Annotated in this window: 49 protein-coding genes, 3 tRNA genes, 3 rRNA genes and 1 other annotated feature (2 of these 56 running past the window's edge); of the genes, 42 read left to right on the plus strand and 13 right to left on the minus strand. The window is 37.7% G+C overall.

Annotation, left to right across the window (positions count from 1 at the left end; all coding sequences use genetic code 11):
* Both EUBDOL_RS08880 and EUBDOL_RS08885 read left to right on the plus strand, forming a co-directional pair.
* Positions 1 to 1,092 carry the 3' portion of a 6-phospho-alpha-glucosidase gene (locus EUBDOL_RS08880; RefSeq protein ID WP_004800604.1) on the plus strand. The gene continues 231 nt to the left of window position 1, outside the view, so the window shows 1,092 of its 1,323 coding nt (coding positions 232–1,323); its start codon lies beyond the left edge, outside the window; it ends in the stop codon at positions 1,090 to 1,092.
* Between the two features lie 60 nt (positions 1,093 to 1,152).
* On the plus strand, positions 1,153 to 1,587 hold the full coding sequence (locus EUBDOL_RS08885) for a PTS sugar transporter subunit IIA (RefSeq protein ID WP_004800605.1): 435 nt from the start codon (positions 1,153 to 1,155) through the stop codon (positions 1,585 to 1,587).
* 273 nt (positions 1,588 to 1,860) lie between these two features.
* Here the strand turns inward: EUBDOL_RS08885 and EUBDOL_RS08890 are convergent, their stop codons facing one another.
* Together EUBDOL_RS08890 and EUBDOL_RS08895 are read right to left on the minus strand one after the other, a co-directional pair.
* A complete protein-coding gene (locus EUBDOL_RS08890) occupies positions 1,861 to 2,541 on the minus strand; it encodes a peptidoglycan-binding domain-containing protein (protein ID WP_040463685.1) in 681 nt (226 codons plus the stop codon).
* Between the two features lie 159 nt (positions 2,542 to 2,700).
* A tRNA-Gly gene (locus EUBDOL_RS08895) sits at positions 2,701 to 2,774 on the minus strand.
* Positions 2,775 to 3,394: 620 nt separating this feature from the next.
* Between EUBDOL_RS08895 and EUBDOL_RS08900 the strand changes: the two genes are divergently transcribed.
* Together EUBDOL_RS08900 and EUBDOL_RS08905 are read left to right on the plus strand one after the other, a co-directional pair.
* Positions 3,395 to 3,991, plus strand: a complete 597-nt coding sequence (locus tag EUBDOL_RS08900) for an SOS response-associated peptidase family protein (RefSeq protein WP_040463687.1) — start codon at positions 3,395 to 3,397, stop codon at positions 3,989 to 3,991.
* A gap of 1 nt (position 3,992) precedes the next feature.
* Positions 3,993 to 4,733 carry an ABC transporter permease gene (locus tag EUBDOL_RS08905; RefSeq protein ID WP_004800611.1) on the plus strand — a complete coding sequence of 247 codons (741 nt, stop codon included), beginning with the start codon at positions 3,993 to 3,995 and terminating at the stop codon, positions 4,731 to 4,733.
* Between the two features lie 43 nt (positions 4,734 to 4,776).
* Here EUBDOL_RS08905 and EUBDOL_RS08910 read toward each other — a convergent pair whose 3' ends face one another.
* Positions 4,777 to 5,580: a Cof-type HAD-IIB family hydrolase gene (locus EUBDOL_RS08910; RefSeq protein ID WP_004800612.1), complete on the minus strand. Its 804-nt coding sequence runs from the start codon at positions 5,578 to 5,580 to the stop codon at positions 4,777 to 4,779.
* Positions 5,581 to 5,811: 231 nt separating this feature from the next.
* On the opposite strand from EUBDOL_RS08910, the gene EUBDOL_RS08915 reads away from it, so the two are divergent.
* The 4 genes from EUBDOL_RS08915 to EUBDOL_RS08930 all read left to right on the plus strand — a co-directional run bounded on the left by EUBDOL_RS08915 (position 5,812) and on the right by EUBDOL_RS08930 (position 9,295).
* Positions 5,812 to 6,360 (plus strand): hypothetical protein, encoded by a 549-nt coding sequence (locus tag EUBDOL_RS08915; protein ID WP_004800613.1) that lies wholly within the window; start codon positions 5,812 to 5,814, stop codon positions 6,358 to 6,360.
* Positions 6,361 to 6,484: 124 nt separating this feature from the next.
* A complete protein-coding gene (locus EUBDOL_RS08920) occupies positions 6,485 to 6,823 on the plus strand; it encodes an ankyrin repeat domain-containing protein (protein WP_004800614.1) in 339 nt (112 codons plus the stop codon).
* A gap of 21 nt (positions 6,824 to 6,844) precedes the next feature.
* Entirely contained in the window at positions 6,845 to 7,792 is a 948-nt protein-coding gene (locus tag EUBDOL_RS08925; protein WP_040463690.1) for a helix-turn-helix transcriptional regulator, read from the plus strand.
* 18 nt (positions 7,793 to 7,810) lie between these two features.
* Positions 7,811 to 9,295, plus strand: coding sequence for a DUF2779 domain-containing protein (locus EUBDOL_RS08930; RefSeq protein WP_004800616.1), 1,485 nt, complete (start codon positions 7,811 to 7,813; stop codon positions 9,293 to 9,295).
* Between the two features lie 62 nt (positions 9,296 to 9,357).
* Here the strand turns inward: EUBDOL_RS08930 and EUBDOL_RS11275 are convergent, their stop codons facing one another.
* Entirely contained in the window at positions 9,358 to 11,283 is a 1,926-nt protein-coding gene (locus EUBDOL_RS11275) for a peptidoglycan-binding domain-containing protein (protein WP_004800617.1), read from the minus strand.
* A 147-nt stretch (positions 11,284 to 11,430) separates the two neighbouring features.
* On the opposite strand from EUBDOL_RS11275, the gene EUBDOL_RS08940 reads away from it, so the two are divergent.
* The 8 genes from EUBDOL_RS08940 (at position 11,431) to yihA (ending at position 19,572) form a co-directional block, all read left to right on the plus strand.
* Positions 11,431 to 12,429 (plus strand): zinc dependent phospholipase C family protein, encoded by a 999-nt coding sequence (locus tag EUBDOL_RS08940; protein WP_004800618.1) that lies wholly within the window; start codon positions 11,431 to 11,433, stop codon positions 12,427 to 12,429.
* Between the two features lie 18 nt (positions 12,430 to 12,447).
* On the plus strand, positions 12,448 to 13,404 hold the full coding sequence (locus EUBDOL_RS08945; protein ID WP_004800619.1) for a dipeptidase: 957 nt from the start codon (positions 12,448 to 12,450) through the stop codon (positions 13,402 to 13,404).
* 138 nt (positions 13,405 to 13,542) lie between these two features.
* A complete protein-coding gene (gene hpf / locus EUBDOL_RS08950; protein WP_004800620.1) occupies positions 13,543 to 14,076 on the plus strand; it encodes a ribosome hibernation-promoting factor, HPF/YfiA family in 534 nt (177 codons plus the stop codon).
* A gap of 120 nt (positions 14,077 to 14,196) precedes the next feature.
* Positions 14,197 to 14,273 (plus strand) — tRNA-Arg (locus tag EUBDOL_RS08955).
* Positions 14,274 to 14,371: 98 nt separating this feature from the next.
* Positions 14,372 to 15,103 carry a DUF3196 family protein gene (locus EUBDOL_RS08960; protein WP_004800621.1) on the plus strand — a complete coding sequence of 244 codons (732 nt, stop codon included), beginning with the start codon at positions 14,372 to 14,374 and terminating at the stop codon, positions 15,101 to 15,103.
* 39 nt (positions 15,104 to 15,142) lie between these two features.
* Entirely contained in the window at positions 15,143 to 16,414 is a 1,272-nt protein-coding gene (tig, locus tag EUBDOL_RS08965) for a trigger factor (protein WP_004800622.1), read from the plus strand.
* 241 nt (positions 16,415 to 16,655) lie between these two features.
* Positions 16,656 to 18,980, plus strand: a complete 2,325-nt coding sequence (gene lon, locus EUBDOL_RS08970; protein ID WP_004800623.1) for an endopeptidase La — start codon at positions 16,656 to 16,658, stop codon at positions 18,978 to 18,980.
* Position 18,981: 1 nt separating this feature from the next.
* Positions 18,982 to 19,572: a ribosome biogenesis GTP-binding protein YihA/YsxC gene (gene yihA / locus EUBDOL_RS08975; RefSeq protein ID WP_004800624.1), complete on the plus strand. Its 591-nt coding sequence runs from the start codon at positions 18,982 to 18,984 to the stop codon at positions 19,570 to 19,572.
* A gap of 68 nt (positions 19,573 to 19,640) precedes the next feature.
* Here yihA and EUBDOL_RS08980 read toward each other — a convergent pair whose 3' ends face one another.
* The gene (locus tag EUBDOL_RS08980; protein ID WP_004800625.1) at positions 19,641 to 20,276 is read right to left on the minus strand and encodes a hypothetical protein; all 636 of its coding nucleotides are present in this window, start codon (positions 20,274 to 20,276) and stop codon (positions 19,641 to 19,643) included.
* A gap of 144 nt (positions 20,277 to 20,420) precedes the next feature.
* On the opposite strand from EUBDOL_RS08980, the gene EUBDOL_RS08985 reads away from it, so the two are divergent.
* The 3 genes from EUBDOL_RS08985 to EUBDOL_RS08995 all read left to right on the plus strand — a co-directional run bounded on the left by EUBDOL_RS08985 (position 20,421) and on the right by EUBDOL_RS08995 (position 24,617).
* Positions 20,421 to 21,029, plus strand: coding sequence for a hypothetical protein (locus EUBDOL_RS08985; protein ID WP_004800626.1), 609 nt, complete (start codon positions 20,421 to 20,423; stop codon positions 21,027 to 21,029).
* A gap of 185 nt (positions 21,030 to 21,214) precedes the next feature.
* Positions 21,215 to 21,420: a binding site (T-box leader), on the plus strand.
* Between the two features lie 30 nt (positions 21,421 to 21,450).
* Positions 21,451 to 21,996, plus strand: a complete 546-nt coding sequence (locus EUBDOL_RS08990) for a GNAT family N-acetyltransferase (RefSeq protein WP_004800627.1) — start codon at positions 21,451 to 21,453, stop codon at positions 21,994 to 21,996.
* A complete protein-coding gene (locus EUBDOL_RS08995; RefSeq protein WP_004800628.1) occupies positions 21,993 to 24,617 on the plus strand; it encodes a valine--tRNA ligase in 2,625 nt (874 codons plus the stop codon). The genes EUBDOL_RS08990 and EUBDOL_RS08995 overlap by 4 nt, the downstream gene beginning before the upstream one ends.
* 721 nt (positions 24,618 to 25,338) lie before the next feature.
* On the opposite strand, the gene EUBDOL_RS09000 is transcribed toward EUBDOL_RS08995, so the two are convergent.
* The 3 genes from EUBDOL_RS09000 to tnpB (EUBDOL_RS11285) form a co-directional block, all read right to left on the minus strand.
* Positions 25,339 to 26,436, minus strand: coding sequence for an FAD:protein FMN transferase (locus tag EUBDOL_RS09000; RefSeq protein WP_004800630.1), 1,098 nt, complete (start codon positions 26,434 to 26,436; stop codon positions 25,339 to 25,341).
* Positions 26,437 to 26,705: 269 nt separating this feature from the next.
* Positions 26,706 to 26,849 (minus strand): IS66 family insertion sequence element accessory protein TnpB, encoded by a 144-nt coding sequence (tnpB, locus tag EUBDOL_RS11955; protein ID WP_106381526.1) that lies wholly within the window; start codon positions 26,847 to 26,849, stop codon positions 26,706 to 26,708.
* The gene (gene tnpB / locus EUBDOL_RS11285; protein ID WP_004800631.1) at positions 26,836 to 27,054 is read right to left on the minus strand and encodes an IS66 family insertion sequence element accessory protein TnpB; all 219 of its coding nucleotides are present in this window, start codon (positions 27,052 to 27,054) and stop codon (positions 26,836 to 26,838) included. Before tnpB (EUBDOL_RS11285) ends, tnpB (EUBDOL_RS11955) begins: the two co-directional genes overlap by 14 nt.
* A gap of 707 nt (positions 27,055 to 27,761) precedes the next feature.
* On the opposite strand from tnpB (EUBDOL_RS11285), the gene EUBDOL_RS09010 reads away from it, so the two are divergent.
* On the plus strand, positions 27,762 to 29,498 hold the full coding sequence (locus EUBDOL_RS09010) for an IS1634 family transposase (RefSeq protein ID WP_004800632.1): 1,737 nt from the start codon (positions 27,762 to 27,764) through the stop codon (positions 29,496 to 29,498).
* Between the two features lie 298 nt (positions 29,499 to 29,796).
* Here EUBDOL_RS09010 and EUBDOL_RS09015 read toward each other — a convergent pair whose 3' ends face one another.
* Positions 29,797 to 30,975 (minus strand): ATP-grasp domain-containing protein, encoded by a 1,179-nt coding sequence (locus EUBDOL_RS09015; protein ID WP_040463699.1) that lies wholly within the window; start codon positions 30,973 to 30,975, stop codon positions 29,797 to 29,799.
* Positions 30,976 to 31,107: 132 nt separating this feature from the next.
* On the opposite strand from EUBDOL_RS09015, the gene EUBDOL_RS09020 reads away from it, so the two are divergent.
* A complete protein-coding gene (locus tag EUBDOL_RS09020) occupies positions 31,108 to 31,710 on the plus strand; it encodes a thioredoxin domain-containing protein (RefSeq protein ID WP_004800634.1) in 603 nt (200 codons plus the stop codon).
* A 65-nt stretch (positions 31,711 to 31,775) separates the two neighbouring features.
* Here the strand turns inward: EUBDOL_RS09020 and EUBDOL_RS09025 are convergent, their stop codons facing one another.
* The gene (locus EUBDOL_RS09025; RefSeq protein ID WP_004800635.1) at positions 31,776 to 32,351 is read right to left on the minus strand and encodes a xanthine phosphoribosyltransferase; all 576 of its coding nucleotides are present in this window, start codon (positions 32,349 to 32,351) and stop codon (positions 31,776 to 31,778) included.
* Positions 32,352 to 32,493: 142 nt separating this feature from the next.
* Between EUBDOL_RS09025 and EUBDOL_RS09030 the strand changes: the two genes are divergently transcribed.
* The 6 genes from EUBDOL_RS09030 (at position 32,494) to EUBDOL_RS09055 (ending at position 36,870) form a co-directional block, all read left to right on the plus strand.
* Positions 32,494 to 33,354 carry a DMT family transporter gene (locus tag EUBDOL_RS09030; protein WP_004800636.1) on the plus strand — a complete coding sequence of 287 codons (861 nt, stop codon included), beginning with the start codon at positions 32,494 to 32,496 and terminating at the stop codon, positions 33,352 to 33,354.
* Between the two features lie 326 nt (positions 33,355 to 33,680).
* On the plus strand, positions 33,681 to 35,129 hold the full coding sequence (locus tag EUBDOL_RS09035) for a 4Fe-4S dicluster domain-containing protein (protein ID WP_004800637.1): 1,449 nt from the start codon (positions 33,681 to 33,683) through the stop codon (positions 35,127 to 35,129).
* Between the two features lie 63 nt (positions 35,130 to 35,192).
* Positions 35,193 to 35,522, plus strand: coding sequence for a hypothetical protein (locus EUBDOL_RS09040; RefSeq protein ID WP_004800638.1), 330 nt, complete (start codon positions 35,193 to 35,195; stop codon positions 35,520 to 35,522).
* Between the two features lie 61 nt (positions 35,523 to 35,583).
* A complete protein-coding gene (locus EUBDOL_RS09045) occupies positions 35,584 to 35,799 on the plus strand; it encodes a YneF family protein (RefSeq protein WP_004800639.1) in 216 nt (71 codons plus the stop codon).
* Between the two features lie 94 nt (positions 35,800 to 35,893).
* The gene (locus EUBDOL_RS09050; RefSeq protein WP_004800640.1) at positions 35,894 to 36,583 is read left to right on the plus strand and encodes a transglycosylase domain-containing protein; all 690 of its coding nucleotides are present in this window, start codon (positions 35,894 to 35,896) and stop codon (positions 36,581 to 36,583) included.
* A 200-nt stretch (positions 36,584 to 36,783) separates the two neighbouring features.
* A tRNA-Leu gene (locus EUBDOL_RS09055) sits at positions 36,784 to 36,870 on the plus strand.
* A gap of 252 nt (positions 36,871 to 37,122) precedes the next feature.
* Here EUBDOL_RS09055 and EUBDOL_RS09060 read toward each other — a convergent pair.
* On the minus strand, positions 37,123 to 37,335 hold the full coding sequence (locus EUBDOL_RS09060) for a hypothetical protein (RefSeq protein WP_004800641.1): 213 nt from the start codon (positions 37,333 to 37,335) through the stop codon (positions 37,123 to 37,125).
* A gap of 365 nt (positions 37,336 to 37,700) precedes the next feature.
* Between EUBDOL_RS09060 and EUBDOL_RS09065 the strand changes: the two genes are divergently transcribed.
* The 9 genes from EUBDOL_RS09065 to feoB all read left to right on the plus strand — a co-directional run bounded on the left by EUBDOL_RS09065 (position 37,701) and on the right by feoB (position 48,507).
* Positions 37,701 to 37,991 (plus strand): transposase, encoded by a 291-nt coding sequence (locus tag EUBDOL_RS09065; RefSeq protein WP_004798671.1) that lies wholly within the window; start codon positions 37,701 to 37,703, stop codon positions 37,989 to 37,991.
* Positions 37,988 to 38,878, plus strand: coding sequence for an IS3 family transposase (locus EUBDOL_RS09070; RefSeq protein WP_303395100.1), 891 nt, complete (start codon positions 37,988 to 37,990; stop codon positions 38,876 to 38,878). The genes EUBDOL_RS09065 and EUBDOL_RS09070 overlap by 4 nt, the downstream gene beginning before the upstream one ends.
* A 380-nt stretch (positions 38,879 to 39,258) precedes the next feature.
* Positions 39,259 to 39,417: a hypothetical protein gene (locus EUBDOL_RS09075; protein WP_226811906.1), complete on the plus strand. Its 159-nt coding sequence runs from the start codon at positions 39,259 to 39,261 to the stop codon at positions 39,415 to 39,417.
* A gap of 203 nt (positions 39,418 to 39,620) precedes the next feature.
* Positions 39,621 to 41,160: ribosomal RNA gene (locus EUBDOL_RS09080) — 16S ribosomal RNA — on the plus strand.
* Positions 41,161 to 41,367: 207 nt separating this feature from the next.
* Positions 41,368 to 44,274: ribosomal RNA gene (locus tag EUBDOL_RS09085) — 23S ribosomal RNA — on the plus strand.
* Between the two features lie 37 nt (positions 44,275 to 44,311).
* Positions 44,312 to 44,425 (plus strand): 5S ribosomal RNA (rrf, locus tag EUBDOL_RS09090).
* The 16S, 23S and 5S rRNA genes sit together here, the layout of an rRNA operon.
* A gap of 495 nt (positions 44,426 to 44,920) precedes the next feature.
* Positions 44,921 to 46,057, plus strand: coding sequence for an aldo/keto reductase (locus EUBDOL_RS09095; protein ID WP_004800645.1), 1,137 nt, complete (start codon positions 44,921 to 44,923; stop codon positions 46,055 to 46,057).
* Positions 46,058 to 46,171: 114 nt separating this feature from the next.
* The gene (locus EUBDOL_RS09100; protein WP_004800646.1) at positions 46,172 to 46,414 is read left to right on the plus strand and encodes a FeoA family protein; all 243 of its coding nucleotides are present in this window, start codon (positions 46,172 to 46,174) and stop codon (positions 46,412 to 46,414) included.
* Positions 46,408 to 48,507, plus strand: a complete 2,100-nt coding sequence (gene feoB, locus EUBDOL_RS09105; protein ID WP_004800647.1) for a ferrous iron transport protein B — start codon at positions 46,408 to 46,410, stop codon at positions 48,505 to 48,507. Before EUBDOL_RS09100 ends, feoB begins: the two co-directional genes overlap by 7 nt.
* Positions 48,508 to 48,583: 76 nt before the next feature.
* Here feoB and EUBDOL_RS09110 read toward each other — a convergent pair whose 3' ends face one another.
* Complete coding sequence (locus EUBDOL_RS09110; protein WP_004800648.1) at positions 48,584 to 49,447, minus strand: Cof-type HAD-IIB family hydrolase; 864 nt, start codon at positions 49,445 to 49,447, stop codon at positions 48,584 to 48,586.
* 187 nt (positions 49,448 to 49,634) lie between these two features.
* A complete protein-coding gene (locus EUBDOL_RS09115; protein WP_004800649.1) occupies positions 49,635 to 50,837 on the minus strand; it encodes an acetyl-CoA C-acetyltransferase in 1,203 nt (400 codons plus the stop codon).
* 524 nt (positions 50,838 to 51,361) lie between these two features.
* On the opposite strand from EUBDOL_RS09115, the gene EUBDOL_RS09120 reads away from it, so the two are divergent.
* The 6 genes from EUBDOL_RS09120 to EUBDOL_RS09145 form a co-directional block, all read left to right on the plus strand.
* Complete coding sequence (locus EUBDOL_RS09120) at positions 51,362 to 52,501, plus strand: acyl-CoA dehydrogenase (protein WP_004800650.1); 1,140 nt, start codon at positions 51,362 to 51,364, stop codon at positions 52,499 to 52,501.
* 23 nt (positions 52,502 to 52,524) lie between these two features.
* On the plus strand, positions 52,525 to 53,313 hold the full coding sequence (locus EUBDOL_RS09125) for an electron transfer flavoprotein subunit beta/FixA family protein (protein ID WP_004800651.1): 789 nt from the start codon (positions 52,525 to 52,527) through the stop codon (positions 53,311 to 53,313).
* Positions 53,314 to 53,327: 14 nt separating this feature from the next.
* A complete protein-coding gene (locus EUBDOL_RS09130) occupies positions 53,328 to 54,350 on the plus strand; it encodes an electron transfer flavoprotein subunit alpha/FixB family protein (RefSeq protein WP_004800652.1) in 1,023 nt (340 codons plus the stop codon).
* A 74-nt stretch (positions 54,351 to 54,424) separates the two neighbouring features.
* Positions 54,425 to 55,264, plus strand: coding sequence for a 3-hydroxyacyl-CoA dehydrogenase family protein (locus tag EUBDOL_RS09135; protein WP_022420704.1), 840 nt, complete (start codon positions 54,425 to 54,427; stop codon positions 55,262 to 55,264).
* Between the two features lie 82 nt (positions 55,265 to 55,346).
* On the plus strand, positions 55,347 to 56,126 hold the full coding sequence (locus EUBDOL_RS09140; protein ID WP_004800654.1) for an enoyl-CoA hydratase-related protein: 780 nt from the start codon (positions 55,347 to 55,349) through the stop codon (positions 56,124 to 56,126).
* A gap of 47 nt (positions 56,127 to 56,173) precedes the next feature.
* Positions 56,174 to 57,671 carry the 5' portion of an acyl CoA:acetate/3-ketoacid CoA transferase gene (locus tag EUBDOL_RS09145; protein ID WP_040463704.1) on the plus strand. The gene runs 47 nt beyond the window's last position, so only the first 1,498 of its 1,545 coding nucleotides appear in the window; its start codon is at positions 56,174 to 56,176; its stop codon lies beyond the right edge, outside the window.

The following is a 57,671-nucleotide window of genomic DNA, read 5'->3' on the forward strand; positions in this document are numbered from 1 at the left end:
ACAAATTTCGTATTTGCACAGATTCGAGTAGGTAAATATGCAATGCGAGAACAAGATGAAAAGATCGCATTGAAACATGGTGCAGTAGGACAGGAAACATGCGGTTGTGGCGGATTAGCGTATGGTTTAAGAACAATTTATCCAATGGTAGAAATCTTGGATATGGTTGAAAAATATGCTGCTCCTAATCACTGGATCTTAAATTATTCAAACCCGGCGGCAATTGTTGCCTTAGCGCTTAAAAAGTTACGTCCAAATGCTCGTATCATTAATATTTGTGATATGCCGGTTGCAATTATGAATAGTATGGCAGATATTCTTCATTGCGATCCTCATGATATTAAACCTGATTACTTTGGTCTAAATCATTTTGGTTGGTTCACTAATATTTGGGTAAATGGTGAAAGCCGTTTTGCAGAATTGAAACAGCATGCTATGCAGCATGGTTATCTATGCGATGTACCTGATGAACAACACTGGGAACCTTCATGGGTGCATACATATGGAAACGTAAAACCAATGATGGAACGTTTCCCTGATTACCTTCCAAATACATATTTACAGTATTATCTATTAAGTCAGGATATTGTTGATGATTCTAATCCAGATTATACTCGTGCGAATGAAGTTATGGATGGCAGAGAAAAGACATTGTTTGATGCAATTAAACGCTATAAAGAAACTGGTGCTTATGATGATGGTATGTTTGTAGTTGGTGCTCATGGAACATTCATAGTAGATTTAGCAGAATCACTATGTAGAGAAAATGGCGGACGTTATTTACTGATTGTTAAAAATGAAGGAGCAATTGCTGATTTACCAGATGATGCAATGGTAGAAATTCCTTGTTACGTATCACCAAGAGGGATAGAAAAGATTTCGATTGGTCATATTCCTACTTTCTATAAAGGAATGATTGAACAGCAGTATGCATGCGAAAAATGTTTGGTAGAGGGAGCTATGGAAAACTCTTATAATAAAGTATTACAGGCATTTACTTTGAATAAAACAATCAAATCATCAACACAAGCAAAAGCTATTTTAGATGAAATGATCATAGCTAATAAAGCGTATTGGCCAGAGCTAAAATAAATTTAAAATTAAGACAAGGAGAATGAATATGTGGAACCTACTTAAAAAAAGAAAAAAGAAATGATTGTATCACCAATACAAGGAAAGCTGATAAATCTATCGATGGTAAAAGATGAAGCTTTCGCTAGCAAGGCGATGGGAGATGGATTTGCAGTTGAACCTAGTGAAAATAAGATTGTTGCTCCAATCTCTGGGACGATTTGTGCAGTTTTTCCAACGAAGCATGCATTTGGGATTGCAAATGATCATGCAGAGTTAATTGTACACATTGGTATTGATACAGTTAATCTTAAAGGTGTCGGTTTCCACAGTTTTGTAGAGCAGGGAGAGAAAGTAAAACAAGGTCAAGTTATTGCAGAAATTGACTTAGATGCTATTACTCAACAAGGCTATGATATTACTACGATGGTTGTTTTTACAGATAATAATGTTCCTAAACTTTTAAAGTTAAATGAATTTGTTTGTGGGGGTGAAGAAGTTGCAGAACTTGAGTAAATTAAACTTTCAATCATTTAAGACTATAGTATTAAGTGTTTTATCCTTTGCGATAAGTTATTTGTCACCTATCATTGGTATTATTATCGTATATTGTGAAAATAAGAAAAAGACAACTTCAAAGTATAAAAAAGCTGCAATAGCGGGTATTGTGCTTGCCTTACTGTTGTTTACGATTAACTATTTCATCTATAGTTTTACAGTGAAATGATAAAAATTTATTAAAAGCTTAAAAAGCCTTTCTGATTCTTTATTTAGAAAGGCTTTTCCTATTCATGGATCGATAACGGTTGGTGTTCTTCCAATTCCGACTGCTTCATCAACGAGACGTGTCCAAGTATTACAACCGGCAATTCCATCGGCACGCAGGTTGTTGTTGCGTTGAAAAGAAATTAAAGCATTTCGTGTATTGTTTCCAAATGCACCATCAAGTGTGTAGGTGTTATAACCTAATGCGTTTAAGGCATCTTGAAGAACTAGCACATATACACCACGACTTCCGATGCGTAAAGTTGGGTAGCCTGCTCGACATGCCGGAGGTCCTTGACGTTTGTCAAAGTGAACCCAGGTAGGCGTCATAGAAATTGGTTCCACATAAGACCAAACATCAAGATTTCTGGCAGTGTTGTAAATGCGATTTCTTTCTTGCTGTGTCAAGGCTTGTCCTACATCAAAAGAAACTCCGGCATAGTGTTGCGATTGTCTCCCATGTCCTCCTTCCCAAATACGTTTAAATGCGTAACGAAAAGGAATCGGCGCACCATAACTGCGCCTTGTTGCATTCCATGCTTCCATAGCAGCGGTTGTAGACCATAGGACAGTGGAACGTGAAGAACCTCGAAACTCACCGACTGTCATTGTCCGACCATATACATAAGGCATAGTGGCACTTTCGTTTAAATGGAAGATTTCCAATGCCTGCGTATCAACGTTATATAGAATGATCTTTGCCAAAATTTTTTCTCCTTTCAATTTATTTTATGGTTCTTATTTCAAAAAGAATAGGTGTTTGTTGGATATAAAAGCTTTGTGTTGAAAAGCAATCAATATATTTATGAAAGTAAAAAATATATATACAAAAAAAGCCTTTTAATAAAGGCCTTATTTATTTAATGGAGCGGGTGATGAGAATCGAACTCACGTAGTCAGCTTGGAAGGCTGAAGTTCTACCATTGAACTACACCCGCATCTTTGTTGCTTAATAAATATACTACACTTTTATTGATATTTCAATACTTTTTTTGAAAAAAATAAAAAAATTATGAATCCATAAATATTGTATCTGACATTCATTTACATTTTAATTCATTATTGTTATTTTCTCATATTATTTCTGATTTATGAATCGACTGGTAATAGTAACTTTTTTTTATTTCTTTACTGCTTTTACCATATGAATTTATTTATCTTCCTTTTCTATCGTGTTATAATAATATGCGTTCGATAAGAGAGGAAATCGTTATGGAATTTGTTGTACTTACTAAAGTTGTACTTACTAAAGAAGAATGCGCTTCCTTTTTCAATTCCTTCCATCTTCAAAATTTTGGACAGTCTGTGGAATAGATGGTTGAATAAACAAAAAATAACAGACTATAATCATGCTTATAGATTGGTATTTGAATTTTTAGAAGGGTTTTATAATACTGTACGAATTTACTTACATTCGACTATCACTCGCCTAATCAATTTGAACAAAACTATTTAAATAACGACGCTTTTTATTAAATTCTTATCTTTTAGTTGTCCGTAATCTTGACATAGTACTAGATATTCCATATCTTGCTTATAAGTGGAGGTGATTGTATTAATGTGTGGAAGATATTATTTTATGTGGAAGAATAACCAAGCTTTTCATGAATTACGAAGAAAAGTAGAACAGTATGCTCTATGTGAATATGCCAAGGAAGAGGTATTTCCATCACAGAATGCTTTGGTGTTGATTGAAGAAGGAGATAGCTATCGCCCTATAATAATGAAATGGGGAATGGGGACTTCAAATAGCCAGCTTGTAATTAACGCTAGAGAGGAAAGTGTTAAGGAACGTGTGATGTTTAGAAATGATTATAATCACCGTTGTTTGATTCCTTGTAATGGTTTTTATGAATGGGTAAATAGTACTAACGGAAAGCAGAAGATCTTAATTACGAAAAAGGATCATGAGCTAATTTATCTTGCTGGATTTTATAACAGACAAAACGAATTTGTCATATTGACTGCAAATTCTGAAAAAGAGATGCGAAGCATTCATGAACGTACACCTTTGATTGTTACACAAGATAAAATATCAGCCTTTTTACATAAAAATGTAAACCCAAAGGTTGATAATGATAATTTAAGAATACAGCAAGTTCCAATCCAACATAAACAAGAACAATTATCGTTGTTTAAAGATTTTGAGGTGTAATATGAAAAAATATAGGACGATTAGCTCTGTTTTTGTGTTATTTATTTTATGGCAATTGATTGCATCGCAAATGAATAATGATTTTCTTTTTCCTTATCCTTATGATGTTATAAATCGAATGCTAGAACAATTAGTAGATCCATCATTTTATCAAAATGTAGCATTGACGATCATACGCTCCTCGTTAGGTTTGTGTTTTGCTTTTGGTTTAGCGTTTTTATGCGCTTATGCCAGCTATCATTCTACGGTTTTCTATGATTTGTTTTATCCGATTTTGTTACTTACTCGGAGTGTCCCTAATGTTGCTTATATCATTATTGTACTTGTCTGGTTTGGATCTGAAAAGAGCTCAGCAATTGTGAGTTTCCTTATTATCTTTCCAACTATTTTTGCCTCTCTGTATCATGGATTACGTTATATGGACGAAAACTTATCTAAGGTTTTGCAGCTTTATCCGGAAAAAACAAGCTATCGACTATGGAAGGTATATATCCCATTATTAAAAACAGAGATGATTAGTTCCTTTTCAAATGGGCTGTCTTTAACGTTTAAGGTAGGCGTTATGGCTGAAATTTTAGGACAAGTACAATTTGGAATTGGCAGACAATTAAATCTTTGCCGTATCACAAGTGATATGGTAGGGATTTTTGCTTGGACCTTATGGATCATTTTAATTTTATTAAGCATTGAATTGTTGGTTCATAGCATATTTTATCTTCATAGAAAAAAGCAGGCAGATTGATACAAAATGCTGTGAAAATTAATATGACGTATAGGATCAATGCTTAATCGTTAATGCAACCAATATGCAGAAGTCCTTTGTATATTCCGTCTTGATCGGTAGATGATGTTACGTAATCAGCCCTTTCTTTGATTTCTGCTACTGCATTACCCATAGCGATCGAATAGCCGGCTGTTTCCATCATACTAATATCATTATAGTTATCACCAAAACATATAACATCTTCTCTCTTTACGTTCAAATGCTGCATTAACTCACTTAAAGCACTTCCTTTTGTGCAACCTTTTACTGCAACATCAAACCCATCTTCACAATAACTTGTAAAGCTCATACGGGGGTGTTGAGAAAAGGCAGCTTTAACTATTTTTGGATCTGCATGAATACAGGCGGCTAGCACCTCCTCATCTTTTAAATGATGGTTTTGTAAAGGGCAATCCACAAAAATTTCTTGTCCGATATCGCTATTCATTTGACCTTCAAGCCAATTGATCTTTTCACTGTGTTGATATAAATACATACCATCTTTGAATTTCAAAACCAATCCGGCTTCATGAGCATTTGCGAAATCAACTAGGTCTTGAATATCCTCTTTAGCAAGGACATGTTTTTTTATGATTTGTTTTTTGTTGTTGGTCAGCACTCCACCGGACATGGAAATAATATAATCAGCAGTTAGCTCATCAAGAGCTTTTCCTAGTCCATAAAAAGCACGACCACTGGCAATAACAAAGATATGACCGTTTTCTTTTGCTTTTTTTATCGATGCAATAGCTGAGCTTGGGATTTCATGATGAACCATATCATAAAGTGTTCCATCTACATCAAAAACTAATACTTTTTGTTGCATACGTTTCCTCCATATTCCTGCTTTCTATTTTGGATTAAAGCTACTTGACATAAAAGCCTTTAGTATTTCATGACAGTTGCAGCTCTTTCAGAACCCTAATATAAGCAGTTTGTCTTTTCATAATTGAATTTCCAATCTATTATAACATAACTTATTTTTGACGAATCTTAAAATTTGTAAGGTATAAAAAGTATTTTTATACACATAATAAGCTTGACAGGAGGTTGGAATATGAAAAAAATAATTATTGTATGTGCTAGTTTGGCTTTGACAGCAGGAATGCTTGGAGGGTGTAGTAATAAAAATGATAAGGCGGTTGAAAATACTGTTAATCGTTCAAGCGACTATGTGAAAAAAGATATTGAAAAAAATGCTAGAAAAACAAAAAACGATGTAGAAGAAAGTATTGACCACATGATGAAGTATTTAAAAGATGAAGGTGTTGTGTATGAAAATATGCAGAATATCGATCAGATCGATTTTGCTGCCCATGAAGGTCGAAGCTTTGAAATTAACGGAAATAAGGTTTACTTATATCGTGTAAAGTCAGAAGATGAAAACATGAAGAAGCTCTTACGACAAGCAGAGGAAACAGGACGTGTTAAGGTGCGTATTGATAATAAAGAAAAAGAATATATGGCACAGGTAAATGGCACGTATCTGATGCTATATGATCAAAATGTGAAGGCAGATGATCTTCAGCGTGTTTTCCCTAATTATTCACAAGGAAATCTACAAGAAACAAATCCTTATCAAGACCAAAGTATGAAGGACGAATAGCCAGATGTATATCTGGTTTTTCTTTACTTTTTACAAATAAAATGCCATAATTTTCTTAATGTTACGTATATTTGTAACATTAAGGTTTATTATATGCTTACAAAGAAACTGGAGGTAAGTATATATGACGAAAGAACATGTTTTAGCGAAACAGCTTTTAAATGCAGTATGGAATGAAGATGTGGAATTAGCTGGGATTGTACTAGATGCCGGTGCAGATGCCAATTGGTATTTTAATGGATATCCAATCTTATTACATGCAGTATTTACACGCAATGAGGAAATGGTTATGCTACTATTGGAGTATGGGGCACAGCAGGCATCGGAAGCCTTGGGATTTGCATTGGATCGCGGTATCGGAGAAATGGTTCGTCCACTGGCTTTCTTGGGAATAGTTCCAAAAAAGGAACACGTTTTAAAAAAATACGGTGAATTTCCGCAACGCTACGCACCAATTATATAGTATTGAAAATAAAGGAGAACTATGGCACGCTTAAAAAATTGTATTCGCATGCTGCAGCTGTTAAAGGCTCGAGGAATGATGAGCAGAACCCAACTTGCAGCGGAGCTTGGTTGTAATAAGCGACAGATTTTGGATTATAAAAGAGAATTAGAGGAAGCCGGCTATTTAATAGAAAGTGTACGCGGAGCGCATGGAGGCTATGTTTTGAGATCCTTTGACATTGTACCATCAAATGGGTTTACAACATCACAGATGCATGCATTGAAAGAAGCTCGCTCCTATATGACTACACATAAAGATTTTCTATTCTATCAAGATTACATGGCAGCAATGGATAAACTTTTGTTTTCTCTTTCTTATAAAGATGGTGAAAACGGTGTTTATATAGCATCAGATGTTGCCGGTTTATCCTCCAAAATGGCAGAGGCGATACAACTTTGTGAATGGGCGAGAGATCAGCATCGTTGTATGGAGATAGCATATCGTTCTATGAAATCCGATGTCTATGAGCCTATACGCATACAGCCCTATGAGATATTACATTATAAGGACGGGTATTATTGCTTAGCATATTCCTTAAAAGCTAAGGATTATCGTATTTATAAATTCAGTGAGGAACGTATGCGGCAATGCGTCTTGTGCGAACAAAGCTTTACTAGAGCTTCTGACTTTCGCTTGCTTGATCATATCGGTAGAAACGGTCTTGTACGTGATGAAGTGTATGAATTGGAATTGATGGTATATGGTACGAGTGCACGTTTTTTAGCAGAGAAAAAAATTGGCATCAATGAGAAAAAAGAGTGGATCGATAAAGATTGTTTGCACGTTAGTGTTGTGATGGAAGGAAAGCTTGAGGCATTGCACTTTTTAATGTCATTACAACATGAATGTAAATTGTTAGCGCCACAGGAGTTAAAAAAGGAGATGCTGAAAATAATCGAAGATATGAATAAGGCATATTCTTCCTAATCGAGGTGTGATATAATCATGGGGAAAGTGAAGTGGGTAAATATGTTACATCTTTCGGATATACGGAAATGGGAACGTTGCGAGCGTTGCTTTTGGCTTTCTACAAGAAAACCGAAGGCATTTACGCCATTTGTCAATGTAAATGAGAATATTTACGAATTGGTAAAGCAGTATTTTGGTTTAACCGATGCTTTTGAAGGAGAAGCGAATGATGACGCAGACAAAGCACTTAACGCATTGGAAACAAAGAATGCTTTGTTGAATGCACGTTTTTCTTATCGTGATTTACGAATTAAGGTTCCTTTATTATTGAAGGAAAAAGACGGTTTTGCGATGATCATGATTTATCGTTTAAGTTTTCCAAAAGAGAAGGAAGCACAAGCGATTGCCGATATGCTCTATGTATTACAAAAATGTGGAGTGCCTATTGTGAAAGTGTCGGCTTTGCACTTAAATGGAAGCTATACGCGCATGGGAAGCTTAAATGTAAAAGAGCTCTTTGTAGAAAGTGATTGTTTATACAATTCTAAAAATAAAGCACATAAGACAATTGCAGAATTGGTGAAGGATTGTTATCGTGATCTGGATCCGATTCTTGATGAACTGCATGGTATTGTTCAAAAGGGCGAGATTCCACCGAAACGAAAAGCAGCCTGTACGCGAGGTGGTAAATGCCTTTTTTATGAGGATTGTTTTCAAGAAAAGGTAGATGATGATTCACTTTTACATTTAATGCAGTCTGCACACAAGCTATCAATGCTGTCAGAAGGCAAAGAAACAATGCAGGAAGTTGATATCGAGCGTTTGGAGGGTACGCGTCAGCAATATGCTCAAGTAATGGCAGCAAGACTTCATGGCTGTTATGTAGATAAGCCTCAATTGCGTCTTTGGTTGCGCACGCATATTCAATATCCGATTTCTTATCTTGATTTTGAATGGGAAACCTTTGTTTTTCCACCTTATGATAAGATGAAACCATTTGATGTTTTAGCTTTTCAATATAGTTTGCACATTGAACAACAAGATGGAACACTTACCCATACCGGCTTTATCGGAGAAAAGGATTGCCGCGAGGAGTTTATTCTTTCCTTGCTTGCGAATATACCGAAAAACGGTACGATATTAGTATTTAATATGGAGGGAGCGGAAAAGCTTCGCTTGATCCAGTTGGCAAATCAGTTTCCGCAATACGAAGAATCCTTGCGACAAATTTGGGAGCGTATGGTGGATTTATCGCTGCCTTTTGCAAGTGGCACAATTTACGATTTGCGACAACGAGGCGGTTATTCGTTAAAAACATTGGTATCCATTTTTTCCGATTACCATTATGCAGATTTGGATATTTCTATCGGTATGGACGCGGTGGAAAAATGGCGGAGATACAGCATGAGTGAAGATGCAGGGGAAAGAGCTGAAATCTATCATCAGTTAGAGGAATATTGTGCAATGGATACGTATGCCGAATATATTGTTTATCATGCATTGCGAAATATAGTTACATGATGAAATATGAAAATATATGCACCTAGTACAGCTTTGACTGACTAAGTGCATGTTTTTTTTTGTTAAGAGCTTAATTCATGAAAACAGGAATCTAATACATCAATGGTAAGTGCATCAGTGCCTTCCTTAAGTGGCAATCCCATGAGGGTTTGAAAGTCGGTTAGTGAGGCTTGTGTAGCTTCATCGAAAACTCCGCTTACAGGAACACTATCAACACTAGGATAATATTTGGCAATCATATTCAGCTGATGCTGAAGAATGGCGGTATCGGCAGTATTTGCCTGAAGCTGTGCGGCAATAGAAAATAATAATTCCCATGTTTTCACTCCGACAATTCCATCTGCCGTTAAATCGAATAGGCTTTGAAAATTACGAATGGCATTACGTGTTGCTGCCCCAAAGATGCCATCGACATTCACGCTAGGAATATCCGTATATTGCTTTGCAAGTTTATTGATGGCATTTTGAACTGCCTCTACAGCATCTCCACTGGTACCTAATTGAAGTGGGATACCAGGATAAGGTAAAGGAGCATTGGTTGGTGGAAGCTGATTGGAAATTGAGGTATAAACTTGATAGATACGATCCCAAGTAGCTTGTCCTACCAAGCCATCGGCAGTTAAACCAAAGCGTTTTTGAAAAGCGAGGATCGCATTGTATGTTCCGGCTCCAAAGCGTCCGTCAATGCTTACCTCGGGGATTTCCGGATAAAACAAGCGAATAGAGGAAAGATAATATTGCATAAGTTGTGTTTCCACACTGCGATCACCTTGGCGCAATACACGTTGTTGCCAAACTCCGCTATATAATGTAGAAAGATAGCCAAGTGAGCCTAGTTCTGCTAACTTTCGAACAGCGACAAAAATAAAGCTGATACGATACCAGGTCGTACGTCCGACAATTCCATCGACGGTGAGATTGAATTGGCGTTGGAAGGTACGGACAGCGGATTGAGTGGCTGTTTCAAATTCCCCGTTTACTGGAAAAATCGGACGAATAGCGGGATAGTTGATAGCAATTGCATTTAAAAAGGCTTGCAGCATTGCGACATCTTTTCCGACACTTCCAAGCTGTAAGGGGGTGCCGGGATAAGAGGGACGGATATCTTGTATGGTATCACTGGAAACAATTCGAATGGTATCTCCGTAATAGTATTGTAAAATGGATAAGGCATCATATCCGCGAGTTGCCAGATCCTGTGTACCCCATTGCTTCATTCCGGGGCATTGAGCAATCTTTCCATCGCAATATTCTGCATAAAAGGGCTCGGTGAAGTTCTTTTTCTGAATATACTCTTGAAATACCTCCTCTACAATTTCGGCAACATTATCGTAGATTACACGATTTTTTACAAAAGCCTGATCGTAGGCGGTGCTGTTGGTAATATCAAAATTATAGCCTTGGCTACGATACCACTCGGTAAAGACACGATTCAGTGCCAATGACATTTGCGCCCATACATTAGCTTTTATAGCTTCGCGTGGCCAGGTTGGATAAATTTCCGAACTAGCAACATTTTTTAAATAGTAAAGGAAGGGAACGGTTAGATTTTCTCCATCACGATTGGGCCTTCCTAAATGAACGGTAATGGAAGTAGGTATGATTACTTCTTGCAGCATTGCATCAATCCCTCCTTTTGGATCAATTGCTACTTCATGGCTTTTAGAAGAAAAGTGGGGTTCTTTTAATGAAATCGAAAGTATCGCTTCGTCTTTACGGTAAGGAGGAAGCAGCATTGATAAGATAGCTGTTACGTTTGCAAATATCGCAATGTTTTGGATAATGAGCTTAGCATGGCCCTTTTTCGATATTTCTACTTGATACAGCAGGTAAGGTGAAGCTTCTTTTTCTTGTGCGGTTTCTGTATATAGTGGAATTTTAATACTTTTTCCATAATGGTCGGTGATGAAAAAATCTTCATACACAAGCAAATGATCAGCTGTGCGAGTAATTCGAATATAGGCATCGCAGATGGGAGTTTCCAACATCGTTTTATAGAGCTCTATCTGTAAAAAACCGGTTGCGATAGTCTCACCTCCTAATCTACCTTATGTGTCTTAGGTAAAAAGGCATGGTATGAATGCCTATTTTGCGCATGTTTATGATATAATAAACACAAAAGTGAGGAAATGTGTATGCCGAATATTATTACCCATAAGATTTTTGCGGAAGAAGTCGCAAAACAAATTCATCACCCGAAGATTTTAGAACTTATTTACCAGCATGAGCAGCTTTTCTATATCGGAAGCAATGGTCCGGATTTTTTATTTTTTCATCATGCACTTCCATGGGAGGCATATAAGGATCAAACGCTAAGTCGGCTTGGAAATCGTATGCATAGCAGCGGAACGAATACTTTTTACTCCATTGCGCTGACACAGATCAAACGTCAAAAAAAACCTGCTGTTAAGGAGGCAATGATGGGATATTTGTTTGGTCATTTATGCCATTGGGCGTTGGATCGAACAACACACCCTTATATTTTTTATCGTACGGGACATGGAAAGCTGATCAACTGCAGCTATCATCATCGTTTTGAGTCTATGATTGATACAGTGATGCTAAAGAAGTTTAAGCATACGGATATTCGAAAGTTTCAAAGCAGTAGGATCTGTGAGTTTGATGATGATATGCTGAAAGCAATCGCACGTATTTACGTTCCATGTGCGAAAGAAGGCTTTGCGACAAAGCTTACCGTACATGAAATTCGTGAATCCATTACCGCATGGGGAAAGGTACAAAAACTTTTGTACGATCCCAAATATATTAAATTTAATATATTGCAAGGTTTGGAAAGCATGGTCAATAAGCCATGGCTATTATCAGGAAATATTGTTTTATGTGATGAGGATAAGCAATATGATGTTTTAAACGAAGAACATCGTTATTGGCAACACCCTTGCGATGATCATATTTCAAGCAATGCCTCCTTCCTAGATTTATTTTGGCAAGCCACTTATCTTGCATGTGAGGTCATCATGAAGGCATACGATTGTATTGCTTACGATGCCGATGAGAATATATTGTTAGATGTGTTGAAAAACGAAAGCTATGACACCGGCTTAAGTGAGCAACAGGAAATGAAATATTTTGATATTATTTATGAACATGAGGAAACAAAGAACATACAATAAAAATAGGAGCTGAGCATAGTGGAATTTTTTGATTTGCATGCAGACATCGGTTATGATGTTATACAGAAACGAAGAAAAGAAGAAACGCATATTATAGAAAAATATCATTTGAAAAAGTTCCGTGAGGGTGAGATTTCTTTTGTATGTATGGCGTGTAATTTTGAGGGAACAGAGTCATGGTGGGATATGCAGGAAATGGTGCTTGCTTTAAAAGAGGAAATTGCCCTTTGTGATGAAGTGGATCTTGTTTTAACAAAAGATGATTTGTTGGAAAACAATTCGCATATCAAAGCTTTACTGACAGTGGAAGGTATGTGCGGTATTAAAGATCATGTAGCGGAAAAGATAACATGGCTTTATCAACAGGGAGTGCGTATTGCATCTCTGTGTTGGAATGATGAAAATGAACTAGCAACCGGGGTGAAAGGAAATCCACTGCATGGCTTAAAAACCAAGGGCAAAGAGGCTATTGAAACCATGATGAAGTTGAATATGGTGCTAGATGTATCTCACGCCAATGAAAAAACCTTTTGGGATATTATGGAGTATCCTATCCAAGTTATGGCTACGCATTCCAATGCACGTGCATTGTGCAATCACCCAAGAAATCTATATGATGATGCCATTTTGGCAATCAAGCAGCATCACGGTTTTATCGGGGTTGTCAGTGCTCCAAGCTTTGTGAATACAGAAAACGATAAACAGGATATAGTGCATATATTGGAGCATGTAGAACATATACAGGCTTTGATAGGAATAGATCGTGTGGGATTTGGATTGGATTATATGGATTTTTATGAAGGTTGTGAAGATTTTCATACGAAGGATTTAGAGAATGCCGCTAAGACGCAGAATTTGGTATGTGTAATGAAGGAAAGAGGATATACTGAACAAAAAACAGCGATGCTATGTTGTGGGAATGCTTTGCGTTATTTGACGGAAATATATGAAAAAACACATCATGGTAAAGTGTAGGATAATTCACTTGAAAATAAAATAAAAAGGCTTTTCCAGCCCTCTGACTTTAGTTTATCACAAACATATAGAAAATGATAGACTGTTATATTAGTTTTTTTAGGATATAATAAAAGTATAAATAAGGAGGGATTATTAATGAAAGTTAATATCTATGGAAAAAACATTACGGTTACCCCTGCTCTTTCCGAAAAGATCGAAAAGAAATTAAATCATTTGGAAAAATATTTCATGATTGATGATTCTGTGGTAGCGAATGTTGTTGTTCGTGTCTATCCGAACAAGCAAAAAATCGAGGTGACGATCCCTACCAAATATGCAGTACTTCGTACCGAAGTCGTACATGATGACTTATATGCTGCTATTGATCTTGCTATTGATAAGCTGGAAGATCAAATTCGTCGACAAAAAACTCGTTTAACAAGAAAAAACAAGGAAAAATTGGCGTATGCCTTTATCGAAGAAATGGACTTTGAAGATTCGTATGAGGATAATGATGAGCTTGTGCGTACAAAGACTGTTACAGTAGATACGATGGAGCTTGATGAAGCCATTATGCGTATGGAAATGCTAGGGCATAGTTTCTTCATTTATCGTGATAATGAAACAAATGAAATCGCTGTTGTTTATAAACGTCATGATGGCGGATATGGTTTATTGGAAACAGAGTAAGGATTTGTCAAGAAAGGTTCGGCTGAAGATTGCCGACCTTTTTTTGCGGTTTTTATGATAAATGAAAAAAACGGTTGAAATATGGATAAAAATTTGGTATCATAATTAAGCAATTAAGATGTCTACATAGCTCAGCTGGATAGAGCACACGCCTTCTAAGCGTGCGGTCGAAGGTTCGAATCCTTCTGTGGACGCCATTTAAGAGATAAGCACACTGCGGTGTGCTTTTTTCGTTGCGATTTTACCTAATCTATGATATATTTATGGAGGTTTAATCGTTAATGAAGGTGAATTCATGGATAGTTATTATGATGAGATTCTAAAAAAAATCAAAGATCTTATGGACGAAGGTAAGTATGCAGAGGCAAATAAGCTTTTGGAAGAAGAGCTTGCAATGCCTTATATTCCTTTTAATGTAGAGGAAGAATTGATTCAATGCTATAATGAATGTCGTAGTGAGCTGCGTGCCCATACACAGAAAGCTTATAGCGAAGATGATATAGAAGCTATGCTTGCCGGAGAACTGGACGAACAATTCTTAGCGATTGAGCAGTTGAAAAAAAGTAATATTCGTAACTATGTAGATGTAATTCAGAATTTCCTTTCACAAAAGAATGTACATACGCTTGTTCGCTCATTGCTGATTGAAGCGATGATGGATCAAAATATCACAGATGAGTTTACATGTGAGATCAATGGCTTAGAGGTTTGCTTTTCACCTTGTGCGATTGATTCGGTTATGGAAAGTGAAGGCGTAAATAAGGCTGTGATGTATTTGCGGAAATGGTTCGAGAATGACAATCCGACCTTTGCCATGATGTGTGTGGAATCCTTGATCAAGGAAGCTTACCTTCGCTTGCCCTTTACTATTGAGGAGGACGAAGGAGAAGCACTTGCGGCTGCTATTGCACATTATGTTTTTGTTGCTCATGAGGAGTATGAGGCATGGCAAAGCTTTTATAAGGAAAAAAACCTTGCACAATACAATGGTTATGAATTATTATTAAATACGTATGATAGCTTGTAAAAGTAAAATGCTCATTCGTAAATATTAGGAGGAATTAACATGAGTAATTGGGAATTAAAAGAAAAATCAACAGGTGAATTGATTACAACCGTTGAAGGTGAAGCTTGGAAAACAGCACAGAAAAAAGCATTCAACAGACTTGCGAAAAAAGTAAACCTACCGGGCTTTCGTCCGGGAACTGCACCGGCAGCTTTGGTCAAAAAACAAATCAGTACACAAAATGTATTGATGGAAGCTATTGATGATGTTGCAGGTGAAGCATTGAGTGCTGCTATCAAAGAGCATGACCTATGGGTTGTAACTCGTCCTTCCTTAGATATTGAAAGTATTGATGAAGAAAAAGTAACCTTTAAGTTTATCGTTACTGTAAAACCAGAGGTTAAGCTTGGTGATTATAAAGGATTGGATATCCATAAAGAAGAAGTAAATGTGGAAGCTGCTGATGTAGATGCAGAGATTACTCGTTTACAGGAACGCTTTGCTGATTTGGTATTGAAAGAAGAAGGCAAAGTAGAAAATGGCAATACTGCTGTTATCGACTTTGAAGGCTTCAAGGACGATGTTCCATTTGAAGGCGGTAAGGGAGAAAGCTATCCTCTTGTAATTGGCAGTGGTACATTTATTCCGGGATTTGAAGAACAGTTAATTGGTATGGGTGTTGAAGAAACAAAAGATATCAATGTAACATTCCCTGAAGAATACCAGGTAGCTGAGCTTGCCGGGCAGCCGGTGGTATTTAAGGTTACCGTACATGAAATCAAAGAAAAGGTATTGCCGGAAGTAAATGATGAATTGGTAAAACAGGCAAAGGTTGAAAATGTTGAAACTGTAGATGCTTATAGAGAATTTGCTCATAAAAATTTAGAAGAAACAAAAACACGCGAAGCAAATCAGAAGTTTGAAAACGAAGTATTAACGGCTATTGTAGAAGCTGCTGAGGTTGAAATTCCTGATGTAATGGTAGAAGAAGAAACCGATAATTTGGTACGCGACTTTGAACAGCGTCTTCAGGCACAAGGCTTTGGCTTGGATCAGTTCTTGCAGATTACCGGAAATACCAAAGAAGGTATTCGTGAAGAAATGTCCAAAGATGCTTACAATAAGGTGAAAGTACGTTTAGTATTAGAAGCAATTGCTGCTGCCGAAAGCTTGGAAGTAAGTGAAGAAGATATTGAAAAAGAGCTTAACAATATTGCGGAAATGTATGCGATGCCTCTTGATCAGGTAAAAGCTGCAATCTCTGCTGATGCTATTTCTTATGACCTGCGTATTCGCAAAGCACTTGAATTTGTCAAAGAAAACGTTAAGTAATGAAAACAAGGACGCTGCTGCTTGCGTCCTTTTTTATGTAAGGTACTTTTAGCACTAAAAGCTTGACAGTGCTAAGGGAATATTTTATACTATTAGCAGACCTTAGTTATGAGTGCTAGTGTTTTTGCAGGCAAAGGACTGGCAATGGTAAGGTGGAGTATGCTATAAATGGACAAGAAATAATATGATGTATAGAATGGAGTAGACTATAAGTAGTAGTTGCTCGGAAAGGAGAATTGCCATGAATGAATTAGAAGTACAAACGGTAATTTCACTTCCTTTGGTATGTACTAGAGGAGTTATAGTTTTTCCCTCACAGGATATTATTATTGATGTAGGACGGGAAAAATCAATACAAGCTATTGAAGAAGCGCAGCAGCATCATGACGGTAATGTCGTTTTGGTTGCTCAGCGTGATTTAAGTATGGAGGAACCAAAGGTAAACGAACTGTATTCTTTTGGAAGCCTATGTAAAATTAAGCATATTCGTCGTATGGACGGCTTTTTGCGTGTGAAATTTCACGGGCTTGAACGTGTGGAAATCACTGAATTTGCTGATGATGATACGATGATGAGCGTGCGTGCGGTGATTTGTGAGGACATTGAACAGGATACTATGGAGGAAATGGCTCTTATTCGTAAGCTGGCAAAACAGTTTGAACAGATTGAGGCTATTTCTCAAGCTATTCCAAAAGAAATGATCAATGAATTGGCAAAAGGAATGTCCGCAAAGCAGTTATGCGATCAGATTGCGCAAATTTTCCCTTTTAGCCTAGAAAAACGTCAAGAGTTGTTAGAAACCCTAGGAATCAACGATCGTTTATATTTGATTTTACAGGAAATTGAAAGTGAGCGTGAGCTAAGTGAAATCGAAAATATGATCAATGAGAAGGTGAAAACACGTATTGAGGAAGGACAGAAAGAGTATTATTTACGTGAAAAGCTACGAGCTATTAAGGAAGAACTCGGAGATGTTTCAGATAGCGACAAAGATGCAGATGCTATTCGTAAGCGTTTGGAGGAAAATCCATATCCGCAGGCGATTAAAAATAAAGTGCTAGATGAGCTTTCACGTTATGAAATGCTTCCGGCGGCAAGTGGAGAAACCGGTGTTATTAAAACGTATATTGATTGGTTGATGGATCTTCCTTGGTGGCAGGAGTCTAAAGATAATGAAGATTTGAATCGTGCCAGTGAAGTTTTGAATGAGGATCATTATGGCTTAGAAAAAGTAAAAGAAAGAATTTTAGAATACTTGGCAGTTAAGCAAATGACCAAATCTTTAAAGGCACCGATTATTTGCTTAGTAGGTCCTCCGGGAGTGGGAAAAACCTCGTTAGCAAAATCGGTTGCGAAAGCTTTGGAACGTAAATTTGTAAAAATCTCTTTAGGTGGTGTCAAGGACGAGTCGGAAATTCGTGGGCATCGTAGAACATATCTTGGCAGTATGCCGGGACGTTTTATTCAGTCTATGAAAAAAGCCGGCACGATCAATCCGGTATTCTTGATTGATGAAATTGATAAAATGGCAAGTGATTATAAAGGCGATCCGGCAAGTGCTATGCTAGAGGTTTTAGATCCTGAGCAGAATGCCATGTTCTCCGATCACTATATCGAAGAAAACTATGATTTGAGTAAGGTTTTGTTTATCGCAACAGCAAATTATTTGGAAAATATCCCTAATGCATTACGTGATCGTTTGGAGATTATCGAACTTTCCAGTTACACCGAACTTGAAAAGTTGGAAATCGCAAAACGTCATTTAGTACCGAAACAGCTGAGTGAGAACGGTTTAAAAGCCAGTCAGCTGAAAATCGGTGATGATATGCTTACGTATTTGGTACGCTATTACACTAGAGAATCGGGTGTTCGCCAGCTTGAACGTGTAATCGCAACCATTTGCCGCAAGAGTGTGCTTGCTATTTTAAAGGATAATAAGCGCAGTATCAAGGTAACGAAGAAATTGATCAATGAATGGCTTGGACATGAAAAGGTAGATTATGGTAAACGCGAAACTAAGGATCAGGTAGGAACGGTTACCGGACTTGCCTATACTTCATTTGGCGGTGATGTATTGCAGGTTGAAGTAAATCACTTTGAAGGTAAGGGGAAGCTGGTAATTACCGGACAGCTTGGCGATGTTATGAAGGAAAGTGCATCAATCGCCTTTGATTATGTACGTGCCAATGCCAAAAAATATAAAATCAATCCGGAAATTTTTGAAAAAAGTGATATCCATATTCATGTTCCGGAAGGAGCGGTTCCTAAAGATGGACCAAGTGCCGGTGTTACATTAACGACTGCGCTTGTTTCCAGCCTAAGCAATATCCCGGTAAAAGCGGATTTGGCAATGACCGGTGAAGTTACTTTGCGTGGGCATGTCTTACCAATTGGTGGCTTGAAGGAAAAATCAATGGCAGCACATCGCTGTGGAATTACAAAGATTGTCATTCCGAAAGCAAATGTGAAGGATTTGGACGATATTCCGGAAACGGTGAAGGAAAACGTAACTTTTATTCCGGTAGAAAAAGTGTCGCAGGTTTTAGACGCTGCCTTGGTAAAATAAGATGATGAATTTTCAAAAGGCGGAACTTGTTATTTCGGCTCCGGATAAAAAGTCTTGGCCGGACAGCGACTTGCCGGAAATTGTTTTGGCAGGACGTTCAAATGTAGGGAAAAGCAGCTTTATCAATGCTATGTGCAATCGGAAGAAGCTTGCCTATGTGGGAAATTCACCGGGTAAGACACGATTGTTGAATTTCTTTAATTTAGATGATAAATATATGTTTGTCGATGTTCCCGGTTATGGCTATGCTAAAATATCAAAAGCACAGCTGATTAAATTCGGGCAAATGATGGAAGATTATTTCAGTGAGCGTTCTCAGAAAAAAGGTCTTGTTTTGATTGTGGATGCACGTCATAAACCGACCGATGACGATATTACTATGATTGAGTTCGCCCGCTATTATGAAATTCCCGTTTGTGTTGTCGCAACAAAAATGGATAAATTAAAATCTTCTCAACGTCATAAGCAATTGAAGCTCATTCGTCAGACCTTAGAGCTTTCAGAAGATGAAAAGCTGTTTCCGTTTTCAAGTGAAACAAAGCAGGGAATTGACGAGGTGTGGGAGTATTTAATTCCTATCTTTGAATCTTAATAGGTATATAAAAAGCAGATTTTGTCTGCTTTTTATATGCTTTAAACTTTTGAAAAATAATAAGTGATTTATTCAGCAGGTTTTTTTTCGACTGCTAAAATCAATTCCTTTGCATAAGGCAAGGAAGCAATCCAATCACATACATCATGCCATTCTTGTAGCTTATGTGTACGTCTGGCATAATATATATTCATCAGGGTTTCATAATTCAGTGTGCAAGTACGCATTTGATGGTAGTTACTAGGCAATAGCTGAATCATGGAATACCAAATCGTTTTATCCTTTGTTTCCAAGTACTCTTGACGCAATTCTTCTAATACGTCAATTGTAGCTTTTAGTGAAGCTAATGCTTTTTCATTCATGTGGTCATAAGAGAAGTCCTCTAGCTCAAAAGGCTTGCTGGCAATTTTATGCATAGTAGATGTAGAATTGGCAACAGTGGCTACTTTATAGGTGTCATATTCTTTCCACCAGTAAAGCGGAGCAGTGAAATCAACAGACACAAAAATCTGACGAATGAATTTGCGATGATCGCTTCCTGCACGTGCTAATCGTTGAGCAAGGTTTAGGTCATTAGGTCCCATGATAAAATTTCCTTTTCCATCATAGTAGGAATCCATACGATTCCAACTGTTCATAGGATTTCTAGCGCCTCGAATGGCATTTTCAAAATTCATTACGCTTGTGCGTTCAATCTTAATCATTTTCTATACCTCATTTCGTATACGTATATATATTACCATATTATTTATAAATACGATGCTTATTTGCCTGTTTATTCATATTTTGTTTTGCTCTTTGCATAAAGTGCTGCGCTTTTTCATACATAAAGGATAGGAGGTTTTATCATGAAAACAATGACGATAGAGAAAAAGTTGCTTTTTGATGAAGCGATTACGGCGGTTAAGGAGGTTCATGCAAGACACGAGTTGGTATATGAGCAAGAAGCAGATGGCAGTATTCGTGCATGCGGTCCTTTATATTTAGAGGGCATCATGGTAAATGCGTTTGGTCGTGATGAAAGATTCAAGGAAATATTGGATATGGATATTTTAGCTCCTTATCATAAATTGACATCGGAGCCATTTTCGATTGAGGTACGAGATGTGGAGCATCATGTAGAAGATGATGGAATCGCACTTGTTATTCATATGGATATCTTAGGCCTATGCCAAGAAAAAAAAGAGCTTTCAGCAAGCGTCAGCATTGAAGAAGATGTACCTCTTCCAGAAACAAAGAAGGAAATAGAAAGCGAAAAAACGGATCTTGCAGAGGAATTTGAAGATTTATTTGAAGATGAAGAAACAACCTATACCTCCTATTGCTTAGTAGTGGCACAAAATGATGATTCTTATGCCAGTATTGCGGCTCGCTATCAAGTAGAGGAAGGTAAGTTACGTCAAATAAACCGTGAGAAAGAACTTTGTGCTAAAGCACTTGTTGTATTACCTTTTTAGTATTGCTTTAAGCTATTCGCTCGTTTAATGTTTTTTGTATGGATACGTTTAAAATTGGAACGATAAATTACAACAGCAAATGAAATCTGTAAAAGTGCACAAGATATTTTACCTATCAGCAAGAAATATCGAAACTCAAAAGAATTGTGTATTGAAACTTTATCAAGTTTTGTTTATAATGGTAACATATAGCGAGGAAGAGAAGGAGTACACAATCCCTTTCTTGACAGAGAGCTTTTGGTTGGTGAAAAAAAGCAGAAGGATTTGTGGAAGGTAGTCTTGGAGCTTTCATTTTGAAAAGAGCAGTAGGAATGAACGTATACACGGCGTTATCGTGTTGAGGCACAGACATGTGTGAAGTAAGGTGGTACCACGCGACAGCGTCCTTTAGGGGCGCTTTTTTATTTACGGAGGAAAAGGAATGGACTTTACATTCTCAGAGATTTATACAAAGCGCTTATATCTTCGACCATTGGAGGAAGGAGATGCGATTGATATGTATCATTATATGATGGATATTGAGACGCTTCGCTATCTTAGCTATACTCCGCATAAGAGTGTGGAAGAAACCTTAAATTTTTTAAAAACTGAGCTGTTATGCTACGAGCAACATCAGGATTTTATGCCAATGGCAATTCTATTGGAAGAAAAGGATTGTTTGATTGGACATATCCAACTGCATACATATCGAGAAAACAGTGCACAGCTGTGCTATTTGTTGCATAAAGATGCTTGGCATAAGGGATATGCAAGAGAAGCGTTAGAAGCTATGCTGGATAGGGCATTGTATGAAAAACATCTGCTTTATGTTGATGCTGTTTACGATGTTGAAAATTTGGCGAGTGAGCGCTTGCTTACAGCGTGTGGCTTTCATAAGCAGAAACAGATGGAACGATATTTCCAAAAGTTTGGTTTGTATCGTGATGTTATACTCGCTAGGAAATATAAAGGAGAAGAGACGATATGAGAAAAGAACTGAATCAAAAATACGATCATGCTCTTGTGGAAAAGGAGCATTATCAAACATGGCTGGAGAAAGGCTATTTTACCGCAGGGGATAAAAGCAAGGATCCTTTCTGTGTTGTCATTCCACCACCAAATGTTACCGGAAAGCTGCATTTGGGACATGCTTGGGATACGACTCTGCAAGATATTGTAGCACGTTATAAGCGCATGCGAGGATTTGATATGCTTTGGTTGCCGGGAATGGATCATGCCGGAATCGCTACGCAGGCAAAAGTCGATGAGCGTTTGAAAAACGAAGGCATTTCTCGTTATGATATCGGGCGTGAAAACTTTTTGAAGCGTGCATGGGAATGGAAGGAGGAATATGCTTCTACTATTCGTAAGCAATGGGCAAAAATGGGGCTATCCTTAGATTACAGCAGAGAACGTTTTACTTTAGATGAAGGCTTATCTCAAGCAGTTCGCAAGGTCTTTGTAGATTTGTATAACGAAGGCTTGATTTATCAGGGAGAACGTATCATTAACTGGGACCCGCAAGCAAAAACAGCACTTTCCAATATCGAGGTTATCCATAAGGAAGTTGAAGGAGCTATGTACTACTTCAAATATAAGATCGTGGAAAACGGAGCGGAGCTTGTAATTGCCACAACACGTCCGGAAACGATGTTTGCGGATCAGGCAATCTTTGTTCACCCAGATGATGAACGCTATAAGGATATTGTCGGAATGCATGCAATCAATCCTGCCAATGGAGAAGAACTACCGATTATGGCAGATGATTATATTGATATGAGCTTTGGTACGGCAGTTATGAAATGTACGCCAGCACATGATCCAAACGATTTTATGCTAGCTAAAAAATATAACCTTCCGATGCCGATTTGTATGCACCCAGATGGAACTATGAATGAAATGTGTCATAAATATGAAGGCATGGATCGTTTCGCATGTCGTAAGGCGCTTGTAGCGGATTTTGAAAAAGCCGGTGTGGTCGATCATATCGAAACACATTTACATCAGGTAGGACATAGTGAACGTACTGGTGTCATTGTTGAACCATATCTATCAAAGCAATGGTTTGTAAAAATGAAACCTTTGGCAGATGAGGTTTTGCAGGCACAGGGAAACGAGGAGGAACGCATTAACTTCTATCCAAAGCGTTTTGAAAAAACCTTCCAACAATGGCTTGAAAATATTGAGGATTGGTGTATTTCCCGTCAGCTGTGGTGGGGACATCGTATTCCGGCATGGTATCATAAGGACAGCAACGAAATCTATGTAGGTATGGAGGAACCAAAGGATATTGAAAATTGGGTACAAGATGAAGATGTTTTAGATACTTGGTTCTCAAGTGCTCTATGGCCGTTTTCAACACTTGGCTGGCCAGAACAAACAGCAGACTTGGAGCGTTATTTTCCAAATGATGTACTTGTAACAGGATATGATATTATTTTCTTCTGGGTAGCACGTATGGCATTCCAAACACGTTACTGTATGAAGTCTCGTCCGTTTAAAGATGTCTTGATTCATGGCTTAGTGCGTGATAGTCAAGGACGAAAGATGAGCAAGTCCTTAGGAAATGGAGTAGACCCGATGGACGTTATTGCGAAATCAGGAGTGGATTCTTTACGCTTCTTTTTAACAACCAATTCCACACCGGGACAGGATCTTCGTTATAGTGAGGAAAAGGTAGAGGCAAGTGCTAACTTTATCAATAAGATATGGAATGCCGCACGCTTTGTGTTGATGCATACCAAGGAAGATATGTGCATGAGTGATGTAGACTTAACACATGCTTCAATGATTGATAAATGGATCTTACGTCGTTTTAATGAAGTATTGGAAAATGTAACGGCAAATATGGAAAAATATGAATATGCCCTTGTCGGAAACGAACTATACAGCTTTGTATGGGACGATTTTTGCAGCTGGTATATCGAACTTTCAAAGGCCGGTTTGTTTAGTGATGATGAAACTACACGTCATGCCAGTGTTTCTACCTTAGTAACGGTATTAAGTGGTATTCTACGTATGCTGCACCCATTCATGCCGTTTGTTACAGAGGAGATTTATTTGGCGATTCCACATGATTATGAAAGCATCAATTTAGAGGTATGGCCTAGTAAGGTTGAAGTAGCGATGAGTGATGCGGAAATGACTTCCATTCGTCAGCTGCTTACCATGATTGAAGCTGTACGTGGTATTAAGGCAGATTATCAGTTGAAGCCTTCCTTTGAAATTGATGTTATCATTAAAGATGATAAAGGAAAGATCGTTGAAGGAAATGTAGCTATTCAAGCCATTTTAGCAAAAATGTGTCATGCGACATGGGTAAGTATGGACAGCGATGAAGAAATGCTGACACGTACGATTTTAAACGGAACACTTAGTGTGCCGCTAGCGTCTATTGTTAATGTAGAGGAAGAAATCGAAAAACTTACGAAGGAATTGGAACGCTTACGAAAAGAAATCGCACGTGGAGAAGGTATGTTGAGCAATGAGAAATTCGTTGCCAAAGCTCCACAGGCAAAGGTAGCTGCCGAAAAAGAGAAGCTGGAGGCATATAAAGCACAATATGCATTGAGCGAAAAGCAGCTAGAAGCATATAAAAACAAGAAATAGTAGGGATTGTTAAAAAACTATAGTTAGCATTCTTTGTTAGCCACCACGTTATTATAACGCTGGTGGCTTTTTTATGTGCTTAAAATAAGCAAAGGCTGATCTTTTGAAGTGAACTCAAGATTCTTTATGAAATTTGATAGGTTATCTGCTTATAGTGTTGTCTGTTTTTTTAGTGGTTGATAGTACAATCTATAGTGTTAAAAATGTATTTCGCTTATATTGTAAATACCAATTTGCTATGATATAGTTAAAATAGAAGGGAAGGATTAGAATAAAGGCAGGTGAAAAATGTTTTATAATTTTTAACTAACAGGGATTGGTTTTAGCTTTTTGTAATAAGCCTAGTCAATATTGTATGCAAATGAATAACGGTATCATAATTTATGAACATAAGAGGAGAAAGACATGACATTTTCACATATTTTTTTGTTTTTTATAGCACTTATCGTTAGATATAGTCCTGTTTTAATTGCTTTATATTTTATATGGTCCAACCTGAGTAAGCGAATAAAGGTATTAGAAGAAGAAAATGCGTGGTTGAAGAAAAAAAGGTAGTTATCAATAGGTAATAGGAAGCTGTAAGTATCATTACAATAGAGAAGAATAGGGATAAAGTTATCTTTAAGCTTTAGAAAATGAGAGAATAAAAAAAGTGAAGGTAAAACAGTATAAGCTACTGTTGCCTTCACTTTTCTAATCTAAGTGAGTATTTATTTTTGCATCATTTAACAATGCGATCTTTTAATCCATCACTAACTACGACATCATAGCCCATAATAGACATTGCTTCTACATTTTCATCTTTTGGTTGTGTTTTATCGTAAACCCAAAGTGCATCAGCTTGAATGCCTTGTTCCTTTAAGGTATTCAATAATGTGATTCCGTCTTGATAAGACATCGTAAATAAGGTAGTAGACAGCATATCGGCAATACCGGAATCCTTTGTAATTACTGTAACGGCACGTGCGTAGCGAGCAGGCATTAGGGTAATTGGATCAATGATATGATGCATCAGCTGATCGTTATACATGTAATAGCGTTGATAATCGCCGCTTGTAACGATAGACATGGAATCATCAATTTTAATAGAAAGCAGGGAATCGGTTGAGAAGCTTTCAAGGTTAGGAATCTGGATACCAACCTGCCAAGTTTCTTCCTCTGGCTTAGAGCCGATCATACGCACATTGCCGCCAGCATTGATAATCGCATGCTCCAACCCTTTATCTTCAAGCTTTTGAGCGATTTTTTCAACAGCAAAGCCTTTTGCACTAGCACCGACATCAAGGGATACAGCTTTGTCATCTATATATACGGTACTGTCTTCCTTATTGATAGTAACATGCTGCCAGCCGGTATGCTTCTTTGCTTCCTCTAAAGATGAAGCAGAAGGTATCGTAGGATTTGGATTGTTGTTAGCGGCTTCTCTAGTTTCATGCCATAATTCAAGAACAGACCCCATGGTAATATCAAATTGATGGTTGCTGAGGGTATTGTATGTTTGACACTGTTCCAGTAGCTCGATAATTTCTTTATCAACCTTTACAGGCTTGATACCTGCATTGTCATTGATGGTTTTGATATTGTTGATTCCTTTATGAGTATCATATTTATCAAATAATACATCATAGCGTTTAAATTCTTTTTTAAGAAAGCTGCTATATTCTTCAAATTGGGCTTCGTTTTTTGTGTATGCTACAAAGCTGACAATGGTATCAAAGCCGGTATCGGTTGCCGTCATACTGTATTTTTCTAAGCTAGTCGAGCAAGCACTTACAATAAGTAAGAGAGCACTTGTAAAGAGTAATTTTAATTTTTTCATTTCATCACCAAACTGTATTATATCATGCCTGCTTTAAAAAGAAACAAGAAATGATAGGAATATTTTTAGAAAAATAGAAACTAATACTTGTTAAGTGAACATGATTTTGTCCTAAAAGAAGTTAAACATTAGCACCAATCTTTTACCGATGCTTTTGTTTTGTTAGATATTTTTCTATAGCTATCGAAGATGAGGCTATAAAATGCTCCAATTCTCTAGTATTTAAAGATCTTTTAGAGGTTTAGATAATTCGTTTATCCTTCAAGTAGTTATCGTAATTGTTGCTCACTGATTTTTCTTATTTCGCTTTCGTTTCTTGACCATTGATACTTTCCGTTTTCCAATCTCTTATATAATAGTGTAAAATTATCTTCTTTCCAATATAGGACTTTGAGATGATCATTTTTTTCCACAAAACAGAAATAAAGCTTCAGACATAGAATCTAGTTTAAAGTACTGTTGTACAATGGAGGCAAAGACTTCTATGGATTTTTTCATATCTGTGAATCCAACCGCTAGATAAACATCAATGTTTCTTTCAAATTCATTAAGAATCATAAGCTGTTCAATATGGTTGTAAGCATTTCTTTTGGTACGAAATTTGATAATTCTATTCATACATCATTCTTTACTAAAACAGCGACAGTGAAATAATATGCTTCTTTTGTGAATACAGAATCGTTGTTTTCTACTATTAGAGGCGCGAAGGAAATATCTTCGTCTTGAGATATCGTTTCACAAAGTTCATTTCTAATTCTTTTGACACTATTTCTTTACAGGTACTCCACTCAACCTACATTGTTGGATTCTTTCTATCCATTCCTGTTTCCTGACATGCATACTAGGTTCATTTATATTTATGGTTTTCACACTCCTTAGATACTTAAGTTAGAGTATTTTAACTTTAATCTAAGTATGTATTTTTTGTATGGATTGTTCAATCCACTTTTCATTTGATGCTTACTTTTATTATAAAACGAATTTTAATAAAGTGCAGATTTCAAAAAGTATCTTGTATAAGGGTTAAACTTAAAACATTAAAAAAATAAAAAAGTGTTTTTGGGAGAATATCCATAAAACACTTAGTTTATCTATTTTTACATAGCTTTGAATATTTGAGCTGCTTTACATAGTATAACTTTTCAAGAAAAGAAATTTAATTCCTATATTTGTATGTATACCGGGAGTTTAACAGCATATAATTAACACAAAGTATAGAAAAGCCTTTTATATAATGTTTTTTTGTGCTTTTTTTGTCAATTTTCCTGTTTATAACTATCGTAATATATCGTAATATGTAATATAATATATACAGGTGATGATATATGCGTGTTACAACTAGCAAATCAAAGAATTCTGAATCTTTTTACATCAATTATGCATACATAGGAAAAAATGGAAAAAATACCTCAAAAGTTTTTAAAAAACTTGGTACACTCAAGGAACTTTCTGAAAAATTAAACACAGATCGAGATGGTGTTATGGCTTGGGCAAAAGAACAAGCTAGGATTGAAACTGAAAAGCACAAATTAGAAAGTGAGAATGTATCCGTTGATTTTCATCCGAATCGTTTAATCAATTCTAATGAGCAAAGATCATTTAATTGCGGATATTTATTTCTACAATCTATTTGTAAGAGTCTTCGTTTCGATAATATTTGTCGAAATATAAAAACAAGACATAATTATGAATATAATCTTCAATCCATTCTTCAAGATTTAATTTACGCTCGAATTTTGTCCCCTTCTAGTAAGAAATCCTCTTTTGAATTTGCGGAAAATTTATTAGAACAACCAAAATATGAGCTTCACGATGTTTATAGAGCGTTAAGCACATTATCTGTTGAATCTGACTTTATCCAAGCTGAACTATATAAAAATAGTCACTTCATTCATAATCGTAATACTAAAATACTTTACTATGACTGTACAAATTATTTTTTTGAAATTGAAGAAGCAGATGAACTAAGAAAATACGGAAAAAGTAAAGAACATAGACCAAATCCTATTATTGGCATGGGGTTATTCATGGATGCGGATGGTATCCCTTTATCTTTTGATATATATCCGGGAAATCAAAATGAACAACTCTCTTTAAAACCATTAGAAAGAAAAATTATATCCGACTTCGAATGTTCGGAATTTATTTACTGTTCGGATTCTGGATTAGCATCAAAAAGTAATAAAAAATTCAATAATACAAACGGTCGTCATTATGTAATTACTCAATCCTTAAAAAAATTAAACAAAGAGGATAGAGAAATAGCATTAAAACCTACACAATATAGAAAAATAGGAAGTACGAAATTCATAGATTTAACTACTTTAAATGAACAAGATGAGGAAGTCATAAGTTCTATTTATTATAAAGAAGTTCCTATTGAAAGAAATGGTATTTGTGAAACATTAATTGTTACATATTCTCCAAAATATAAAAGATATCAAAGAAATATTCGCAACGAACAAATTAAACGGGCAGAAAATATGATTTCTAACAATTCTAAATTTAAAAAGGAAAAAAGAAACCCAAACGATCCTGGAAGATTTATTAAAAAAACAGCTACAACAGAACATGGAGAGGCAGCAACTGAAACATATTATGAAATTGATGAAAGTGTAATTTCAAACGAAGAAATGTATGATGGATTTTACGCTGTAACAACCGATTTAGAAGGTGATATTTCAGAAATTATCAAAATAAACAAACAAAGATGGCAAATTGAAGAGTGCTTTAAAATCATGAAAACAGAATTTGAAGCTAGATCCGTTTATCTTCAACGAGAAGATCGAATTAAAGCTCACTTTCTCATTTGTTTTGTCTCTCTAATGATATATCGTTTACTAGAAATTAAGTTAGAGAAAAATTATACAACTAGGACCATTATCAATACATTAAGGAATATGAATGTATGTAAGATAGATGAATATGGTTATATCCCCACGTATACGAGAAACGATTTAACAGATAAATTACACGAATTATTTGGATTTAGAACAGATACAGAAATCATAAAAAAATCAAAAATGAGAAGCATCATCAAAGAAAGCAAGATATTACGATAGTTAGCTACATAAACAAAAAACCTCAAAAAAGGCTTATTTAAAGCTTTTTCTTGAGGTATTTTTTTCTCTAGCTGTCAAAGATGAGATTATAAAACGAATTTTAATAAAGTGCAGATTTCAAAAAGTATCTTGTATAAGGGTTAAACTTAAAACATTAAAAAAATAAAAAAGTGTTTTTGGGAGAATATCCATAAAACACTTAGTTTATCTATTTTTACATAGCTTTGAATATTTGAGCTGCTTTACATAGTATAACTTTTCAAGAAAAGAAATTTAATTCCTATATTTGTATGTATACCTATCGAACCGCATCGTGCATAAATTCCAACATTTTATCTTCCTTTTCAAAACGTGCGATAATTACCTCATCGCCCATGGCTGTGGATAAAACTTGTGGAAGCCGTTGAATCATTATAATAGAATCGGAGTATTTGACTTTAAGCTCTGCAATACTGTATTGATATACATGATGATCTCTTCGACCTATGAAGCCGGAGGAGTAGCTGCGTATCTGTTTTTGCTTGATTTGATCATAACAAATCATATCTGCCCATAATTGATACACATTGCAGTTACATGCATAATTGATCATATCCGGCAGAAATCCTCCCGGAGGACGCATATTTACTTCTAAGCCGACAATATCGCCTTTTTTACCAATCGCTTGATCCTCACTTAACCGGAAAAATTCAAAATGAAAAAATCTAGATTTTGTTTTAAATGCTTTGACAGTTCGTTCACCGATTTCCATAATTTCTTTAGGAATATCAATGAGTGAATAACAGCCGCTTTCTTTCTGTTCATTAACAACGTCCATTAAACTATCGAGGTAACAATGGCTTGTAGTAAATAGCAATTCACAGTTGCTGTTTGTTAATCCATCAAATGAGAAACAGGTTCCTTTTACAAATTCTTCCATAATCATGATTGTTTCAAAGGGAGTCATGAAGCATTGCTTTAATTCCTGAAGATTATTTATTTTATGGGTATCATTCGCTCCGACACCGATATCCGGCTTAATCACAATCGGAAAACCGACCTCTTGTGTAAACTCTATTGCGTCCTCTAAGGTAGTAGCTATGCGATATCTTGCAGTTGCAACATTCGCACGCCGAAAAGCCTCTTTCATTTTGGACTTGCATTGATATTCGTCCATATGTTCGTAACAAAAGCCATTGGTTACATTAAAATCCTTTCGCAGCTTGGCATCTTGTCGCAGCCAATATTCGTTATTGGATTCAATCCAATCGATTTTACCATATTTGAAAGTGAAAAAAGCAACAGCTCGCAGCATCTCATCATAGTTTTCCATATTGCTTACTTTGTAATATTCCTGAATTACATTTTTCAGTTCCGAAGATAATTCTTCATAAGGGGCATCGGATATTGCGAGGACATTTACACCATTGTTTTTTAAGCCTTGGCAAAAAAGCCAGTAGTTTTCAGGGAAATTAGGAGAAATAAAAACGAAATTCACAGACTCACCTCCTTGTGTGATCAATACGTCTTAATTGTATAAGATTTTAAAAATGAAGTCAAAAAGTATAGCAAGATTTTCTTGGATAAATATAGAAAAACTGATACAATAAACAAAACGAGGAGACAGTTTATGAAAAAAGTAATTCTTATAGCATTTGCGTTTGTTTTGCTTGCTTGCGGTGCAGTGGAAAATGAAAACGGAGCCTCTGCATGCGATAACGGAGGTGAGCAGGGCTGTACGCTTGAAGATTCATCTACTATAAAACAGGAGCTTACCGATCAAAAGCCTTTTGAGAAAACGAATATTACTACTGTTTTTACGATGCTTGAAAATAAAGAGAGTGGAATTGTATATTTTGGTTTTTCGGATTGTCCATGGTGTCAAGAAGCATTACCGATTTTAAAGCAGGTACTAGAAGAACAGAAGCTAAATTGTTATTATGTGCAAACACGCGATGAAGAACGAAACTCTTTGCTGAAAGAGGAAGAAAAAGCAGACATCATGGAAAAGAGTATGGACTTCTTGCAGAGGGACGAAGAAAATAATCCGCAGCTTTATGTTCCCTTTGTAATTGTTATTGAAGAAGGAAAGGTAATAGATGGACATGTCGGTACTGTTGAGGGCTATGATACGAACGAGCGAAAAATGAATAAAGAAGAAAAACAACAATTAAAAAATATTTATAACGCAATGTTTACAAGGTTAGTTGAAGGAAAAGAAGATAGGAAATGATTAGAACCCCAAAAGTAATTTTACTTTTGGGGTTTATTAAAATATAAGTCTTTTATAATATTCGCTTATTCTTCAACAAAGGTAATCATATCTTTATCTAAGGAAGCAATACGTGCTTGAGAATATACCGGATAACCTAAGGCTTCTACTTTTTTCCGTCCCGGTTGGAAAGCTTTTTCAATGACAATTCCAATGCCGGCAACTGAAGCACCGGATTGCTCGATAATTTTTATGCCGCCGATGCAAGCTTCTCCATTCGCCATAAAATCATCAATGAATAATACCTGGTCATCTTTGGCTAAATAATCCTTGGAACAGGTGATTTCATAATCAATGCCTTTTGTAAAGGAATGGATATTAGCAGTATAAACGTTGTCATCAACAATTTTAGATTTGCTTTTTTTCATAAATACTACCGGAACATGTAATAAATATCCAAGCATTACAGATGGTGCAATCCCGCTTGTTTCAATTGTTACAACCTTGGTGATAGGGGTATCTTTAAAATGCTCCACAAAATCTTTCCCAAGCTCCATCATCAAATCCGGATCAATTTGGTGATTTAGAAAAGCATCAACCTTTAAAACATCTTTATTAAGAGCTTTGCCATATTTCACAATACATTCTTCTAACCGTTTCATATGTTCTCCTTTACCTGATATCTTTTATATGTAACTATTATTATAATGAAAACAAGAAGTATATGCAATGTGAATTCTAACAATTTGCATTTGTTTTTCATTTCCGTTCTATGATAAGATAGAACACGAATGGAGGGAATGTATGAAAAAAAGCTATGCGAATATTTTATTGGTTATCGTTACGATTATTTGGGGTGGAGGATTTATTGCGACAGATGGCGCACTTGATGCGTTATCACCATTTTATATCATGATGATTCGTTTTATGGGGGCAGCGATTCTTCCTTGTATTTTGTGCTTTAAGAAGCTTAAAAATTTAGAGGAATATATTTGGAGGAGAGGATTGTTTGCAGGTGCTTTGTTGTTTTTGGCATTTTCCTTTCAAACGATAGGACTGCAATATACAACGCCGAGCAAGAATGCTTTTTTAACAGCAGTTAATGTTGTAATGGTGCCATACCTGTTGTGGTTATATATGCGTAAAAAGCCAAACCAAAAAGAAGTGCTTGCAAGTATTGTGTGTGTAATAGGGATTGCTTTTCTAACATTAAAACCGGACGCTGTCGGATTGAATATCGGAGATATGTTATCCATTATATGTGCTTTTTTCTTTGCTACACACATGATCGTGTTAGAACGCTATTCCAGACATTGTGATGCCATCGTGATGACAGCATTGCAGATGCTTGGAGCTGGGATTTTATCAACAATCTGTGCTTTGTTGTTTGAAACACCACCTGCACAATTTGAATTATCTGCTGTCGGAAATCTTGCTTATTTAATCTTTATATCTACCTTGTTAGCGTATTTACTACAAACCTTTGCACAACGTTTTACAACTGCAAACAGTGCTTCTTTGATTTTATCAATGGAGGCTCTATTTGCTACTTTATTTTCCTTCTTGTTTTTACATGAAGAGCTGACATTGTATATGATTTTCGGTGCCGCCTTAATTTTTTGCAGTGTTATTTATATTGAGTATAAACCGAAGCAGCACACTTGAAAATACAGAAAATGATTGCTTTTGCTGAATGATGAGTTTTAAGCAATTCATTTTCTTTTTAATATAGTAATTGTAAAGATATTAAAGATAAGGTAGATTGAAAAAATGTAGTAGGCTCAACTGCTTTTTGGTTTGCTTTTGAAAGATATGAAGAAATTGTTTATATAATGCGATAGGGACTTATTTGAAAATGAAAAGTAAGAGTATAGAAAAGGTAAGGAGACAACGACAACTAAGATATAAAAAAATAAATTGTACTTTTTTATCAAAAAAGTTTGTGATATAATTAACATGTTAAAAATTATACAAAGATTAGGGAGGATATTATGTCATTATTTGAACATGAAGCGAGACAGTTTAAATTCGATGTTCTGCGAGAAGTCAGCAAACGAGCATTTAACGGAAAAATCAATGAGGATACATGTGATGAAATTGCAGATTTACTGATTCCGGGAAAAAAAGCAGATTATCGCTGCTGTATTTATAAGGAAAAAGAAATTATTCGTCAACGTACACGTATGGCGTTAGGAAAATCACCGACACCGGTTGAAAATGATAACAAGGCACAGATTGTGCGTGTAATTGAAGCCGCATGTGATGGCTGCTCAATTAATAAAATTCAAGTTACCGATAATTGTCGTAAATGTATGGCAAAGGCTTGTGTTGCATCTTGTAAATTTGATGCTATTCACATTGGTAATGAACGTGCTTATATTGATTACGATAAATGTAAGGAATGTGGTGCATGTAAGAATGCTTGTCCATTCAATGCGATTGTAGAAACTCCACGTCCTTGTAAATTAAGTTGCCCGGTTGATGCGATTACAATCGGAGAAAATAAATTGGCATATATTGATGAAGAAAAGTGTATTAACTGTGGCGCATGTCAAGCGAAATGTCCATTTGGTGCTATTGAGGATATTTCATGGATGGTAAATGTGATTGAGGAATTGAATAAGGGAACAAAGATGTATGCTATTTTTGCACCTGCTATACAAGGTCAATTTGATAATGCAACTTTACCGCAGATTATCGAGGGAATTCGTCAGTTAGGATTTGCCGATGCCTACGAGGCTGCAATCGGTGCAGATGCAGTAGCTTGGTATGAGAAAGAAGATGCTAAAAAGCATAAAAAAGAAGGACAGAAGATTACGACAAGCTGTTGCCCAGCATTTGTAAATATGGCGAAGATTCACTTCCCAACGGTTTATGAATCAAATGTTTCTCATATGGTAAGTCCTATGATAGCAACAGCTCGTTATTTGAAGAAAATGGATCCTGATTGCAAGCTTGTTTTCATTGGACCTTGTGTAGCTAAAAAACAGGAAGTTCAGGGAAGTGAAGTTGACTACTGCATAACATTTGAAGAATTGGGAGCAATGTTTGTGTCAAAGCATATCGCTTTGGAGGCTGTTGAAGCTAAAGAGGGAATAGCTGCTTCTGCGCACGGACGTAATTTCTCTATTGGCGGTGGTGTTGCAAAAGCTGTGGCAACTGCTTTGCAAGAAAATCAAGATGAACCGGTAACAAGTGAGTACGCTGATGGTGGATTTGAATGTAAGAAAGCTTTATTGATGCTGAAGGTAGGTCGTTTTAATGCTGACGTATTGGAAGGAATGGCTTGTCCTGGAGGCTGTGTATGTGGTCCAGCAACTATTGAAAATCCAATTAAAGCAAAAGCGCGCATGACGAAAGAAAATGCGGCAATTAAAGATAAAACCATAGCTTCGACATTAGAAGTATTTGATTTCTCTGATATTGATCTTCATCGCTAGGGAACTGATAAAGTTTTACAAATACCGCCATTGCTATGATGTTATAGTAATGGCGGTGATTTTATGATGAGAATATATAGTATAAGACCATCTTTTTATAAGACGGTTCAGGTTTTTCCGCATGTATTGGAAGCGTTGACGGAGAAACAAATAGAGGATATCGTTGAAAACGTGGATATCTGTGAGCTAAAGGAAAGTGCAGAGAGCTTTTTTCAAGCTCAAATTTGCTTAGAGATGCAAGAAATATCTATGCGACATTCTGTAACTGGGAAGGTGTTTCGAATGCAATGCAAACAACAATATGTGGAAATTGATGATGAAAGAAACCCTTTTTATATATTTTTAAAACGGAAATTCCGTTATATTTTTACATGTGCTTCGGATTTCATGTGAAAAGGTATTGTCAAATTGTTCTAAAAATAGTAGAATGTAGTTACTGCGAGGAGGCTTATATATGGATTTATTAACTTCGATCGTCTTAACAGGTGTAGGTCTTGTGATTGGTGGCTTTTTAGGCTTTTATTTTACTAGAAAGAAATTTGAGAAAGAACTGAAAGAGAATCCACCTATTAATGAAAAGATGATTCGCGCAATGTTTTTGCAGATGGGAAGAAAACCTTCGGAAGCTCAGATTAAACAAATTATGAAGTCTGTAAACGCTAATAGATAAACACGGAGAAGCTCCGTGTTTTATTTTACTCTAACAGATATGTAAGAAATTCGGTCTTATATTAAGGATATGCTATAATGTTAGCGGTGATGATATGAAGCTTTTGAAACGAATTATACTCCTTACGCTATTATTAGTGATGCTTGCTTCCGGTATATTTGTTGGAATTGGTTTTTTAAATTATAAAAAGACAACAGCGCAGTTACCGGTTGAGGAAAAAGTAGCGGAGCTGCAAAGTGATGAAAACTATGTGTCGAATAAAGATATCAGCCCATATTTGCTGAAGGCAACGATAGCTATTGAAGATCGCCGTTTTTATGATCATAGTGGTATTGATTATTTTGCGATGGTACGAGCATTTTTGTCAAATGTTTTTGCACAGGAAATTGTCGGTGGGGGAAGTACGATTACACAACAGTTGGCTAAAAATATGTATTATACATATCAACCGTCTTATATTCGCAAAATGAGTGAAGTATTTACTGCGTATGAATTAGAAAATAAACTAACAAAAGATACTATTTTGGAGCTTTATGTCAATATTATAAATTATGGCGATAATCATATTGGGATACGAGCAGCTAGCTTAGGTTATTTTGGAAAGGAACCTAAAGATTTGACGCTGGACGAAGCAAGTCTTTTGGCTGGATTGCCGCAATCTCCGAACAACTATCAGCTTAGTAATCATAAAGAAAATGCGAGAAAACGACAAAAACAGGTTTTGCAAGCTATGGTCAGAGATGGATATATTATGGAAACGGAGGCTGAGGAATTGCTTGAGTGATAAATGATGTCTAATGAAATTATCGTTTGTTGATGGTTTTTGTATTTTGCGCCGTATTATAAAATTTCTGAAAGAGATAATTCTACAAAATCACTTTGTGTGAGAAATTAACTTTTTCACTTCACGTGAGATAAAAAATGGGGAATTTTTCAAAAAAGCATTGCATTCATTTTTAAAATAGTATATAATGTCTGAGCAATGCCCGAGTGGTGAAACTGGTAGACGCAACGGACTCAAAATCCGTCGGTAGCGATACCGTGCCGGTTCGAGTCCGGCCTCGGGCACCATTTGTAAATTAAGCCTTATTTAAAGGCTTTTTTTATACTCGATTTTTAATTTGGTGTAAATTTGGTGTAAATTTATAGATTATTAAGTTTATCTACCATACTTTGTTGTGCTTCGTTAAACCAATGTCCATAAACATTATTTACCATTTCCACAGTGTGCCCAAGCCTTTTGGCTATATCGAATGGAGAAAAACCTAGATGAATTAGCAGGGAAACATGGGAATGTTTTTGTTTGCGTATTTTTGATTTGTTTTATTGGATTTCTTTTCCATATAGTGAATCTTTATGATGATTAGAACACTGAAAATAAGGTGGTTCATCATCTCCGATATCTAGTAAATAATCGGCTTCTTCGCCATAAATAAATGATGGCATCTTTTCTTCATGCCCGCAACGAATGCATTTCATTTCAATATATGAATCTTTGGCAATCAAAGATTCATCATAATCAACACAACAACTCATCTTTATTCTTCCTCCGCCTATCAGGAACCCAATAATCTACATATTCCGTATAATGACCACAATCACAAAGAAAAGGATCCGTATGAAAAAACAGATATCAAGGTCTTTCTATGCTTAAATCTATCATTAAATGATTTCTTACCTTGAAAAGAGAAAGAAGGATTGTTGGGAATATAAAGATAATTGTAAATGGAGGCAAAAAGAAAATAGAAGAAAATGATAGGAAGTTTACCAAGGTGTTGATGTGAACGATATATGAAGGAATTGATGCTAGAATAAAAACCGTATCAGTTAAATGTGAGAGTTAAAGCATCTTATGGTATACTGTCATAAATTATTAACACAGAAAGAAGAGGAATTTAATTATGGCTAAACCTACATTTACAGATGAATTTAAACAAGGAGTTGTTCAGTATGTACTTGATCATCCTGATGAATCTAAACTTTCTATTGCTAAACGTTTTGACATTGCTGACAGTACTGTTCATAAATGGGTGAAAGATGCTGATAAAAATAATGGTACTATTGTTTCCAGAGGTTCTGGTAATTTCTCTAGTGATGAAGCTAAAGAAATTGCTCGTTTGCGTAAGGAGCTTAAAGATACACAGGATGCGCTTGATGTCTTAAAAAAGGCTATTGGCATACTGGGAAAATAACGAAACAGGAACTTTATTATCAAATCAAAATAAAAAAGCAGAATGATAATAATGCTTCGATTTCCGGTATGCTCGATAAACTTAATGTCAGTAAATCAGGATATTATGATTATGTTAACAGAAAACCTTCTAAACAAAAAGTTAGAAAACAAGAACTCAGTAAAAAAATAAAAGCAATTCATGAAGAATCACATGAAATTTATGGAGCACCGAAAATAACTGTAAAACTGAATCAGTCAGGAATAAAAGTCAGCGAAAAATATGTGGGCAATATTATGCGTGAGATGGGTATTAAAGCCCATTATATCAGACCATGCACAATAACCACTAAGGACAGTGATTTTTCATCAAAACTGAAGAATATTCTAAAACGTAATTTCAATCCTGAAAAGCCGAATTCAGCCTGGTGTACAGATATAACCTATATTTGGACACAGGAAGAAGGATTTGTGTATCTGACAAGTATAATGGATTTATACTCAAGAAAAATAATAGCCTGGAAACTAACAAAAACAATGGAAGTAGAGGAAGTATTAAAATGTCTGGAAGAAGCAAAAAGGAGGAGAAAAACAGATAATCCGGTAGTAATACACAGTGACAGAGGTGTTCAATTCACATCAAAAAAATACTATAATCTAACGGTAGGAATGATCGGCAGTTACTCTAAAAAAGGGAATCCATGGGATAATGCATGCATAGAATCATTTCATGCATTGATAAAAAGAGAATGGCTAAACAGAAAAAAGATAAATGACTATTCAGAAGCTTATCAGATGGTATTTGAATACATAGAAGGATTTTACAATACAGTAAGAATACATTCTCATTGTGATTACCAATCTCCAAACAAATATGAAAAAAACTACTACCAGAATAATTTAAACTAAAAATTGAAAATTCTTATATTTTAGTTGTCCGAAATCTTGACATAGTACCAAATCTTATTGTGCAAGGGCATTTCTAACGACGCTTAAGAAAAAGTAGGAAGAGGGGGAAAAAACGGTTGATGATAGATTTACAGTAAAAACTATAGTTGAGGGATATCTATCACGTATATATATTTATACTATTGTATGTTGTTGTAATGTATTTAAGCGAAAGATGATTTACCAAGTGTTTTATAAAAAGTTGAAAAGGATATGTTCTAAACTGATCGGTGAAGAATGCTGTAAAAACTATTAAGAATGGTGGACAACAGTATTAAAATGTTTTGGTTGGCAAAAGCATAATTTTAGACGAGGAGGAATATGAGAGACATGGGAGAGAGATGGGGTATAGTGAAGAATTGAAAGAAGCGATAGAAAAGGGAATGAAACGAGTAATGGTGGATATACGATTACGGAATTCACCGTTCGAGCATGGGGAGATATGGAAGCTGTATGAAAGGTATCTAAAACAGGTAGGAGAGGATAGAGAAAAAGAGTAAAAAAAGAGAGAAGCAAAAAAAGTAGAAAAAAAGAAGAAAAAAAGATTGACATAGAGAAAAGAATGATGTATTATAAACAGGCACTCAACGAGAGATGCAAGAGACATCGGTCTTTGAAAACTGAACAGGAAAATACGTTGATTTCTAAGAGAAAAAAACAACCAAGAAAAAAAGGAAACGTCAAAGAACGTTTTGAGCTAAATCAAATGGAGAGTTTGATCCTGGCTCAGGATGAACGCTGGCGGCATGCCTAATACATGCAAGTCGAACGAAGTTTTTAGGAAAGCTTGCTTTCCAAAAAGACTTAGTGGCGAACGGGTGAGTAACACGTAGATAACCTGCCCATGTGCCCGGGATAACTGCTGGAAACGGTAGCTAAAACCGGATAGGTGGCTTCGAGGCATCTCGGAGACATTAAAATGGCTAAGGCCATGAACATGGATGGATCTGCGGCGCATTAGCTAGTTGGTGAGGTAACGGCCCACCAAGGCGACGATGCGTAGCCGACCTGAGAGGGTGAACGGCCACATTGGGACTGAGACACGGCCCAAACTCCTACGGGAGGCAGCAGTAGGGAATTTTCGTCAATGGGGGGAACCCTGAACGAGCAATGCCGCGTGAGTGAAGAAGGTCTTCGGATCGTAAAGCTCTGTTGTAAGAGAAAAACGGATCATGTAGGGAATGACATGATAGTGATGGTATCTTACCAGAAAGCCACGGCTAACTACGTGCCAGCAGCCGCGGTAATACGTAGGTGGCAAGCGTTATCCGGAATGATTGGGCGTAAAGGGTGCGTAGGTGGTACATTAAGTCTGAAGTAAAAGGCAGCAGCTCAACTGCTGTTCGCTTTGGAAACTGGTGAACTAGAGTGCAGGAGAGGGCGATGGAATTCCATGTGTAGCGGTAAAATGCGTAGATATATGGAGGAACACCAGTGGCGAAGGCGGTCGCCTGGCCTGTAACTGACACTGAGGCACGAAAGCGTGGGGAGCAAATAGGATTAGATACCCTAGTAGTCCACGCCGTAAACGATGAGAACTAAGTGTTGGAGAGATTCAGTGCTGCAGTTAACGCAATAAGTTCTCCGCCTGGGGAGTATGCACGCAAGTGTGAAACTCAAAGGAATTGACGGGGGCCCGCACAAGCGGTGGAGTATGTGGTTTAATTCGAAGCAACGCGAAGAACCTTACCAGGCCTTGACATGGATATAAATGTTCTAGAGATAGAAAGATAGCTATATATCACACAGGTGGTGCATGGTTGTCGTCAGCTCGTGTCGTGAGATGTTGGGTTAAGTCCCGCAACGAGCGCAACCCTTGTCGCATGTTACCAATATTAAGTTAGGGACTCATGTGAGACTGCCGGTGACAAACCGGAGGAAGGTGGGGATGACGTCAAATCATCATGCCCCTTATGGCCTGGGCTACACACGTACTACAATGGCGTCTACAAAGAGGAGCGACATGGTGACATGAAGCAAATCTCATAAAGGGCGTCTCAGTTCGGATTGGAGTCTGCAACTCGACTCCATGAAGTCGGAATCGCTAGTAATCGCAGATCAGCATGCTGCGGTGAATACGTTCTCGGGCCTTGTACACACCGCCCGTCAAACCATGGGAGTCAGTAATACCCGAAGCCGGTGGCATAACCTAAGGGAGTGAGCCGTCGAAGGTAGGACCGATGACTGGGGTTAAGTCGTAACAAGGTATCCCTACGGGAACGTGGGGATGGATCACCTCCTTTCTAAGGAGAAAGTACAAAAGAAGAAAAGATTTTCCTGTTTGGTTTTGGAAGGCCGAAGCTTTCCAAAGTTCGATCTTTGAAAACTGAATGACATCAAAAACAAAAGATAGAAATATGTAAGGTCTAAGACGCAAGTTGAAGACTAAGATATTCACGAAGAGTAAAAGTTAAACAAACAGACTCAAGCGAAACCAAGAAGTAAGCAGTGATTAAGCGAATAAGGGCGTACGGTGGATGCCTAGGCACTTGAAACTGAAGAAGGACGCGACAAACGGCGAAACGCGACGGGGAGTGGTACGTACACGAAGATCCGTTGATATCCGAATGGGGAAACCCGTCATACGTAATAGTATGGCATCCATGAGTGAATAAATAGCTCATGAGAGAGGTACCCGGAGAACTGAAACATCTAAGTACCCGGAGGAAAAGAAAACAAAAGTGATTCCCAGAGTAGCGGCGAGCGAAAGGGGAGGAGCCCAAACCAACCTTAGGGTTGGGGTTGTAGGACCATGATATGGCAAGAATCTGGCTAATAGAACGATATTGAAAGATCGACCGCAGAGGGTGCAAGTCCCGTATATGAAAGCGAGAGGAAGCCTAATGGTATCCTGAGTACGGCGAGACACGAGAAATCTTGTCGGAAGCAGGCGGGACCATCCGTCAAGGCTAAATATAAACAAGTGACCGATAGTGAACCAGTACCGTGAGGGAAAGGTGAAAAGAACCGCGGGAGCGGAGTGAAATAGAACCTGAAACCGTATGCTTACAAGAAGTCAGAGCTCGTTAAAGAGTGATGGCGTGCCTTTTGTAGAATGAACCGGCGAGTTATGTTATCGTGCGAGGTTAAGTAGAAGATACGGAGCCGAAGCGAAAGCGAGTCTTAATAGGGCGAAAGTACGATGATATAGACCCGAAACCGTGTGATCTAGCCATGACCAGGTTGAAGTTCAGGTGAAACTGAATGGAGGACCGAACCGACCCCCGTTGAAAAGTTGGCGGATGAGTTGTGGCTAGGGGAGAAATTCCAATCGAACACGGATATAGCTGGTTCTCCCCGAAATAGCTTTAGGGCTAGCGTCGAGGTAAAGTTACATGGAGGTAGAGCACTGAATGTACGATGGCCCCATCCCGGGGTACTGAGTATAATCAAACTCCGAATGCCATGATAATATACTCGGCAGTCAGACTGTGGGTGATAAGGTCCATGGTCAAAAGGGAAACAGCCCAGACCGCCAGTTAAGGTCCCAAAATGTATGCTAAGTGGAAAAGGATGTGGGGATGCACAGACAACTAGGAGGTTGGCTCAGAAGCAGCCACCCTTCAAAGAGTGCGTAACAGCTCACTAGTCGAGTGACCCTGCGCCGAAAATGTACCGGGGCTAAGCATACTACCGAAGCTGCGGATTTGTAGAGATACAAGTGGTAGGGGAGCGTTGCATGCACGTGGAAGCCATATCGTGAGGAGTGGTGGAGAGCATGGAAGTGAGAATGCCGGTGTGAGTAGCGAGATGTAGGTGAGAATCCTACACACCGATAGCCCAAGGATTCCAGGGGAAGGTTCGTCCGCCCTGGGTAAGTCGGGACCTAACGCGAGGCCGAAAGGCGTAGTGGATGGAAAACAGGCAGATATTCCTGTACCCGCGATGGGAAGTGAAGGAATGACGGAGAAGGCTAGCATGACCCACTGAATGGATTGTGGGCGAAGCGGAGCAGCAGGTATGTAGTGAAATGCGCATACGAAATGCAGGACGTGATAGGTAAGTGAACGTTTCGACAAGTAACGAAGCATGTGAGGCCAGCTTCCAAGAAAAGTTTCTAAGCGATTAATCCCATAGCGGCCCGTACCAAAACCGACACAGGTGGGCAAGGAGAGGATCCTGAGGTGAGCGAGAGAACTGTTGCCAAGGAACTCGGCAAAATGACTCCGTAAGTTAGCGATAAGGAGTGCTTATGTAAAAGTAAGCCGCAGTGAAGAGGCCCAAGCGACTGTTTAACTAAAACACAGCTCTCTGCGAAGTCGCAAGACGAAGTATAGGGGGTGACGCCTGCCCGGTGCTGGAAGGTTAAGAGGATTTGTCAGTCGCAAGATGAAGCAATGAATTGAAGCCCCAGTGAACGGCGGCCGTAACTATAACGGTCCTAAGGTAGCGAAATTCCTTGTCAGGTAAGTTCTGACCCGCACGAAAGGCGTAACGATTTGGGCGCTGTCTCGGCAGCAGACTCGGTGAAATCTTAGTACCTGTGAAAATGCAGGTTACCCGCAACTAGACGGAAAGACCCCATGGAGCTTTACTGTAGCTTGATATTGAGCTTTGATCAGAGATGTACAGGATAGGTGGGAGACGAAGAGACGTGCACGCCAGTGTACGAGGAGTCGACGTTGGGATACCACTCTTGTCTGATTGAAGTTCTAACCTACACCCATGAACTGGGTGAGGGACCGTGTCAGGCAGGCAGTTTGACTGGGGCGGTCGCCTCCTAAAGAGTAACGGAGGCGCCCAAAGGTACGCTCAGATTGGATGGAAATCAATCGACGAGTGCAAATGCAGAAGCGTGCTTGACTGTGAGACAAACAAGTCGAACAGGGACGAAAGTCGGGATTAGTGATCCGGCGGTGCCGAATGGAAGGGCCGTCGCTCAACGGATAAAAGCTACCCTGGGGATAACAGGCTGATCTCGCCCAAGAGTTCACATCGACGGCGAGGTTTGGCACCTCGATGTCGGCTCATCGCATCCTGGAGCTGAATTCGGTTCCAAGGGTTGGGCTGTCCGCCCATTAAAGCGGTACGCGAGCTGGGTTCAGAACGTCGTGAGACAGTTCGGTCCCTATCTGTTGTGGGCGATGGAGATTTGAGGAGAGCTGTCCTTAGTACGAGAGGACCGGGATGGACCTACCGCTGGTGCACCAGTTGTTCCGCCAGGAGCATAGCTGGGTAGCTAAGTAGGGAAGGGATAAGCGCTGAAAGCATCTAAGCGCGAAGCCTACTCCAAGATGAGATCTCCCATGCACAAGATGCAGTAAGACCCCTTGAAGACGACGAGGTAGATAGGTCAGAGATGGAAGCGTAGCGATACGTGGAGTTGACTGATACTAATCGGTCGAGGACTTAATCACAAGATGTCATTCAGTTTTGAGGGAAAGACCTCAAGGATCTGGTGATGATGGCGAAGTGGACACACCTGTTCTCATCCCGAACACAGAAGTTAAGCACTTCAGCGGCGACAATAGCTAAGCTTGCCTTAGTCAAGATAGCACATTGCCAGGTCTTATTGGGACACATTCTTGTGTCCCTCTTTTTTTTATTTCTTTACTGCTTTTAACACCTTTAGGGTGTTTTTTTATTAAGGTCAAGTTTTTGTCTTTCAAATTAAGTTAGTTATTTATTGGAAAATCAAGAAAATATCATTGAACGTAAAGTAAATAAACAAGTAGATAAAATCACAGAAGCATTTGAAAATATCAAGAGTAGGGATTGCGCAAAAATAAAATCGTACTTAAAAATAGGAAAATGACCTAGGTATATTGTAAAGAAATTGATAAAAAAAAGCATTAGAAAGAAACTATATAACTATTGCACGAATGAAAACACAAGATACTAAATCAGAAAATTGATATCAACATCGTATTTTTTTAGACTATGAATAGTAATGTTTATTTAATTTTTTTAAAATAGGCTTCATGATAGATAAGGTTGGAAAAGGAGATAGCTTTTTCATTTTATTCGAGCTATAATAAATACTGAGAAGAGAGGTTAGTATTTATGGAAAAACGTAAATTAAATGAAAACTATACACCTTCACTTTTGGGCTTTGGGTGTATGCGATTTCCGGTGAATGCCGAAGGGAAAATTGATAGAAAAGAAGCAGAGAAAATGTTGGATTATGCGATAACACATGGAGTAAATTATATTGATACGGCATTTCCATATCATAATCAAGAAAGTGAGCCATTTGTTGGAAAGGTTTTGAAAAAATACAATCGAGATTCTTTTTATTTAACTACGAAAATGCCCTTATGGTTTGTAAACAGCATAGAAGAAGCCGAAGCGATGTTTGAAAATCAGCTGCAGCGACTAGATGTTGATTATGTAGATTTTTATTTACTGCATGCACTAGATAAAGAAAAGTGGGAGAAAACGAAACGATTGGGGATATTGGAATACCTCGATAAAATGAAAATGGACGGAAGATTGCGGAATTTGGGCTTTTCCTTTCATGATGATTATGAAGTATTTGAAGAAATCATACAGGCATATCCGTGGGATTTTTGTCAAATACAATATAACTATGTGGATCGAGAAGAGCAAGCTGGAGATAAAGGCTATGCATTAGCTGAAAAATTAGGAATTCCACTTATCATTATGGAGCCTATCAAAGGTGGCTCTCTTGCAGTGTTACCCAACGATTTGGCAGATAAGCTGAAGCAACATGCATCCAATCAAAGTATTTCCAGTTGGGCACTTCGTTGGGTAGCAAGTCATTCGAATGTAAAGGTTATTTTAAGTGGTATGTCCACCTTCGATCAGGTTGTGGATAATGTTAAAACATTTGCAAATTTTAAGCGCTTGACGATAGAGGAGGAAGCTCTTATTGAAGAAATAGCACATGAAATTAAAGCAAGAACCATGAATGGCTGCACAGGCTGTGAATATTGTATGCCGTGTCCGTTTGGAGTGAATATTCCTAAAAATTTTCGTATTTGGAATGATTTTTCGAAGTATGGAAACTATGCTGTTACACGAAAAGCTTATTATGAAGATTTAAAGCGTGAAGAGCGAAGTAGTATGTGTAAGCAGTGTGGGAAATGTGAAACCTTATGTCCACAGCATATTGCAATTCGTGATGATTTAAAGCGTGTAGCACAGGATATGGAAACAAAGATCAAATCACATGAATAATAAGCCATGTGTTAATGTTGGAATGTATGGAGAGGAAATGCTCTCCTTTTTTTATAGGCAAAGGCTGATACATAGAGCTTTTTTTCTAATATCCTAAGCATAGGAGGGAACAACATGAAAAGCTTAAGCGATTTGCCGATGCATGAAATAGGTCATATTGCTGAAATTGATAAGAATTTGAAACTTAGACGCAGACTGCTTGATTTAGGCTTCGTTAAAAATGAAAGTGTTGAACCGATACTTCAAAGTCCTTTTGGTGGAATGCGTGTTTATCGAATAAAAAAGGGTAAGATTGCCTTACGGGATAAGGATTGTAAACGAATTTATCTAAAGGAGGAAGGAGAAAAAAGATGCTGATTGATAAAATGATAGCAGCAAATGAAGATATCAATACAATATACAAAGCAAATAAAAAAGGAGCAACGATCGCATTATTAGGAAATCCGAATGTTGGAAAAAGTACGGTTTTTAATGCTTTGACAAATATGAATCAGCATACCGGGAATTGGGCGGGAAAAACGGTAGCAATGGCTGAGGGTTACTATGTTTTTCGTGGACGAAGGAACCAAATTGCCGATTTGCCGGGGACATATTCTTTGATGCCACAGTCCAAGGAAGAGGAGGTTACACGGGATTTTTTGTGTAAGGAGAAAATTGATGTTTGTGTGGTTGTTTGTGATGCTACTTTATTAGAAAGAAATCTGAACTTGGTTTTGCAAGTGATGGAAATTCACACAAATGTGATTGTTGCATTGAATATGATAGATGAAGCCATCGAAAAACAGATTCAGATTGATGATCAAAAGCTTGCTGCAATGTTAGGCATCACAGTTGTAAAATTAAGTGCACGAAAAAAAGAGGGACTTCTTGAATTAATGCAGGCAATCGAACATGCTATTCAACATGGTTCCACAAAGGATAGCTGTCATGTTGATTATGGAAATTTGGAACAAGCTATACTTTTGTTAAGTGAGAGTATATGCTCTGCTTCATTACCTAAGCGTTATTTAGCAATCCGCCTATTAGATCCAAAGGTTGAGCAAAGGGAGTTAGAGGATTATATTTTAAAAGAATCTAAAGCACGTGTGTTTGCTAAACGAGAAGAGATTTTACTAACGTTGAAGCTGGAGGAGGACTATGTCGAGTGTATCGTTAATAGCATTACAAATCGTGTAAAACAGCTAACACAAGCATGTGTTTGTTATAAGAATAGTAGCTATGAACAAAGAGATGTAAAGCTAGATTCTTTTTTTACACATAAAGTTTGGGGATTGCTTAGTATGTTGGTATTGTTGGGTTGTATTTTTTGGATTACACTATCGCTGTCGAATATTCCAAGTGGGTGGTTATCTGAACGCTTTTATGAAATGGAAGCTCCATTAAAGGAGCTGCTTATGCAGCTTTCTATATCCGATACGATGATTCGTTTTCTTGTAGATGGGATATGGAAAACGTGCGGTTGGGTAATATCCGTTATGTTACCACCGATGGCAATTTTCTTTCCGCTTTTTACGTTATTAGAAGATTTTGGCTATTTACCGAGAATCGCATTTTACCTAGATGGTATTTTTCAAAAGGTTCATGCGTGTGGGAAGCAGGCCTTAACGATGTGTATGGGGTTTGGCTGCAATGCAGTAGGAGTGGCAAATACAAGGATTATTGAAAGTCCAAGAGAACGCTTAATTGCGATATTAACAAATGTATTTATACCATGTAACGGACGTTTTCCTACGTTAATTACCATGATCTCGATGTTCTTTTTCGTAGCTTCTCCATGGAATCATGTCTTACAAAGTGCCTTGTTGATCGGAGTTATCCTGATTGGGGTAGCTATGAGCTTTGTGGTATCGAAGCTGTTGTCAAAAACCATATTAAAAGGAGTGGCTAGCTCGTTCGTATTAGAGCTTCCGCCTTACCGTAAGCCACAGCTTGGAAGTATTCTGGTACGTTCTTTATTCGACCGTACTTTATTTGTACTAGGGCGTGCAGTTAGTGTCGCGTTGCCTGCAGGTGGAATTATTTGGTTGTTAGCGAATATAAACATTGATGGAGTAAGCTTATTGGTGCATTGCGCCGATTTTCTTGATCCTTTTGCACAACTGATGGGACTTGACGGTGTTATTTTATTCGCTTTCATTTTGGGCTTTCCTGCTAATGAAATCGTTTTGCCGATTATTTTAATGGCGTATTTATCCAATGGAGTCATGGTTGATATAAGCGACTTAACATTTGTAAAAGAGTTGTTTATTGCAAATGATTGGACCTGGGTAACCGCACTTTGTATGATGCTATTCTCATTGGTACATTTTCCATGTGCGACAACGCTTTTAACTATAAAAAAAGAAACCGGTTCATGGAAGTGGACAATCCTTGCGTTTGTGATGCCAACGTTGATGGGAATTGCTTTATGTATGTTTGTAAATGGTTTAATGAAGTTCTTGTTTTTTTAAGAAATGAAAAAGCGTCTTAAACAATTGCTAAATACGCTTTGTTTAAGACGCCGCTTTTTCATTTGTGGTTAAGCTACTAGCTTGTCTTTTGAAAGATATATTTATCAAGTGCTTTCGCAATTCCTGCCTCCATATTGCTGTCGCATATATCAAAAGCAGCCTCTTTAACGATATTCATGGCATTTCCCATGGCGATGCTATGAGGGATTTGCTGCATCATGGATAAATCATTTTCAGCATCACCAAAACAAAGGATTTCTTCTTTGCTGATACCATTTGCTTCGGCTATTTTTAAAATGGCACTTGCTTTATTAACGCCTTTTGGCATAAGTTCAATCCAACCTGGACCTACTTTTAATAAATCATAATCACGGAGCTCTTTTCGCATTTCCTCTAAATGCTTATCGAAAAAACGTTTTGTCTGAGTGAAAACGACTTTATTGATGTCCTGCGTAAAGGTGTGCTCTTTATGTAATTCGATAAAATTATGCTTGGCACCCTTTAAACCGTAATCAGCAGGCTTTCGAAATAATAGACTGTAAAGCAGTTTCTTAATTTTTAACCACCAGGAAATTTGATCGTACATGTCATAGCCACAAAAGTAGATTGCTTCACAACCGAAACGTTTTACAGTACGACGGATTATTTGAGCATCTTTATCACATAATACTTGATCTACGAAATATTCCTTGTTTTTGTAGCTATAAATGATTTCACCGTTGATTCCCGCAACATAGTTATTTCCATGTTGCTCCAACTGCAAGGGCTTTGTTACAAAATCAATTCCACTTTTATGTCTGCCTGTTGCAATAACTATAATAATTCCTTGCTTTTGCGCTTGGATAAGACGTTCTTTTGTTTTTTCATCAATCGTTTTATCATCGCGCAACAGTGTACCGTCAAGATCTGTTGCGATTAGCCTGATTTTCGGTATTTTCATAGATATGCTCCTTTCCTTCTATTGCTTTATAACACCTTAAATTTAAAATCGGGAAGCATCGATTATTTTATTTTTTTGTATGATAGAGCTTTTATTTATTATAACATGCTTGTTAAAAATAGAAATATTAAATATATTGAAAGGGTAATAAAAAAGCTGTGTATTGCCACAGCTTTTAATGATATGATTAGCGTTTAACGATAACTGCAGTACCTTGTCCGCCTCCGATGCATAGAGAGGCAAGACCGGTCTTTGCATTACGTTTTACCATTTCATGAATTAAAGAAACAAGGATACGGTTACCAGATGCACCTACTGGATGTCCTAGTGCGATTGCGCCACCGTTTACATTTGTTTTTGCCATGAATGCTTCACGATCAATACCATGTTCTTCTACTAATTCGTGAATAACACCAAGAGATTGAGCAGCAAATGCTTCGTTTAATTCAACCAATTCGATTTCGTCTAACTTCATATTTGCATTTTGAAGAGCATGACGGATTGCAGGCGTAGGACCCAGACCCATAACCTTAGGATCTACACCACCCTGTCCAATGCCAACAATTTCGCAAATCGGAGTAAGGTTGTACTTTTCAACTGCTTCTTCACTAGCAAGCAATACGAAGCTTGCCCCATCATTGATACCGGAAGCATTCCCGGCAGTAACGGTTCCGTCTTTTTTGAAAGCAGGACGCAATTTAGCAAGCTTTTCTGGATTTGATTTACGATTTGGATGTTCATCTGTATCGAATGTAACAACTTCTTTGCGCAATTTTACTTCTACCGGTACAATTTCATCTTTGAAGCGTCCGCTATCCACAGCAGCGATTGCCTTTGTTTGAGAAGCGTAAGCAAATTCATCTTGCATTTCACGTGTAATACCATATTTATCAGCGATATTTTCAGCTGTAATACCCATGTGAATGTTATCGAATGCATCGGTAAGTGCATCGTAAATCATGTGGTCAACAACTTTGAAATCACCCATTTTATTTCCTGTACGAGTATTTGCAGGAATTAGATAAGGTGCACCTGACATAGATTCTACACCACCGGCAACAACGATATCATTGAAGCCTGTTTGAATAGACATAACACCTTCCATTACTGTTCTTAATCCGGATCCACAAACCATATTTACAGAGTGTGCACATACAGTTTCAGGAATACCAGCTTTGATAGCCACCTGACGACCAACGTTTTGACCTAATCCAGCACCTAAAACGTTACCACATAAAACTTCATCAACATTTTCTGGTGCAACATTTGCATCTTCTAATAATGCTTTTACAACAGTAGCCCCTAAATCTGCAGGGTTAACGGTAGTTAATGAACCTAAGAAACTACCAATTGCGCTTCGTTTTGCGCTAACGACATAAGTTTTTTTCATTTTCTTTACCTGTCTTCCTTCCTTAAGAATATGGCATACAGATGTATGCGTTCATACATGAATATAGTAATTGTTTTCATGACGTTTGTCAACAGCTTGTGAAATAATTCGTAAGTGCTGCTCATAAAGGAAGATAATTCTGTATGGATATGAAAGGAAAACTGCGGGTTAAAGAGAATGTGAGATAGAGAAGATACATATTTAATGCATATATATTAATATAGAAGAACAGAATAAGTGAAAATCGATACAGTAAGAAAATCTCATAATGAAAATAAAAAAACAAAGGTCATGGAATGGGATACAGCAGCATCATTTTAATGTAACCGCTAACAACAATAGTTGTGAAAATAACAGTTAAAATAACTTGTTAAAAATTTAACAATATTATTGACGCATAAACATTTCAGTTATAAAATTAGTAAGGATAGACGGCAATGAATATGTCCGTTTTCTGTCGAGAATCAATAAAAGGTTTATCTTTGTATTGATGATGTTCAGAAAAATAAGGAGAGGAGATTTTTATGGACTTCAATTTAACAGAACAACAAAAAATGATGAAAAAGCTATTTTCTGAGTTCGCTGAAAAAGAAGTGAAACCACTTGCTGGTGAAATTGATGAAGAAGAGCGCTTTCCAAGAGAAACTGTTGATAAAATGGTTGCTTGCAAGATGTTTGGTATTCCATTCTCAAGAGAATATGGCGGAGCTGGTGCAGATTACTTAAGCTACATTCTAGCAGTAGAAGAATTGAGTAAGGTTTGTGCTACGACAGGAGTAATTCTTTCTGCCCACACTTCCCTTGGAACGTTTCCAATTGATGCTTTCGGTACACCTGAGCAGAAAGCAAAATACTTACCTGATCTATGCTCCGGTAAAAAGCTTGGTGCATTCGGTTTAACAGAGCCTAATGCAGGTACAGATGCTGCCGGTCAGCAGACAACAGCGGTGAAAGATGGTGATGATTATATCATCAACGGTAGTAAGATCTTTATTACGAATGCCGGAGAAGCAGATATTTATGTTATCTTCGCTATGACAGATAAATCACAGGGTACTAGAGGTATTTCTGCATTTATCCTTGAAAAGGGTATGCCTGGCTTCACAATCGGTAAACATGAAAAGAAACTTGGTATCCGTGCTTCCGCAACATGTGAATTGATTTTCAACAATGTACGTGTTAGTAAGGATCACCTTCTTGGACAGGAAGGAAAAGGCTTCAAAATCGCAATGCAAACACTTGATGGTGGACGTATCGGTATTGCAGCACAGGCTCTTGGTATTGCACAGGGAGCTATTGATGAAGCGGTTGCTTACGTAAAATCACGTAAACAATTTGGTCGTCCGATTGCTAAATTCCAGAATACTCAGTTCCAGTTGGCTGATATGCAGACAAAAACAGATGCAGCTCGCTTGTTAGTATATAATGCTGCAATGGCAAAAGAAAACGGACAGCCATATACATTTGCGGCTGCAGAAGCTAAATTGTTTGCTGCTGAAGTTGCAATGGAAGTTACTACAAAAGCAGTTCAGCTATTAGGTGGTTATGGTTATACTCGTGATTACCCAGTAGAAAGAATGTTCAGAGATGCTAAGATTACTGAAATCTATGAAGGTACTTCCGAAGTACAACGCATGGTTATCAGCGGTCAGATGTTGAAGTAAGAGTGAGAAAGGAATGTAAGACTATGAAGATTATCGTTCTTGTAAAACAGGTACCGGATTCAACTGAAATCCGTGTTGACAAAGTAACTGGTACACTTATTCGTGCAGGTGTTCCAAGTATCATTAACCCAGATGATTTAGCTGGTGTTGAAGCTGCATTGCAGTTGAAAGAAGAAAAGGGAGCTACGGTTACGATCGTAACTATGGGACCTCCAATGGCTGCCGATATGCTTAAGGAATTGTATGCTCGTGGTGTTGATGAATGTATTTTGGTTACAGACCGTGCATTTGCAGGTGCTGATACTTGCGCAACATCTTCAACTCTTGCCGCTGTGCTTGAAAAAACCGGATACGATTTGATTATTGCCGGTCGTCAGGCAATCGATGGTGATACTGCGCAGGTTGGTCCTCAGACTGCTGAACGTTTGGGTATCCCTCAGGTAACTTATGTTGATGAAATCATCGATCTTACCGATACGATTGTAACGGTTAAGAAATCTTTAGAAGACTGTGAAGAAATTTTGGAAGCTAAGTTGCCTTGTGTATTAACTACCTTAAGCGGTATGAATGAGCCCCGTTATATGAACTGTAACGATATCGTAGATAGCTTCTCAAAAGAAGTTAAGATCATGACATTTAACGATTTGGGAATTGATGCTAGTCTTGTTGGTTTAGCCGGTTCTCCTACAAAGGTTCACCACACATTTACAAAAGAAGTAACTGCGGAAACAGAAACTTATACATTGCCAGCTGGTGAAGCTGCAAAATTGATTGCTACTACATTAAAGGAAAAGCAATTGATTACGAAATAGGGAGGTAACGAGATATGGCTAAATTTGAAGGATACAAAGATATTTACGTTTTTGTTGAACAGAAAAACGGAGAAATTGCAAATGTAGGATATGAGCTGATCTCAGAAGCTAGAAAGCTGGTTGCTTCTATTCCTCACATGAACTTTGATGTTGTCGGTGTATTGCTAGGACACAATATTAAAGATAAAGCGAATGATGTTATTAAGCATGGTGCAGATAAGGTAATCGTTGTAGATGATGAATTATTAGCTACGTATTCTACACAATTCTATGCTGATGCATTGACACAGGTAATCAATGCATTTAAACCGGATTCATTATTAACCGGTGCAACGGTATTGGGACGTGATTTAGCACCACGTGTTGCTGCTCGATTGAATGCCGGATTGACTGCCGATGCTACAAAAATCGAAATGGATCCGGAAAAGGAAGATGAAGCATTACTGTTAGTAACTCGTCCAACCTTTGGTGGTAACTTGTTTGGTACAATTATCTGTCCGGATACACGTCCACAGATGGCAACAATTCGTCCAAATGTATTCTCAATGGATCCAGTTGATGAATCAAGAACTGGTGAAGTTATTGAATTCACTCCTGAATTTACAGATAAAGAAGCAAAAGTTGTTGTTAAAGAAGTCATTGAAAAAGTTGTTGAAGGTATTGATATCACAAAATGCGACATTCTTGTTGGTGCCGGACGTGGTGCAGAAGACTGCTTGGATATGGTAGCTGCTGTCGCAGAAGAATTAGGCGGAGCAATGTGTGCTAGTCGTGCGGTAGTAGATGATGGATTAGCTGATAAAGCAATTCAGGTAGGTCAGACCGGTAAGACGGTACGTCCTTCTCTATATATCGCTTGTGGTATTTCCGGAGCATGCCAGCATGTTGCCGGTATGGAAAAATCCGATATGATTATTGCAATCAACCGTGATCCTCAGGCTGAAATTTTCAGTATTGCAAATATGGGATTTGTCGGTGATGTAAAAGAAATCCTTCCTCTGTTGAAAGAAGAAATCATTGCTGCAAAAAAAGCATAATGTAACATATTCATAAACAAGAAGGAATTCCCTTCTTGTTTATGGCATTTAAAATAATAAAGGAGATCAAGAAAATGAAAAAAGTTGGTGTAATCGGCGCCGGTACAATGGGCCAAGGTATTGCAAATGCATTCGCTTCTAATGGATATGACGTAACTGTATGTGATATTAAAATCGAATGGGCACAGGGCGGTATTGATAAAATCGCTGGTAAAATGGATAAATTGGTTGCTAGAGAAAAAATGACTGCAGAAAAAGCTGCAGAAGTAAAGGCTAACCTAAAAGCCGGTGTATATGAAGATCTAGCAGATTGCGATTTGATCGTTGAAGCTGTACTTGAAAAAATGGAAGTTAAGAAAGATTTGTTTACAAAGCTAGATGAAATCTGCAAAGATTCTTGTATCTTTGGCACAAATACATCTTCTTTATCAATTACAGAAATCGCAACCGGTATCAAGCACAATGTTATCGGTATGCACTTTTTCAACCCTGCTGACCGCATGAAGCTTGTTGAAGTTATTTCCGGTATCAATACTCCGGTAGAAACAAAAGAGGCAATCTTAGAAATTTCTAAATCTTTAGGAAAAACTCCTGTTGAGGTTGCAGAAGGTCCTGGTTTTGTTGTAAACCGTATTTTGATTCCTATGATCAACGAAGCTGCTTTTATCCTACAGGAAGGTATTGCTTCTGTGGAAGATATTGATACAGCTATGAAGCTAGGTGCAAATCACCCTATGGGGCCTCTTGCATTAGGCGACTTGATTGGATTGGATATCGTAGAAGCGATTATGGACGTTCTATACAATGAAACAAAGGATTCTAAATATCGTTGCTGTACGCTAATTAGAAAAATGGTTCGTGGTAAAAAACTTGGTCAAAAGACCGGTGTAGGATTCTACGACTATTCTAAATAATTAAACAAACATTATGTGAACCTATAATTGCATGCACTCATGAGAATTGTGGGTTCACCTTTTAACATAAGGAGAGTATAAGATGGAAACAATTTTAGTAAACGTTGAAGGACATGTGGCAACAATTACCATTAACCGTCCAAAAGCATTGAATGCTTTAAGCACTCAGGTTTTAACTGAATTAGATCAGGCACTTGATGAAGTGGCTGCCAATAAAGATGTATATGCACTTGTAATTACCGGTGCCGGTGAAAAAGCATTTGTAGCCGGTGCTGATATTGCGGAAATGAAAGATAAAGATGTAAAAGAAGCTGCTACTTATGGTGAATTTGGAAACGCAGTATTCCGTAAGATCGAAACTTTCCGTTGCCCAGTTATCGCTGCTATCAATGGCTTTGCATTAGGCGGAGGCTGCGAGCTTGCAATGAGCTGTGATATTCGTGTAGCAAGTGATAATGCTGTATTCGGTCAGCCGGAGGTTGGTTTAGGAATTACTCCGGGATTTGGTGGAACACAGCGTTTGGCACGTTTGGTAGGTGCAGGTATTGCAAAGGAAATGATTTTTACAGCACGTAATATCAAGGCAGATCGTGCGTATGCTATCGGTTTGGTAAATAGTGTAGTTGCCGCAGAGGAATTGATGCCAACGGTTATGAAGATGGCAAATGGTATTGCAAAGAATGCTCCGATCGCTGTTGCTTATGCGAAAACAGCAATCAATGAAGGACTACAGAAAGATATTGATGGTGGTATCGCTGTGGAAGTAAGAGAATTTTCTAATTGCTTTGCTACAGAGGATCAAACATATGGAATGACTTGCTTCCTAGAAAAGACTAAGGAAAAGACATTCGCAAATAAATAATGAGATGCAAAATATTTCGAATATCGAAATAGAAGGAGGAAATATCATTGAGTAAAGTTATGTCGCTGGAACAAGCAGTCGCCATGATTCCGGATAATGCTACGGTTGGAGTTGGTGGATTTATCGGCTGTGGACACCCTCAAGAATTTTCGGTTGGGATTGAAGAAAGCTTTTTGAAAAGCGGACACCCTAACAATTTAACAATTATGTTTTCGGCTGGTATCGGTGATGGAACCGATAAGTTGGGATTGAATAAATTAGGTCATGAAGGCTTGCTGAAACGTATTATCGGTGGGCATTGGGGACTTATTCCAAAGTTGCAGAAAATGGTATTTGAGAATAAGGTTGAAGGCTATAACCTTCCATTAGGGACAATTTCATTAATGTTTCGTGATATTGCCGGACATCGTGCCGGAACATTTACGAAGATTGGTCTTAAGACCTTTGTAGACCCTCGTATTGAAGGTGCAAAAATGAATGCACGTTCAACGGAGGATTTGATTGAGGTTGTTAATATCGACAATGAAGAATGGCTGCGTTATAAACCGTTTCCGGTGAATGTTGCTTTAATTCGTGCAACTTATTGTGATGAGAACGGAAACGCAACAATGGAAAAAGAAGCTGCAACCTTGGATTCATTGGCAATTGCTCAGGCTGCAAAAAATTCCGGAGGTATTGTATTGTTACAAGTAGAAAAGGTAGTTGCAAATGGTACCTTAGATCCGAGAATGGTAAAAATTCCAGGTATTTATGTAGATGCGATCGTTGTTTCACGTCCGGAAAATCATATGCAAACCTATGCAGAACAATATAATCCGGCATTGAGCGGTGAAGTAAAGGTACCGGTGAATTCTATTGCACCAATGCCTTTGAATGAACGTAAGATCATTTGTCGTCGTGCCGCAATGGAACTTGATCCTAATTGTGTTATCAACTTGGGAATCGGTATGCCGGAGGGTATTGCGAATGTTGCGAATGAGGAAGGACTTCCGGGATTGAAGCTGACTGTAGAAGCCGGAGGAATCGGAGGTGTACCGATGGCCGGTACGGCATTTGGTACTTGTACCAATCCGGACGCTATCATTGATCAGCCATATCAGTTTGATTTCTATGATGGCGGAGGCTTAGGACAGGCGTTCTTGGGCTTAGCTGAATGTGATAAAGACGGAAATATTAATGTCAGCCGTTTTGGACCTAAAATTGCAGGTTGCGGAGGATTTATTAATATTACCCAAACCTCTCCGGTTGTTGTGTATTGCGGAACATTCACTGCCGGAGGTTTGAAAATTGCAATTGAAGATGGAAAACTGCAGATTTTAAATGAGGGACGTATCAAGAAATTCAAGGATAGCGTAGAGCAGATTACTTTCTCTGCCGAATATGCAACAGAAACAGGACAGAAGGTTATGTATGTAACCGAAAGAGCTGTTTTTGAATTGCTAGATGGTAAATTGACCTTAACTGAAATCGCACCGGGTATTGACTTGGAAAACGATGTGTTAGCTCATATGGAATTTAGACCTGCTATAGCAGAAAACTTAAAAT

The organism is Amedibacillus dolichus DSM 3991 (assembly GCF_000154285.1).
Taxonomy (GTDB): Bacteria; Bacillota_I; Bacilli_A; order Erysipelotrichales; family Erysipelotrichaceae; genus Amedibacillus; species Amedibacillus dolichus.

Coding starts and splice junctions, on each gene's coding strand:
- EUBDOL_RS08930 (WP_004800616.1), top strand. CDS start 7,811: ATGGGGAAAGTGAAGTGGGTAAATATGTTACATCTTTCGGATATACGG.
- EUBDOL_RS09095 (WP_004800645.1), top strand. CDS start 44,921: ATGGAAAAACGTAAATTAAATGAAAACTATACACCTTCACTTTTGGGC.
- EUBDOL_RS09030 (WP_004800636.1), top strand. CDS start 32,494: ATGAAAAAAAGCTATGCGAATATTTTATTGGTTATCGTTACGATTATT.
- EUBDOL_RS11275 (WP_004800617.1), bottom strand. CDS start 11,283: ATGTTGGAAACTCCCATCTGCGATGCCTATATTCGAATTACTCGCACA.
- EUBDOL_RS09035 (WP_004800637.1), top strand. CDS start 33,681: ATGTCATTATTTGAACATGAAGCGAGACAGTTTAAATTCGATGTTCTG.
- EUBDOL_RS09140 (WP_004800654.1), top strand. CDS start 55,347: ATGGAAACAATTTTAGTAAACGTTGAAGGACATGTGGCAACAATTACC.
- EUBDOL_RS08980 (WP_004800625.1), bottom strand. CDS start 20,276: ATGATTAAGATTGAACGCACAAGCGTAATGAATTTTGAAAATGCCATT.
- hpf (WP_004800620.1), top strand. CDS start 13,543: ATGAAAGTTAATATCTATGGAAAAAACATTACGGTTACCCCTGCTCTT.
- EUBDOL_RS09100 (WP_004800646.1), top strand. CDS start 46,172: ATGAAAAGCTTAAGCGATTTGCCGATGCATGAAATAGGTCATATTGCT.
- EUBDOL_RS09045 (WP_004800639.1), top strand. CDS start 35,584: ATGGATTTATTAACTTCGATCGTCTTAACAGGTGTAGGTCTTGTGATT.
- EUBDOL_RS09060 (WP_004800641.1), bottom strand. CDS start 37,335: ATGAGTTGTTGTGTTGATTATGATGAATCTTTGATTGCCAAAGATTCA.
- EUBDOL_RS09075 (WP_226811906.1), top strand. CDS start 39,259: ATGGGGTATAGTGAAGAATTGAAAGAAGCGATAGAAAAGGGAATGAAA.
- EUBDOL_RS09025 (WP_004800635.1), bottom strand. CDS start 32,351: ATGAAACGGTTAGAAGAATGTATTGTGAAATATGGCAAAGCTCTTAAT.
- EUBDOL_RS08910 (WP_004800612.1), bottom strand. CDS start 5,580: ATGCAACAAAAAGTATTAGTTTTTGATGTAGATGGAACACTTTATGAT.
- EUBDOL_RS08990 (WP_004800627.1), top strand. CDS start 21,451: ATGGACTTTACATTCTCAGAGATTTATACAAAGCGCTTATATCTTCGA.
- EUBDOL_RS08995 (WP_004800628.1), top strand. CDS start 21,993: ATGAGAAAAGAACTGAATCAAAAATACGATCATGCTCTTGTGGAAAAG.
- EUBDOL_RS08920 (WP_004800614.1), top strand. CDS start 6,485: ATGACGAAAGAACATGTTTTAGCGAAACAGCTTTTAAATGCAGTATGG.
- EUBDOL_RS09065 (WP_004798671.1), top strand. CDS start 37,701: ATGGCTAAACCTACATTTACAGATGAATTTAAACAAGGAGTTGTTCAG.
- EUBDOL_RS08985 (WP_004800626.1), top strand. CDS start 20,421: ATGAAAACAATGACGATAGAGAAAAAGTTGCTTTTTGATGAAGCGATT.
- EUBDOL_RS08940 (WP_004800618.1), top strand. CDS start 11,431: ATGCCGAATATTATTACCCATAAGATTTTTGCGGAAGAAGTCGCAAAA.
- EUBDOL_RS09135 (WP_022420704.1), top strand. CDS start 54,425: ATGAAAAAAGTTGGTGTAATCGGCGCCGGTACAATGGGCCAAGGTATT.
- EUBDOL_RS08905 (WP_004800611.1), top strand. CDS start 3,993: ATGAAAAAATATAGGACGATTAGCTCTGTTTTTGTGTTATTTATTTTA.
- EUBDOL_RS08885 (WP_004800605.1), top strand. CDS start 1,153: ATGATTGTATCACCAATACAAGGAAAGCTGATAAATCTATCGATGGTA.
- tnpB (WP_004800631.1), bottom strand. CDS start 27,054: ATGAATAGAATTATCAAATTTCGTACCAAAAGAAATGCTTACAACCAT.
- lon (WP_004800623.1), top strand. CDS start 16,656: ATGAATGAATTAGAAGTACAAACGGTAATTTCACTTCCTTTGGTATGT.
- EUBDOL_RS09115 (WP_004800649.1), bottom strand. CDS start 50,837: ATGAAAAAAACTTATGTCGTTAGCGCAAAACGAAGCGCAATTGGTAGT.
- EUBDOL_RS09020 (WP_004800634.1), top strand. CDS start 31,108: ATGAAAAAAGTAATTCTTATAGCATTTGCGTTTGTTTTGCTTGCTTGC.
- EUBDOL_RS08900 (WP_040463687.1), top strand. CDS start 3,395: ATGTGTGGAAGATATTATTTTATGTGGAAGAATAACCAAGCTTTTCAT.
- EUBDOL_RS09050 (WP_004800640.1), top strand. CDS start 35,894: ATGAAGCTTTTGAAACGAATTATACTCCTTACGCTATTATTAGTGATG.
- yihA (WP_004800624.1), top strand. CDS start 18,982: ATGATGAATTTTCAAAAGGCGGAACTTGTTATTTCGGCTCCGGATAAA.
- EUBDOL_RS09110 (WP_004800648.1), bottom strand. CDS start 49,447: ATGAAAATACCGAAAATCAGGCTAATCGCAACAGATCTTGACGGTACA.
- EUBDOL_RS08960 (WP_004800621.1), top strand. CDS start 14,372: ATGGATAGTTATTATGATGAGATTCTAAAAAAAATCAAAGATCTTATG.
- EUBDOL_RS09040 (WP_004800638.1), top strand. CDS start 35,193: ATGATGAGAATATATAGTATAAGACCATCTTTTTATAAGACGGTTCAG.
- feoB (WP_004800647.1), top strand. CDS start 46,408: ATGCTGATTGATAAAATGATAGCAGCAAATGAAGATATCAATACAATA.
- EUBDOL_RS09010 (WP_004800632.1), top strand. CDS start 27,762: ATGCGTGTTACAACTAGCAAATCAAAGAATTCTGAATCTTTTTACATC.
- EUBDOL_RS09125 (WP_004800651.1), top strand. CDS start 52,525: ATGAAGATTATCGTTCTTGTAAAACAGGTACCGGATTCAACTGAAATC.
- EUBDOL_RS09120 (WP_004800650.1), top strand. CDS start 51,362: ATGGACTTCAATTTAACAGAACAACAAAAAATGATGAAAAAGCTATTT.
- EUBDOL_RS08925 (WP_040463690.1), top strand. CDS start 6,845: ATGGCACGCTTAAAAAATTGTATTCGCATGCTGCAGCTGTTAAAGGCT.
- EUBDOL_RS09130 (WP_004800652.1), top strand. CDS start 53,328: ATGGCTAAATTTGAAGGATACAAAGATATTTACGTTTTTGTTGAACAG.
- EUBDOL_RS09000 (WP_004800630.1), bottom strand. CDS start 26,436: ATGAAAAAATTAAAATTACTCTTTACAAGTGCTCTCTTACTTATTGTA.
- tig (WP_004800622.1), top strand. CDS start 15,143: ATGAGTAATTGGGAATTAAAAGAAAAATCAACAGGTGAATTGATTACA.
- EUBDOL_RS08915 (WP_004800613.1), top strand. CDS start 5,812: ATGAAAAAAATAATTATTGTATGTGCTAGTTTGGCTTTGACAGCAGGA.